This is a genomic window from Streptomyces sp. CB01635, from assembly GCF_002803065.1.
GTDB lineage: Bacteria > Actinomycetota > Actinomycetes > Streptomycetales > Streptomycetaceae > Streptomyces.
The window spans coordinates 115,343-172,396 of sequence record NZ_NNBL01000007.1; the positions used below are offsets into that span (position 1 = coordinate 115,343).

The following is a 57,054-nucleotide window of genomic DNA, read 5'->3' on the forward strand; positions in this document are numbered from 1 at the left end:
ATCTTCCGGAGACCGCCGAAGCGGTCTGAACCCTTGTCCCCGGCCGCGGCCGGCCCTCCCGGACTGCCCGACTCGGCTCCCCCATTGCCAGGTCAACCGGATGGCCGCCGCGGCCGGTCTTTGTTGGTTGCGTCACGATAACGATCGCCTCACCCCGTATCAGGCAGTTCATTGACGCGTAACACGCACGACCTCTTCGTCACTGCGGCGAAACATCGAGGGGCGTCCACGGAAACGGCGCTGCACCATTCTCTTGGCGCATAACCGGCCCGCCCCTCTTGACCGCACAGGCTTCGCCCGCACGGGGCCGTACCAACGACGAGGAGACGCCGATGCCCCCAGGCATCACGCTTGCCGCAGACACGCCCACGCTGTCTGCCGCCAATACAGGGTTCATGCTGATCTGTTCCGCCCTGGTGATGATCATGACGCCGGGACTCGCCTTTTTCTACGGAGGCATGGTCCGCGTCAAGTCCACCCTGAACATGCTGATGATGAGCTTCATCAGCCTCGGGATCGTCACGATCCTGTGGGTCCTCTACGGCTTCTCCGCCGCCTTCGGCACCGACCACGGCAGCCTGATCGGCTGGTCCTCGGACTACGTCGGGCTCAGCGGCATCGGCCTGACGCAGCTGTGGGACGGCTACACCATCCCGGTCTACGTCTTCGCCGTGTTCCAGCTGATGTTCGCGATCATCACGCCCGCCCTGATAAGTGGCGCGCTCGCCGACCGCGTGAAGTTCAGCGCCTGGGCGCTGTTCATCACCCTGTGGGCGACGCTCGTGTACTTCCCCGTCGCGCACTGGGTCTGGGGCACCGGTGGCTGGGCGTTCGACCTCGGGGTCATCGACTTCGCCGGCGGCACCGCGGTCCACATCAACGCGGGTGCGGCCGCTCTCGGCGTGATCCTCGTGATCGGCAAGCGCGTCGGCTTCAAGAAGGACCCGATGCGGCCCCACTCGCTGCCGCTGGTGATGCTCGGCGCCGGTCTGCTGTGGTTCGGCTGGTTCGGGTTCAACGCGGGCTCGTGGCTCGGCAACGACGACGGTGTCGGCGCGCTGATGTTCGTCAACACGCAGGTCGCCACGGCCGCCGCCATGCTCGCCTGGCTGATCTACGAGAAGATCCGGCACGGCGCGTGCACCACCCTCGGCGCCGCCTCCGGCGCCGTCGCGGGCCTCGTCGCGATCACCCCGTCCGGCGGCTCCTGCTCGCCGCTCGGTGCGATCGCCATCGGCGTCATCGCGGGTGTCCTGTGCGCCATGGCCGTCGGCCTCAAGTACAGGTTCGGCTACGACGACTCGCTCGACGTCGTCGGCGTCCACCTCGTCGGCGGAGTCATCGGTTCGCTCCTCATCGGCTTCTTCGCCACCGGCGGCGGCCAGTCCGACGCGCAGGGCCTCTTCTACGGCGGCGGCCTGACCCAGCTGTGGAAGCAGCTCGCGGGTGTCGGCGCGGTCCTCGCGTACTCGCTCGTCGTCTCCGCGATCCTCGCCTTCCTGATCGACAAGGCGATCGGCATGCGGGTCAGCGAGGACGACGAGGTCTCCGGCATCGACCAGGTCGAGCACGCCGAGACCGCGTACGACTTCAGCGGCGCGGGCGGCGGCACGGTCCTCCGCTCGGCCGCGCCGGGCCCGGGCCCCGGCCCCGTCGACGAGTCGGCAGCGCAGACCAAGAAGGTGGACGCATGAAGCTCATCACGGCGGTCGTCAAGCCGCACCGGCTCGACGAGATCAAGGAAGCCCTCCAGGCCTTCGGCATCCAGGGCCTGACCGTCACCGAGGCCAGCGGATACGGCCGTCAGCGCGGCCACACCGAGGTCTACCGCGGCGCCGAGTACACCGTCGACCTCGTGCCGAAGATCCGCATAGAGGTCCTCGTGGAGGACGACGACGCCGAACAGCTCATCGATGTCGTGGTCAAGGCCGCCAGGACCGGCAAGATCGGGGACGGCAAGGTCTGGGCCGTTCCGGTGGAGACCGCCGTCAGGGTCCGCACCGGTGAGCGCGGGCCGGACGCGCTGTAAACGCAACAGAGGAGTCGCTGGGTGACGAGTGTGGATGCGCAGACCGGAAAAGCGGACGACAACGATTCAGCACCCAGCGGCTATGCGGCGGCCCGGCTGCGCCTCCTCCAGGACGAGGCGCAGTCCGGGCCGCCGCGCCGTTCGGCCCTCGCCGGGCTGACCGACGACTGGCTCGCCGAACTGTTCACCGCCGGGGCGCGCGAGCTGACAGGGGTGTCACTCGTCGCCGTCGGCGGCTACGGGCGCGGGGAGCTCTCCCCGCGCAGCGACCTCGATCTGCTGCTCCTGCACGACGGCAGCGCCGGCCCCGGCGCCATCGCCTCCCTCGCGGACCGCGTCTGGTACCCCGTATGGGACCTGGGGCTCGCCCTCGACCACTCCGTCCGTACCCCGGCGGAGGCGCGTAAGACGGCGGGCGAGGACCTCAAGGTGCAGCTCGGCCTCCTCGACGCCCGGCACATCGCCGGCGACCTCGGCCTGACGGCGGGCATGCGCACCGCCGTCCTCGCCGACTGGCGCAACCAGGCGCCCAAACGCCTGCCCGAACTGCGCGACCTGTGCGACGAACGGGCCGAACGCCAGGGTGAGTTGCAGTACCTGCTCGAACCCGACCTCAAGGAGGCCAGGGGCGGCCTCAGGGACGCCACCGCGCTGCGCGCCGTCGCCGCGTCATGGCTCGCCGACGCCCCCAGGGAGGGCCTCGCCGACGCGCGGCGCAGACTCCTCGACGTACGGGACGCCCTGCACCTGGCCACCGGCCGCGCCACCGACCGCCTCGCCCTCCAGGAACAGGACCAGGTCGCCGCCGGACTCGGCCTCCTCGACGCCGACACCCTGCTCCGCCAGGTCTACGAGGCCGCGCGCACCGTGTCGTACGCCAGTGACGTCACCTGGCGCGAGGTGGGGCGCGTGCTCAGGTCGCGGGCCGTGCGGCCGCGGCTGCGCGCCATGCTGGGCGGCGGGAGCAAGCCCGCCACCGAGCGGTCGCCGCTCGCCGAGGGCGTCGTCGAGCAGGAGGGCGAGGCGGTCCTCGCCCGCGCGGCCAGGCCCGAGCGGGACCCCGTGCTGCCGCTGCGCGCCGCCGCGGCCGCCGCCCAGGCCGGCCTGCCGCTGTCCCTGCACGCCGTCCGCAGGATGGCCGCCGCCGCACGCCCGCTGCCCACGCCGTGGCCCGCCGAGGCCCGCGAGCAGCTCGTGACGCTGCTCGGCGCGGGCCGGCCGACCGTCGAGGTCTGGGAGGCGCTGGAGGCCGAGGGCCTGATCACGCGGCTGCTGCCCGACTGGGAGCGGGTGCGGTGCAGGCCCCAGCGCAACGCCGTGCACACCTGGACGGTCGACCGGCACCTCGTCGAGACCGCCGTGCGCGCCGCCGAACTCACGCGCCGCGTCGGCCGCCCCGACCTGCTGCTCGTCGCCGCGCTCCTGCACGACATCGGCAAGGGCTGGCCCGGCGACCACTCCGTGGCCGGCGAGATCATCGCGAAGGACGTGGCCGCGCGCATCGGCTTCGACCGCGCGGACGTCGCCGTCGTCGCCACCCTCGTACGCCACCATCTGCTGCTCATCGAGTCGGCGACGCGGCGCGATCTGGACGACCCGGCGACGGTGCGGGCCGTCGCGGACGCGGTCGGGTCCGTGGGGACGCTCGAACTGCTGCATGCGCTGACGGAGGCGGACGCGCTCGCCACCGGGCCCGCGGCCTGGTCCGCGTGGCGCGGGTCGCTCGTCACCGACCTGGTCAAGCGGGTCGCCGCCGTCCTCGCGGGGGAGGACCCCGGCGACGGCGACGGCCCCGCCGCGGCCGAGCCGACCGCCGAACAGGAGCGGCTGGCCGTCGAGGCCTTCCGCACGGGCGGCCCGGTGCTGTCCCTGCGCGCGCAGACCGAGGCCCCCGCCGACCGGGACGCGGAGGGCACCGAGGCCGCGCCCGCCGATCCGGAGCCCCTCGGCGTCGAACTGCTGATCGCCGTCCCCGACCAGCCCGGCGTGCTGCCCGCCGTCGCCGGGGTGCTCGCCATGCACCGGCTCGCGGTCCGCACGGCGGAGCTGCGCGCCCTCGACCTGCCCGCCCAGATGCCGGGCTCGGTCCTGCTCCTCGACTGGCGGGTCGCCGCCGAGTACGGGTCCCTGCCCCAGGCCGCACGGCTGCGCGCGGATCTCGTACGGGCCCTCGACGGCTCCCTGGACATCGCCGCCCGGCTCGCCGAGCGGGACGCCGCCTATCCGCGACGGCGCGGCACCGTCGCGCCGCCGCCCCGGGTGACGGTCGCCCCCGCCGCCTCGCGGCACGCGACGGTGATCGAGGTGCGGGCACAGGACGCACCGGGCCTGCTGCACCGCATCGGCCGGGCGCTCGAGACGGCGGACGTACGGGTGCGGTCCGCGCATGTGTCGACCCTCGGGGCGAACGCGGTCGACGCGTTCTATGTCACGGGCGCCGAGGGAACGCCGCTCCCCGCGGCGGACGCGGCCGCTGTGGCGGGCGCGCTGGAAGGGGCTCTGCGGGGGTAGCGGGGCCTGCGGGGAGACCGGCCTTTTGTGGCGCCGGTCTCTCCGGGGCGCTTCGTACGGCCTCGGGAGCGCTTCGTACGAATGGGGTGGAGACCCCACTGGACACCTCCGGATACCCTGGAGGACGACCTGTCCGCCCGCCCTTCAACCCGAGGATTCGCGACCGCCGTGTTCGACACTCTTTCCGACCGCCTCGCAGCGACATTCAAGAACCTCCGCGGCAAGGGGCGCCTCAGCGAGGCGGACATCGACGCCACGGCGCGCGAGATCCGTATCGCCCTGCTCGAAGCGGACGTGGCCCTGCCCGTCGTCCGCGCCTTCATCAAGCAGGTCAAGGAGCGTGCGGCCGGCGCGGAGGTCTCCCAGGCGCTGAACCCCGCCCAGCAGGTCATCAAGATCGTCAACGAGGAGCTCATCGGCATCCTCGGCGGCGAGACCCGGCGCCTGCGGTTCGCCAAGAACCCGCCCACCGTGATCATGCTCGCCGGTCTCCAGGGTGCCGGTAAGACGACCCTCGCCGGAAAGCTCGGCCACTGGCTGAAGGGGCAGGGCCACGCGCCGCTGCTCGTCGCCTGTGACCTCCAGCGCCCCAACGCCGTGAACCAGCTGTCCGTCGTCGCCGAGCGCGCCGGCGTGGGCATCTACGCCCCCGAGCCGGGCAACGGCGTGGGCGACCCGGTTCAGGTCGCCAAGGACTCCGTCGAGTTCGCCCGGCAGAAGCAGTACGACGTCGTCATCGTCGACACCGCCGGCCGCCTGGGTATCGACCAGGAGCTGATGCAGCAGGCCGCGGACATCCGCGACGCCGTCTCGCCCGACGAGGTCCTCTTCGTCGTCGACGCCATGATCGGTCAGGACGCGGTCAACACCGCCGAGGCCTTCCGTGACGGCGTCGGCTTCGACGGCGTGGTGCTCTCCAAGCTCGACGGTGACGCCCGTGGTGGTGCTGCCCTGTCGATCGCGCACGTCACCGGCCGCCAGGTCATGTTCGCCTCGAACGGCGAGAAGCTGGACGACTTCGACGCGTTCCACCCGGACCGCATGGCGTCCCGCATCCTCGGCATGGGCGACATGCTCACGCTGATCGAGAAGGCCGAGCAGACCTTCTCGCAGCAGGAGGCCGAGAAGATGGCCTCCAAGCTGGCCTCCAAGAAGGGCCAGGACTTCACGCTCGACGACTTCCTGGCCCAGATGGAGCAGGTCAGGAAGATGGGCTCCATCTCCAAGCTGCTCGGGATGCTGCCCGGCATGGCGCAGATGAAGGACCAGATCAACAACCTCGACGAGCGCGACGTCGACCGCACGGCCGCCATCATCAAGTCGATGACCCCGGCCGAGCGCGCGGACGCCACGATCATCAACGGCTCGCGCCGTGCCCGTATCGCCCGTGGTTCGGGCGTCGAGGTCAGCGCGGTGAAGAACCTCGTCGAGCGGTTCTTCGAGGCCCGCAAGATGATGTCCCGCATGGCCCAGGGCGGCGGCATGCCGGGGATGCCCGGGATGCCGGGCATGGGCGGCGGCCCCGGCCGGCAGAAGAAGAAGCAGAAGCAGGCCAAGGGCAAGCAGCGCTCCGGCAACCCGATGAAGCGCAAGCAGCAGGAAGAGGAAGAGGCCGCGCGCCGCGAGGCCGCCGGCCAGAGCGGGAACGCGTTCGGCCTGCCCGCCGGGGAGCAGGACAAGAACTTCGAACTGCCCGACGAGTTCAAGAAGTTCATGGGCTGACCAGCCACTTCGTAGACATGTGTAAGGGGCGCCCGCCATTGCGGGCGCCCCTTACACATGGGCGGGTCAGGCCGCCCGCGCCGCCGCCCGACTGACCTCCGTGCCGTTCGCGAGCCCCGCCGGATCGAGGCCGAGCGCCGCCGCGGCCGTCGCGCCCACGTCCGCCAGGCTGCCCGCGTCCGGCAGTAGCTCGACACCTGCCGTACCCGGGCGGTGGACGAGCACCGGCACGAACTCCCGGGTGTGGAAGGCGTGGCCGATCGTCGGGTCGTTCCCGTGGTCGCCGGTCACGATCAGCCGGTCGCCGTCCGCGTCGAGCAGGGAGACGAGCGCCGCGAGCCCCGCGTCGACCTGCTCCAGGACGTGCCCGTAGCGCTCCACGTCCTGCTGGTGCCCGGCCAGATCGCTCTCCTGCACATTGGCCACGACCAGTGCGTCGCCCTCCGCGCGGACGGCTTCCAGCGTGTGCGCGAGCACGTCCGCGGTCGGTACCGCCGGGCGCCGCACCGCGTCGTCGCAGGCCAGGATGTCCGCGGCCTTCCCGACGAGCGTGACGGGGATCCCGGCCCGCGCCGCCAGGTCCGGGAGTTGCCGCGTGTGGTCGAGGCCCGCGCCGAGATGCCGCACCTCAAGGCCACCGTTGCGGTAGAAGCCGCTCGCCGGGGTGTCCAGGCCGACCGTTCCGCCGTCCCCTTCGCGTACGAAATCGGGGAGCGGTCCGCTCGCGTGGCCGCCCACCGCGATCACCCGCGCGACGGGCGCCACCGCGCGCACCGTACGCGCGACGGAGAGGATCCCGTCGAAGCCCAGATCGTCGAGGCGGCCCGAGGCGTTCCAGTTGATACCCGGGTCGGCCTCCAGGTTGTCGTGCACGAGAACAACCCCGTCGACCACCAACAGGGGCATGTCGCCGAGGAGTTCGACCCGGTGGCCCGCGGCCTCCAGGGCCGCCGTCACCTCGTCGAGGTGGTCGCCGAGCCGCGCCACCGTGACCCGGCTGAAGTCGGCGCCCATCATCGTCTGGTGACCCGCGTACGTGTCCGCGCCGGGGTAGCCGAGCCCGGCCCGGCCCGCCGCGACCGGCAGATGGGCGCGCCGCGCGAGGTCCGGGTGCGGATGGACCAGGCCGAGCCCGAGCGCACCGAGCGCGGGCAGCCGCAGCGGACGCCCGAACGCCTCGCGGCACCGGTCGAGCACATGCCCGCAGGTGTCCGCCGCCAGGTCGCCGGGGCGCAGGGCCCCCGCGTCCGGCATGGCGCCGACACCGAATCCGTCGACGACGACGATGACGGTCTTGCTCATCACAGGGCCTTTCCTTGCGCGTCGTACAGGCCGGTCAGGCGCGGCGAACCGGACGACAGGCCCGCCACCACCGCGACCGTCGACCGGGTCACGAAGATCTGCGTACGGAACGCGAGCAGCGCCGTGTCGCCCGCCGCGGGCGCGCGGCCGGGGTCGGGCGCGTCGAGCAGCCGGTAGTAGTCGATGTTCTCCGCGGGCGCGTCCTGCACCGCAAGGCGTCGGCCCGTGCGGGGCAGCAGCGCGGACCCGATGTGCGCGCGGGGGTAGAAGCCGCCGCCGAACACGGCGGGCCGGCCGTCGGCGAGGGTGTGGGCGACCTCGGTGACGTAGACGTACGCGGGCCGCTCGGGCTGGCCGGCGTCGCGGGCATGCAGGGGCGTGGTGCCGGTGAGCGAGTGGCCCGGCTCGCCGTGGGTCGCGCCGTGCTCGGCGAGGAGCGGGAGGGTGGCCATGGAGGTGGCGCTCGGGGCGCTCAGCTTCAGGCCTTCGTGCCCGCGTGAGGTGAGCAACTCCCTTGCCTTGACAGCCAGTTCGAAGTTGTCGGTGAGGCGTGGCGTGCCCGTCGCCGGGTCGCACAGCACGCACGGGAACGCGGTGACGCCCGCGATCCGCACCCCGGGCAACTCCTCGGCGGCCGCCGCGAAGTCGTCGAGCGCGCCGAGCGGAACGCCGCCCTCCTGCCCGGGATAGACCGCACCCTCCGCCCCTTCGAGGCGTACGAGGACGTCCTGGACGAAGCCCTGCGCGCGCGCCGCGTCCGAGACCGCGCGGGCGTTGTCGACGTCGAGGACGGTCACGGTCTCCGGGCGCCAGGCCAGCATCTCGGGGAGCGAGCGGCGCGGGATCTGCACGAGGTGGCCGAGGTTTCCGGCCTGCGCGCCCGCCGCGTGCAGGGTGCGGGCCTCCTGCGCGTCGATGGCCGCGTACTTCGGGATGTGCCGGGCGATCGCCCGGATCAGCTCGGGGTTGCGGCCGAGCTGCTTCACGACGAACCAGAGGGTGAGCCCGAGCCGGTCCGCCTCGGCGGCGAGCAGCGCGGCGTTCGACTCGATCGCGTCGAGATCCATGACGTACGTGTCGGGCGGGATCGCGCCCCGCCGGTGGAGGTCGGCCGCGGCGTCGACGAGCTCGGGGTTGCGGGTGAGCAGGCTGTCGAGGAACACGGTCAGTCGTCCTTTGCGTGGTTCTGCACTGCGTTGTGGTTCTGTACTGCGTCGAGTCCGTGGCTCTGTGCCGCGTCGAGTCCGTGGTTGTGCACCGCGTCCAGGGAGCGGCGCAGGATGTCGATCACGAGGTCGGCGCCCGCCCGCATCGGATTGATCCGCACCGTCCAGTCCGCGAGTCCGGGGGAGTCGTCGAGGGACGAGCTGGACATGCGGTAGAAGAGCGGCGCGATCTCATAACGGGAGTTGGAGCCGACGGGATAGGGCGCGGCGCCGAACCGGGCGGCGACAGTGGGGAGTTGGCGCGCCACGGGCCGGTCCAGGCGTACCAGCAGGCAGCGGTCCTGCGCGTTCGCGAGCCGCACCTCGGCGACCCCGGGCACCTCACCGGCGGCGAGCCGCTCCGCGACCTGGGCGCCCACCCGCGACTGCACCGCCCACATCACCGGCACGTGCGTCAGGGCGCGCAGCACGTCCAGCGCCTGATGACCCTGGACCTGGCCGCCGCCCGAGTAGTTGTCCGCGCGGACCCGCTCGACAAGGTCACGCGCCCCGACGACGATGCCCACGCCCTCGGGCCCGTGCAGCTTGAACAGCGAGAAACAGGAGGCGTCCGCACCGAGTTCGACGCCCGACGCGGGCACACGCAGCACGGCGTAGTTGTCGTCGACGATGGTGCGCACTCCGGCCGCCCGACAGGCGGCGAGCACCCCGCCCGGGTCGTACGAGTCGCCGAGCCGCTGCCGGGTGTGCTGGACGTACGCCCACCGGAAGCGCCCCGACGCGAGGGCCTCGCGCAGCGCGCCCAGGTCGTTGAAGTCGACCTCTTCGGTGCGTACGCCGATGCCGCGCAGCGTGACCTCGGTGGTCCGGTACACCGGCGCCCGGTGGATCAGCAGCGGGTCACCCGCGCTCACCGCGGCGTTCAGCGCGGCACGGATCGCTCCGGTGCCCGCGCCCTGGACGAACGCGGCGTCCTCGGCCCCGAAGAAGTCGGCGAGCACCGCCTCCGCCTTGGCGGTCGTGCGGGGCCGGCCGAGCCCCGGCACGACGCCCGCGTCGGCGCTGAACAGCTCCTCGCCGGCGAAGTGCGCGGCGGTGCACTCGATCAGCCGGAACTGCCGGGCCATCGCCTCGTCGACCGGGATCGTGGCGAGCGGAAAGGTCTCGGGGAGCGCGGGTGCGGCCGAGTGGGTGGGCGTCATCGTCAGATCTCCTCCACGCTCGCGCCGGTCAGGAAGCGCAGCGGATTGCGGCGCGTCATCAGGTCCATCAGGCCGTCGTCCACGCCCGCGGCACGGGCCCGGGGCAGGAACGACCGGAACAGATGCCCGTAACCCTGACCGCCCTCGCGCTCCAGATAGGCGTGGCGCGAGATGTCGCAGCTGAGCAGGACACGGTCGGCGTAGCCGGCCTCCAGGAGGGCGAGCAGCAGCCGCAGCCGGATGTCGTCGCTCTGATAGCTCTCCTTGCCGACCGTGTCGAACGCGACGTACGCGCCGCTCGCGGCCAGCTCCTTGTGCACGGCCGGATCGTCGAGGAGGTCCTGGTGGCCGACCGAGATCCGGTGCGGGGCGAGGCCTTCGCCGGTGAGCAGCTCCAGCTGGGCGAGCCCGCCGCGGCCGAGCTGCGCGTGCGTGGCGACCGACAGGCCGGTGGCGACGGCGGCCCGCGCCGCCGCCCGCAGCGCACGCGACTCCGGCTCGCTGGGCACGTCACCGTGGCTGCCGACCTCGCCGAGCACGCCCGGCCGGATGCCGCTTGCGCCGAGACCGCCGTCGATCTCGCGGACCAGCGTGTCGGCCAGCTGCCCGACCTCCGCGCCGGCCAGCTCGGGCGTGTGGAACGGCTCGTAGTACCAGCCGGTGGCCGCGACGACGGCGACCTGAGCGTCCCGGGAGATCCGGGCCAGGGCGCGTGGGTCGCGCCCCATGCCGCGGCAGGTCAGCTCGATCACCAGGGAGAGGCCGAACTCCTCGCGCAGGGCGGCCAGTTCGGCCGTGACGGCCGGTCCGTGCGCCTCGGCGTCGAGGACCGCTCCGCCGTTGCCGTGCCGGTCGAGGTCGAGCACCAGATGCTCGTGGGCCAGGGCCGGGCCACGTACGGCGGTCGCGGGGAGCGGGCCGGTGACGGTGTGGATGAGGGGCGGGGTGTGCATGGTGTGGGGGGTTTCCTTCCTGGCGTACGTACCCGGCCTCAGCTCTTGATCGGGGTGAACAGGTCGAGCCAGTACAGGAGGTTGAGCAGGATGCCGCCGACGATCACCGCGGCGGGAGCGGCCGCCATCCGTACGACCGGCCGGCCCATCGCCTCGTTCAGCAGGTAGAGCCCGCCGACGACGAGGATGCCGAGACCGGCGCCCATGGCGTTGGCGGCCATCAGGGAGCCGAAGAGGATCGCCAGCTGGAGCGTGTCGGTGATGGCGCTGCGCAGATGCTCCGACGAGTCGCGCACGCTCGGCAGCCTGCCGAGGAACTTGCCGATGTAGGACAGGGCGAGCACCTCGACGGCGAAGACGGCCGCGCCGACGATGGCCGCGAGGAACGGGTTCGGCAGCAGATAGCCGATGGGGTAGACGAGCGTGAAGCCCGCGATGCCGTACGCCCCCGAGGCGAGCGCGGTCGTCGCGATCAGCGGGATGAAGCCGAACACCCGGTAGAAGTCCACCTGGGCGGCCTCGCTGTAGTGCCCCTTCGCGATCAGGAAGCTGGTGGCCTCACCACCGCCGAATATGTGCATCTGCGCGAGCACGCAGACACCCGCGCCGAGCACCATGAACAGCGGCAGGAACTTGCGCAGTCTCGCCGCGCTGGAGCTGAACAGCGACGCCATCGGGTCGTCCGCGAGGACCACTTCCTCGACGCCGCCGCCCTCGGCCCGCTCGGCCTTGCGCGCCCGGACGTCCTTGGCGATGGCGAGGCCGATGAGCATGAGGACACCGACCGCCATGGCGAGCGCGCCCGCGAACATGTGCGGCCAGATCTTCATGGTCATCACGACCAGGGCCAGTTCGAGGACGCCCGCGACGCCGCCCCACTTGCGCCCGAACTGCTTGGTGATCGCCAGCACCGGGAACAGCGTGAACAGGAACAGGATCGGCGTCGACATCTGCTGCATCGCCGTCAGGAAGTCGACCGGCAGGTCGTGGGCCACGTTGTTCGCGCCGTTCAGACCGAACACGACGACGGCGCCCCAGGCGCCGCCCAGGATCGGCGCGATCCACTTCTTCGGGGCGAGCAGCCCGAGGATGTCCGTGGGCAGGAACAGCAGCCACGGGTTGAGCACCCCGGTGGACAGGGCCATCGGCGCGCCGAGCCCGAAGATGAACCCGGCGGAGAGCCCGAAGGAGACCGCGGTGGTGGCGCTGCGGGTCGACCGGCCCTGGATGAAGTCCAGCATGAACGGGCGTACACCGTCGTTGAAGACGGCCAGTGCCATGTGCGAGATGAACGCGGTCAGCGCGCAGAGCGCGATCACGGTCAACTGCTGCGCCAGAGTGAAGTCGAGGTTCGCGCCGGCGGCGAGTGTGGTGTTCACGGGGCTCACGGGATCTCCTTCGTGCCCGGGGTGGAGGTGCCTGGTGGGGTCAGGCGCGCGCGGCGATGGCGCGGGCGATCAGCGGAGCGATGACGTCGATCTGGTCCATGGAGAAGCCGAAGACCTTCTTGCCCTGGTCGAGCAGGGAGTTGACCTCGTCCTCGGTCGGTACGGAACGCCCGAAGGTGTGGCAGGCGGGCTGTCCCATGAGCCCGACGAGGACGCCGAGCGAGGCACCGGCGCCGGTGTGACAGGTGCCGAGGTAGAAGTCGGCCTGGCCCACGCGGAGCTTCATCGCGGCGTCCATGTCGCTGGAGACGACGATGTCGACGCCGTCGAGGGCGAGCGCCTTGACGGTCCCGGCGACCTCGACCTTGCCTACGCCGCCGGTGAGGATCTTTGTCATGGAGTGGTCCTTGGGGGTCGGGAGTCGGGTGACGGATGTCCCGCCAGCACCGCAAGATGCATGGCCAGGAAGTTGACTTCGGAGTCGGGCAGGGTGGCGCCGAGCTGTTCGCGGGCGCGGGCTGCGACCTCGCGGGCGCCGGCCACGGCCCGGGGGTGGCCGGCCAGTTCCGCGGCCACCTGTTCGTCGGTGAGGAACTGCTCGATCGGCTCCCCGTCGACGAGCCGGGTCAGCGCCATCATCAGGTGGCTGGTGAGCATGCCGGCGGTCTGCTCGGTGACCTCGTTCCCGTGTTCCGCGAGGGCGATGAGCTCGGCGGTCACGAAGTCGGCGACCTCGGGCCTGACCTGGCCGCCTTCGCGGAACAGCCGGATACGGAGGGCGAGTTGGTCGTCCATGGGGTCTCCTTCCTGGCTCCATTGGCAATTCGACAATAATCAGGATTCTGGATATTCAGGTCGAGAGGGGGCCGAATCCTTCATGCGCCACCCCCGCCGGTTCAGTACGACGGCACGCGCTCGCCCCGCAACACCTCGGCCTGCAGTGACGTCACGGTCGACAGGTCGACAGCGTTCCGTACGGCGGAGAGTGCCTTCGCGCCCTCGGTCCTGCCGATGATCGCCGCGCTGGAGTTGCGCAGGGACAGATCGCGGGTGACCTCGTCGCCCAGCGGCAGCACCTCCCCGCCCATCCCTATCCGGCCCTGCACCTCGTCGAGATTCCAGACGGTCGCGTCGGCCAGGTTCTGCGCGAAGAGATCCCGCAGCTGCATGTACGAGGACTCGACCCACTCGATATCGGTGCGCCTGGCGAACGCGCGCTCGGCGAGCATCCGCTGGTCCTCGGAGGTGTGGTCCACGGCGACCCGCAGGCCGGGCGCGTCGAGCGAGGCGCCCTCGCGCAGCAGCAGCCCGTGCGCTCCGACGTACGTGGCCGGGCCCAGGTCGGCGACCAGCTCCACCGGATACTCCTCGATCAGCCGGTCGGCGGCGAACCGCGAGAGAATCACGAGGTCGACCTTGCCTTCGAGCAGGGCGGTGGTCCGGGCGCCCGCGCCACGCATGAACGTGATCGCGAAGGGGGTGCCCGCCTCCTCGAAGGCCGCACGCAGGCCGGTGGCCAGGCCCTCGTAGCGGCGCGAGTAGGGGAGGGGCATCGCGGCGAGCAGGGTGCCGAGGCCGGAGAGGCGCCACAGTATGGAGCGCTCGGAGCGGACCAGGAAGGTGCCGAGGTGGCCGCGCGCGGCGGTCTCGATGGCGCCGGACTCCTCCAGGAGCCGCAGGGCGGCCTGAACCGTACCGTTTCCGCATCCCAGTTCCTCGGCGAAGTCGCGGATCCGGGGCAGCCGTGTGTCGGGCTCGTGGTTGAGCAGCAGGACCGCGAGCTGGCGGGCCGCGAGGCCGTTGCGCGTAAGGAAGCGCTCGTCGAAACCGTTCACGGATCGGACAGTAACCAGGATTCTGGATACTGGCAAGGGTCCCGGATGTGTGCGGTCATGGGCGGGAGGCGTGACGGCAGGAGGAGAGCAGGCGTGGCCAACCCCGTACCCCCGCGCGACCGCACCGACCAGCCGTGGCGCTCCGAGGGGGCCCCGCCTCCACAGCCCGCGAAGCCGCCCAGGAAGAAGATGCCGGGCGGCTGGGGCGGCCTCATTCTCACTGCCCTCATCGTCTACGTCATCGCCAACCTCGTGCTGTCGTTCTTCAACAAGGGCGACGAGCCGACGATCTCGTACACCGAGTTCAGCAAGCAGGTCGCCGACAACAACGTCACCAAGATCTACTCCAAGGGCGACGCGATCCAGGGCCAGCTCAAGAAGGAGCAGCCCACGCCCGGCGGCAGTGACAGCTCGAGCAAGAACTACACCAAGTTCAAGACTCAGCGGCCGTCCTTCGCGGACGACGACCTCTGGGCGAATCTGGAGAAGCACAACGTCACCGTGACGGCCTCACCGGTCGTCCAGGAGCGCAGCTTCCTCGCCAACCTCCTCATCTCGCTCGCCCCGATGTTCCTGCTCGTCGCGCTGTGGATCTTCATCTCGCGGCGGATGCGGCAGGGCATGGGCGGCGGCATGGCAGGAGGCATGCTCGGGCGCAAGCAGCCGCCCAAGCCGGTCGAGCTCGAGCCCGGCACGGAGCGCACCACGTTCGCGGACGTCGCCGGCATCGACGAGGTCCAGGGGGAACTCAGTGACGTCGTCGACTTCCTCAAGAACCCTGACGCCTACCGCGAGATGGGCGCGAAGATGCCCCGCGGCGTCCTCCTGTCGGGGCCGCCGGGAACCGGCAAGACGCTCCTGGCCCGGGCCGTCGCGGGCGAGGCCGGTGTCCCGTTCTTCTCCGCGTCCGCCTCCGAGTTCATCGAGATGATCGTCGGAGTCGGTGCCTCGCGCGTACGCGAACTCTTCGCGGAGGCCCGCAAGGTGGCGCCCTCGATCATCTTCATCGACGAGATCGACACCATCGGCCGGGCCCGCGGCGGCGGCTCCGCCATGGGTGGCCACGACGAACGCGAGCAGACCCTCAACCAGATCCTCACCGAGATGGACGGCTTCTCGGGGTCCGAGGGCGTCATCGTCATCGCGGCCACCAACCGCGCGGACGTCCTCGACCCGGCCCTCACCCGCCCCGGCCGCTTCGACCGCGTCGTGACGGTCAGCCCGCCCGACCGCGGCGGCCGCGAGGCGATCCTCAAGATCCACACCCGGCAGATCCCGCTCGCCCCGGACGTGGACCTGCTGCAGGTCGCCCGCACGACCCCGGGCATGACCGGCGCCGACCTCGCCAACCTCACCAACGAGGCCGCCCTCCTCGCCGTCAAACGCCAGCAGAGAGCCGTCACGCAGACCGACCTCTCCCAGGCGCTGGAAAAGGTCCAGCTCGGCGCCGAACGGCCCCTCGTCATGCCGGCCGAGGAGCGCCGCCGCACCGCCTACCACGAGAGCGGCCACGCCCTGCTCGGCATGCTCCAGCCCGGCGCCGACCCCGTCCGCAAGATCACCATCGTGCCGCGCGGCCGCGCGCTCGGCGTCACCCTCTCCACGCCCGACGCCGACAGATACGCCTACACGGAGGAGTACCTGCGGGGCCGCATCATCGGCGCGCTCGGCGGCATGGCGGCCGAACACGTCGTATACGGGGTCGTCACCACCGGCGCCGAGAACGACCTCGAACAGGTCACGAACATCGCGCGCGGCATGGTCGCCCGCTGGGGCATGAGCGACCGTATCGGCCGCCTCTCCGCCCTGCCGAGCGACGCCCAGCAGGCGTACGGGCTCTCCGCCGCGCCGCACACCCTCGACACCATCGACCACGAGATGCGCCGCATCGTCGACGAGTGCTACGAGGAGGCCTGCACCAAACTCCGCGACCACCGCGGCCAGTTGGACGCCCTGGCCGCGGCGCTCCTCGCGAACGAGACCCTCGACGAGGCGGAGGCCTACCGCGTCGCCGGCGTCATCCGCCTCACCAAGGACGAGGAGGCGCAGGGGACTCAGGGGATTCAGGGGACTCAGGACACGGACGGCCAGGAGACGGCGACGGACCAGTAATGCCCGTCACGGGGTGCGCGCGATCACGTAGCGGAACACGTTCGGCATCCACACCGTTCCGTCCCGCCGCTGATGCGGATGCAGCGCCTCCGTCATCTCCTTCTCGACCTGGGACCGGTCCGTCGCGCCGATCGCCGCGTCGAACAGCCCCGTCGACAGCAACCCGCGCACGGCGCTGTCCACGTCCGCGTAGCCGAACGGACAGGCGACCCGGCCGGAGCCGTCCGGCCTGAGCCCCGCCCGGTGTGTGACCTCCTCCAGGTCGTCGCGGAGCGCGGGCCGCCAACTGCCCGTACTGCGCAGCGGATCGGCGAGCTTCGTCGCGACCCGCAGGACCGACGACGTCGCGCACCGCTCCGGCGGACCCCAGCCGGCCAGCACCACGGGAGTACCCCGCTCGGCGAACGGCGACGCCGACTCCAGGAGCGCGCCGAGCCCCTCGGAGTCACCTGCCGTGCAGCCGATCGGCTGGAACGCGGTGATCAGGTTGTACGGCGGATCGTCCGGCTGTGCCGCGTCCTCAGGGCCCCCTTCGGTCAGTCGCGTGTCGCCACGCGCGCGCGTGCCCCGCGTCTCGCCCTGGAGACGCTCTCTGGCCAGTGCGAGACGCTCCGGCGCGGCCGCCTCGACGCCCGTGACCGCCGCGCCCCGCGACGCCGCCATCAAAAGGGCGAGCCCCGAGCCGCAGCCGAGGCCGAGAAGCCGGGTGCCGGCCCCATCGCCGACCTCCAGTCGTTCGTAGACCGCTTCGTAGAGCGGGACCAGCATCCGTTCCTGTATCTCCGCCCAGTCACGCGCGCGTGCGCACAGGTCCACGCGGGGCACGCGCCCCGCGTGGGGGAGGTGCCGCTGCACGAGCGTAGGTGTCATCGAAAGCGCCCCAATCCGCCGAGAGTTACTGCTGTGGCGTGTTCCTGCGGTTCGTCCCGCCCCGTACATGTGCGCTCGCAGTTCCCCCGTATGCCAGAGAACTCCGCATCCGTCGTCACGTCTAGGGGGTGTTCCCAAGGGCCTTCGGTCGCCGCGCGCGTCCCCGCGGTGCGCGGCCGTACGGGGGAAATTGCATTGCCATGCGGGCGTCATCGCGCCGTAGCATGCGCGCCATGGCCAAGACACCCGTTCTCACGCCTCAGGCCGAGGACTTCCCGCGCTGGTACCAGGACATCGTCAACAAGGCCGAACTGGCCGACAACGGTCCAGTGCGCGGCACGATGGTCATCCGACCGTACGGCTACGGCCTGTGGGAGCGGATGCAGCAGGACATGGACGCCCGCATCAAGGAGACGGGCACCCAGAACGCGTACTTCCCGCTCCTGATCCCGCAGTCGTACCTCCACAAGGAGGCCGAGCACGTCGAGGGGTTCGCGCCCGAACTCGCCGTGGTCACGCACGGCGGCGGCAAGGAGCTGGAAGAGCCCGCCGTCGTCCGCCCCACCTCCGAGATGATCATCAACGAGTACTTCGCGAAGTGGGTGCAGAGCTACCGCGACCTGCCCCTCCTCATCAACCAGTGGGCGAACGTCGTCCGCTGGGAACTGCGGCCCCGCCTCTTCCTGCGGACCACGGAGTTCCTCTGGCAGGAGGGCCACACCGCGCACGCCACGTACGAGGAGGCCCGCGACTTCGCGGCCCGCATCCACCGGCACGTGTACGCGGACTTCATGCAGGACGTCCTCGCGATGGACGTCGTCCTCGGCCGCAAGACCGCCGAGGAGCGCTTCGCCGGCGCCATCAACACCCTCACGCTCGAAGGCATGATGGGCGACGGCAAGGCCCTCCAGCTGGGCACCAGCCACGAACTCGGCCAGAACTTCGCCAGGGCCTTCCACACCCAGTACCTGTCCAAGGAGGGCAAGCAGGAGCTGGTCTGGCAGACCTCCTGGGGCTCGACCACCCGCATGATCGGTGCCCTCGTGATGATGCACGGCGACGACAACGGTCTGCGGATCCCGCCCCGGCTCGCCCCCACCCAGGTCGTGGTGCTCGCCATCAAGGGGGACGACGCCGTTCTGGCCAAGGTCCACGAGATCGGTGACGCCCTCAAGGCGGCGGGCATCCGCGTCCATGTCGACGACCGCACGGACACCCCGTTCGGCCGCCGAGCCGTCGACTGGGAACTCAAGGGAGTGCCCGTGCGCGTCGAGATCGGCCCGCGCGACCTCGAGAACGGCACGGCGGTGCTGGCCAGGCGCATCCCCGGCGGCAAGGAGCCGGTCGCCGTCGAGGCGCTCGCCGCACTGCTGCCCACCGTCCTCGAGGAGGACCAGGCGCTGCTCCTCAAGCAGGCCCGCGAGCGCCGTGAGTCCCGTACGACCGATGTGACGACGGTCGACGAGGCCGTCGAGGCCGCCACATCGGGCGGCTGGGCCCGCATCCCGTGGGCCACCCTCGGCGAGGCGGGCGAGGCCGAACTCGCCGAGCACTCCGTCTCCGTCCGGTGTCTGGTCACCGAGGACGGGGCGGTGCCGGACGCGGACGACGCGGCGGGTAACGTCGCCGTCGTGGCGCGCGCGTACTGAGCCACCGCACCTGCGAAGCGAGCGGCGCGAGAAGGCCGAAAGGCCCCTTGCGCATCAGAGGGACACAGTCGCCCCGGCGTGCGGACATCGTCTACGCGCCGGGGCGTACGTACGCCTACGCACCACCTTGGTGTGAGCTGTGAGGCTTCTCCGCAGATCAGCGCACCCGCCCTCGTCCGGACGCATGAGCGGCAACTGACTGGTACGTGCAAATTATTTGGGATGCCCCGGAATAGGAACACAGAGGCATCCCGGCTCGTTGTCACGACGTGAGCACGACACCACCTGTTCTCGCCGCAGAGCTGGCACAGGCGTGGGCCGACATTCAGCGGCACCACCCCGAGCTGCCAGATCTAGCCGCGCCCGAATCCCTGATCGGGGAGTCGTCGTCCGCCTGCGGACACGAGCTCTCCTTCGAGCGACTCCTCCATGAGGCAGTCCATGGCATCGCCGCCGCCCGAGGAGTACGCGACACCTCCCGCGCCGGCCGGTACCACAACCGCAGATTCCTCGCCATCGCCGAAGAGCTTGGCCTCGACCACCCCGAGGAGCCGCACCCCAGCAGCGGCTTCTCGCTGGTGACGCTCAACCCCGAGGCGAAGCAGCGTTACCGGCCGACGATCGAGCGGCTCAAGAACGCCCTCAAGGCGCACACTGTGGCCACGGCCGCGGACACCAAGCGCAGCTTCCGCGGCCCGGCCGCGCGGCACGGCTCCTCCGGGGGCGGCGTCCGCGTCAAGGCGGTCTGCGACTGCGGGCGCAATGTGCGCGTGGTGCCCTCGGTCCTCGCCCAGGCTCCGATCGTCTGCGGCGGCTGCGGCAAGCCGTTCCGCATCCCGGAGGCTGTCGGCGCGGGCGTCGGGTGATCTCCAGCTGATCTTCGGTGAGGGTGCGCGACCTGCTGCGGGGCGCCCAGACCGGATTCGGCCGCCCCGCCGGCGTATGGCACAATGGCTAGCTGTACTCGACAGCCGCACAGGAACCCTCTCGCCTCCGGCTGACGCGTCCATCGGGCACTCCGAGTACCGCAACCCCACGTGGCATCCCGTTGTGCCCAACCACGTCAAGACCAGGAGACACCACTCCAGTGGCAGTCAAGATCAAGCTGAAGCGTCTGGGCAAGATCCGTTCGCCTCACTACCGCATCGTCGTCGCCGACTCCCGTACCCGCCGTGACGGCCGGGCCATCGAGGAGATCGGCCTGTACCACCCGGTACAGAACCCCTCGCGCATCGAGGTCAACTCGGAGCGTGCCCAGTACTGGCTGTCCGTCGGCGCCCAGCCGACCGAGCCGGTCATGGCCATCCTGAAGCTCACCGGTGACTGGCAGAAGCACAAGGGCCTCCCGGCCCCCGCGCCGCTGCTCGTCGCGGAGCCCAAGGACAAGCGCGCCGCGTTCGAGGCCTTCTCCAAGGGTCTCGAGGGCGACGACGCCAAGGGTGAGGCCATCACCCCGAAGGCCAAGAAGGCTGACAAGAAGGCGGACGAGGCCCCGGCCGAGTCCACCGAGTCCACCGAGGCCTGAGCATGCTCGAGGAGGCTCTTGAGCACCTCGTGAAGGGCATCGTCGACAACCCCGACGATGTGCAGGTCGCCTCGCGCAACCTGCGCCGTGGGCGCGTACTCGAGGTCCGGGTGCACCCCGATGACCTCGGCAAGGTGATCGGCCGTAACGGCCGCACCGCGCGTGCCCTGCGTACCGTCGTGGGCGCCATCGGCGGCCGCGGTGTCCGCGTCGACCTCGTCGACGTGGACCAGGTTCGCTGAGCCGGACCAACGGTTCGGCGACAAATGAAGCACCGGCTCGGGCCGGGGAGGGCCTCAGGGCCGTCCCCGGCCCGTGGCCGTATGACAGGAGAGTTGTTCACGTGCAGCTGGTAGTCGCGCGCATCGGCCGCGCCCACGGCATCAAGGGCGAGGTCACCGTCGAGGTACGCACCGACGAGCCCGAGCTGCGGCTCGGCCCCGGTGCCGTGCTCGCCACCGACCCCGCCTCCGCGGGGCCGCTGACGATCGAGACCGGCCGCGTGCACAGCGGCCGCCTCCTGCTGCGCTTCGAGGGCGTACGCGGCCGTACGGCCGCAGAGGCCCTGCGCAACACGCTCCTGATCGCCGAGGTCGACCCGGAGGAGCTGCCGGAGGACGAGGACGAGTTCTACGACCACCAGCTGATGGACCTGGACGTGGTCACCACGGACGGTGTCGAGGTCGGCCGGATCACCGAGATCTCGCACCTGCCCTCGCAGGACCTGTTCATCGTGGAGCGCCCCGACGGCAGCGAGGTGATGATCCCCTTCGTCGAGGAGATCGTCACCGAGATCGACCTCGAGGAGCAGCGGGCGATCATCGACCCGCCGCCCGGTCTCATCGACGACCGTGCCGAGATCGCCTCCAGCCGCGACGCCGACGAGGGCTCTGACGAGGACTCAGGCAAGGGCTCCGAGGCGGGCGGCGCCTGATGCGGCTCGACGTCGTCACGATCTTCCCCGAGTACCTCGACCCGCTGAACGTCTCCCTCGTCGGCAAGGCCCGCGCGCGCGGGCAGCTCGACGTACGGGTGCACGACCTCAGGGAGTGGACGTACGACCGGCACAACACGGTCGACGACACCCCCTACGGCGGCGGCCCCGGCATGGTCATGAAGACCGGCCCCTGGGGCGACGCCCTCGACGACGTGCTCGCCGAAGGCTACGAGACCGGGTCCCACGGCCCCGCCCTCGTCGTCCCCACGCCCAGCGGACGCCCCTTCACCCAGGAGCTCGCCGTCGAGCTCTCCGAGCGCCCGTGGCTGGTCTTCACGCCCGCGCGCTACGAGGGCATCGACCGCCGCGTCATCGACGAGTACGCGACCCGGATGCCGGTCTACGAGGTCTCCATCGGCGACTACGTGCTCGCCGGCGGAGAGGCCGCCGTGCTCGTCGTCACGGAGGCCGTCGCGCGGCTGCTGCCCGGAGTCCTCGGCAACGCCGAGTCCCACCGGGACGACTCCTTCGCGCCCGGCGCCATGGCCAACCTCCTCGAAGGGCCCGTCTACACCAAGCCCCCCGAGTGGCGCGGACAGGGCATCCCTGACGTGCTGCTCAGCGGCCACCACGGCAAGATCGCGCGCTGGCGCAGGGACGAGGCGCTGCGGCGCACCACCCGCAACAGGCCCGATCTCGTGGAGCGTTGCGACCCCTCGGTCTTCGACAAGAAGGACCGCGAGATGCTCTCCATCCTGGGGTGGCGGCCGGGCCCGGACGGCCGATTTGGGCGAGACCCCGAAGCCGTGGAAGAATAGGCCGCTGCTGTACGTCCAGCGTGCGCCCCTGCCACAGGGGGAACGACGCCCGCCCGACGCGATCAGCTACCGAATCCTCATTTCGAAGACTCCCGCCGATGACCTGTGGCATCGGTGAAGAAAGCAGACGATCATGTCTCACCTGCTCGACTCCGTCGACAGCGCGTCGCTGCGCAGCGACATCCCGGCCTTCCGCCCGGGTGACACCGTCAACGTCCACGTCCGCGTCATCGAGGGCAACCGCTCCCGTGTGCAGCAGTTCAAGGGCGTAGTCATCCGCCGCCAGGGCGCCGGTGTCCGCGAGACCTTCACGGTCCGCAAGGTCTCCTTCTCCGTCGGCGTCGAGCGCACGTTCCCGGTGCACACCCCGATCGTCGAGAAGATCGAGCTCGTCACCCGCGGTGACGTGCGTCGCGCGAAGCTCTACTACCTGCGCGACCTGCGCGGCAAGGCCGCGAAGATCAAGGAGAAGCGCGACAACTGAGCTCGCGCACGGGGTCACAGCCGGGCCGGATAGCATCTGGCCTCGATGGACACCGAAGCACAGACAACGGAACGCGATCGCGCCTCCCAACCCTCCGTACACGAGGGCGAGGAGGAGCGGTCGCGTTTCGCGTTTGTGCCGTGGGCCGCGTCCTGGCTCCCCGGCGGCCGCCTGACCCTGTCGGCGCTGCTCTGCCTTGTTCTGCTGCTCCTGCTGAGCATCTTCGTGATGCAGCCCTTCCAGATCCCCAGCGGTTCCATGGAGCCCGCATTGAGGGTCGGGGACCGCGTTCTCGTAAACAAGTTGGCGTACCGTTTCGGTGCTGAGCCGCAGCGGGGCGACGTCGTGGTCTTCGACGGGACCGGGTACTTCGGTGACGCCGACTACATCAAGCGGGTCGTGGGCGTGGGGGGAGACCATGTGGTCTGCTGCGACAGCAAGGGGAGGATCGGGGTGAACGGCGAACCGGTGGACGAGAGTTCGTTCCTGTACCCCGGGAACACCCCCTCGAAGGTCCCCTTCGACCTCGTCGTGCCCGACGGCACCCTCTTCCTGCTCGGTGATCACCGGGGCGACTCCCGGGACTCACGCGACTACCTGGGCGCGCCCGGCGGCGGCATGGTCCCCGTGGGCGAAGTGATCGGCAGGGCCCAGTGGATCGCCTGGCCGACGGGCCACTGGGGCTCCCTGTCCCGTAACGACGTCTACGCGCGCGTGCCCGGACCCGGCGGTGCCCATGGGTAACCGCGGACGCTCCCACTCGCGCAGGGGCGGCGGCGACACCCGCCTGCCCACCGGGACGCGCCGCGCCGGTACCCCGCCACTGCCGGGCCGTGCCGAGCGGCGCAGGCTGGCGCGCAAGGTCAAGCGACGCCGGCAGCGCTCCGCGCTCAAGGAGATCCCGCTCCTCATAGGCGTGGCGCTGCTGATAGCGCTCGTCCTGAAGACGTTCCTCGTCCAGGCCTTCGTGATTCCGTCCGGCTCCATGGAGCAGACGATCAGGATCGGCGACCGGGTCCTGGTCGACAAGCTCACCCCGTGGTTCGGCGCGAAGCCGCACCGCGGCGACGTCGTCGTCTTCAAGGACCCCGGCAAGTGGCTGGAACAGGAACAGGGCGCGAAGAAGGACGCCCCCGTCGGCGTCAAACAGGTGAAAGAAGGCCTCACCTGGATCGGCCTTCTGCCCTCCGACGACGAGCGCGACCTCATCAAGAGGGTCATCGCGGTCGGCGGTGACACCGTCAAGTGCTGCGACAAGCAGGGCCGCGTGACGGTCAACGGGACGCCCCTGAACGAGCCGTACATCCACCCCGGAGACGTGCCGTCGAAGTTCGAGTTCGAGGTCAAGGTGCCCAAGGGGCGCCTGTTCGTGATGGGCGACCACCGCTCCAACTCGGCCGACTCGCGCTTCCACCGCACCGAGCCGTTCAGCGGCACCGTCTCGGAGAAGTCGGTCGTCGGCCGCGCCCGCGTCATCGCCTGGCCGGTCGGTCACTGGACCACGCTCCCGGAGCCGGACACCTACGCGACGGTGGCCGCCGCGCAGAACAGATCGGCCGCGGCCCGGCAACCGTCGCATAGGGTGGCCTCCGAGGATCTGAACGGATTGATCCCTCTCCCGAGCCCTGCGGAACTCCCGCTCGTTATGGGAGTGGTGGGCCTGCATCGCGTATGGGACGACAGGCAGCGGCACGGAGTGAGGAGTGGATGTGGGGGACTTGGCGGTCGGCGCACGGTCAGGGCAAGGGCCCGACGAGCAGCCCGGGCGATCCGACGACGGAGCGGCATCGGCCGCGACGGGCGCCGTGAACCTCGACAATGGCGCCGCGAACGGCGACGGGCACGGTGGTGGACGGGGCGACGGCCCTGGTGACGGCCACGGTGACGGCGGCAGGGCGGGAGGCCGGGCGAAGAAGCCCCGCTCCTTCTGGAAGGAGCTTCCGCTCCTGATCGTCATCGCGCTGGTCCTGGCGCTGGTGATCAAGACGTTCCTGGTGCAGGCGTTCTCGATTCCGTCGGCGTCGATGGAGAACACCCTGCAGATCGGCGACCGCGTGCTCGTCGACAAGCTGACGCCGTGGTTCGGCTCCGAGCCCGGGCGCGGCGAGGTCATCGTCTTCCACGACCCGGACGGCTGGCTCAGGGACGAGCCGACGGCCGAGCCGAATCCGGTGCAGCGCCTCCTCGGCTGGATCGGCCTGATGCCGTCCACCAACGAGAAGGACCTCATCAAGCGCGTCATCGGCGTCGGCGGCGACACGATCGAGTGCAACGGGACGGGCCCGCTCGAGGTCAACGGCAAGGCGCTGAACGAGCCGTACGTCTACCCGGGGAACACCCCGTGCAGCGACGACAATGTGGGCGGCAAGTTCAAGGTCACCGTACCCATTGGCAAAGTTTGGGTCATGGGTGACCACCGCCAGGACTCCATGGACTCCCGGTACCACCAGCAGGACAGCAACCAGGGCTTCGTGCCCGTGGACAACGTCGTGGGCCGCGCGATCGTGGTCGCCTGGCCGCCCACCCGCTGGACGACCCTGCCGGTGCCGGACACGTTCGACCAGCCGGGCCTCAGCGCGGCGATGGGAGCGGCTCCGGGCGCGCTCGGGCTCGCGGGCGCCGCACCACTCGTGCTGTGGCGCAGGCGTCGGCTTACCCAGGGGAACACCAGGGTTTCTGAGGCGAAGACCGCCGGGTAGGGTGCCGTCCCAGATCGCCGATCTTCCACGGCGAGTCTCCGAGGCGGGGAGCAACTGGGATGAGCAGGACACGTCGTACGGACGAGGGCCATGGCCGGCTCGGCAGCACGCTGTCGGGGTTGGCCGTGGCCCTCGGCTGTGTGCTGTTCCTGGGCGGGTTCGTGTGGGGCGCCATCGTGTACCAGCCGTACACCGTGCCCACCGAGTCGATGACGCCGACGATCGGCGCGGGCGACCGGGTCCTCGCGCAGCGGATCGACGGCAGTGAGGTCAAGCGCGGCGACGTCGTCGTCTTCACGGAGTCGGCGTGGGGCGACATGCCCATGGTCAAGCGCGTCGTCGGCATCGGCGGCGACAAGATCGCCTGCTGCGAGGCCGGCAAGCTGACCGTCAACGGCAAGGAGATTGCTGAACCGTATCTCCCCAAGGGGCAGGGCCCCTCGGCCACGGGCATCCCCACCACCACGGTCCCTGAGGGCCGCCTCTTCCTGCTCGGCGACGAGCGCAGCGGCTCTCTCGACTCCAGCGTCCACATCGGCGACTCCAGCCACGGAACGGTGCCGCGCACCGCCGTCGCCGCCCGGGTCGACGCCGTGGCCTGGCCGATGGACGGCATGCTCGCGCGACCCACCGGCTTCGAGACGCTGCCGGGCGGGCTCTCCCAGCCGGGTCCCCTGAAGCTGGTCCTGGCCGCCGTGGTCGCGGGCGCCGTGCTGGTGCTCGGCGGTGCCGCGTACGGGCCGATCGCCAAGCGCGCGAGCAAGGGCCGCGGCCGGTCGCGCGCGTCGGCGGGGGAGCGGGCCCTTGCGGGCTGAGCCTCCCGGGGCCGGCCGGGAGCTGCGGAAGGTCGCACGGGTCGTACTGCTCGATCCCGACGACCGCATTCTGCTGCTGCACGGGCACGAGCCGGGGGACACCGCCGACGACTGGTGGTTCACCCCGGGCGGCGGCCTGGAGGGCGACGAGACCCGTGAGCAGGCCGCGCTGCGCGAGCTCGCGGAGGAGACCGGCATCACGGACGTCGAGCTCGGCCCGGTCCTGTGGCGCCGCACCTGCTCCTTCCCGTTCGACGGGCGGCGCTGGGACCAGGACGAGTGGTACTTCCTGGCCCGTACGACGGCCGCGGTGGCCGGAGCGGAGATCGCCGGGGCGGGCCTGACCGAGCTGGAACGGCGCAGCGTCGCCGGAGCACGTTGGTGGACGTGCCGGGAACTGACCGAGGCACATGAGACGGTGTATCCGACCAGGCTCGCCGGGCTGCTGGAACGGCTGCTCGACGAGGGTCCCCCGAGTCGTCCCGAAGTCCTCGACACGGAAATCGTCTAGAGGCGTACGGGGCTGACGCACAATAGGGGGACGCACGGCTGAAGGGGAACATGCCATGAGCGCCGAGGACCTCGAGAAGTACGAGACCGAGATGGAGCTGAAGCTCTACCGGGAGTACCGCGACGTCGTCGGTCTGTTCAAATACGTGATCGAGACCGAACGGCGCTTCTATCTCACCAACGACTACGAGATGCAGGTGCACTCGGTCCAGGGTGAGGTTTTCTTCGAGGTATCCATGGCGGATGCCTGGGTGTGGGACATGTACAGGCCCGCACGGTTCGTGAAGCAGGTCCGTGTGCTCACGTTCAAGGACGTGAATATCGAGGAGCTGAACAAGAGCGATCTGGAGCTGCCGGGTGGGTGAGCCGGGGCTTCTGAGCGGGTGAGCCGGGGCTCTCGGGCGGGTGAGTTCGCTGGATTGGGTGGCCGGGTTATCCACAACGCGTGAGTAGTTCACCAAGATCCACTTCTTCGGCGTCCATGCCTCAGCGTGGGCGTCGGAGGTGGTGCCGACATGAACGCGTCCAAGGCACGCAGCGCACTCGGAAAGTACGGCGAGGAGCTGGCCGCACGGCGGCTGGCCGAGTCCGGAATGACGGTCATCGAGCGCAACTGGCGCGCGGGGCGGACGGGTGAGATCGACATCGTCGCCCGGGAGGGCGACGCGCTCGTCGTCTGCGAGGTGAAGACCCGCAGGGCGGGCGGCCCCGCCGGGTCCTTCGAGCATCCGATGGCCGGGGTCACCCCCGTCAAGGCCCAGCGGCTGCGCGACCTGGCGGAGCGCTGGGTTCAGGAACACGGGGGAGCGCCACCCGGCGGCGTACGCATCGATCTGGTCGGGGTCCTTCTGCCGGAGCGCGGCGCCCCAGTCGTCGAGCACGCGCGGGGTGTGGCCTGATGGGATTCGCGCGCACATGCTCCGTGGCTCTCGTCGGGGTCGAGGGGGTGGTCGTCGAGGTCCAGGCCGACCTGGAGCCCGGGGTCGCCGCGTTCACGCTGGTCGGACTGCCCGACAAGAGCCTGTCGGAGAGCCGCGACCGAGTCAGGGCGGCGGTCGTCAACTCCGGCGGGGAGTGGCCGCAGAAGAAGCTCACGGTGGGGCTCAGCCCGGCGTCCGTGCCGAAGAGCGGCAGCGGATTTGACCTGGCCATCGCCAGCGCCGTGCTGGGAGCGGCCGAGCGGATCGATCCGAGGGTCCTCTCCGACGTCGTGATGATCGGCGAGCTTGGACTCGACGGCCGCGTACGGCCCGTTCGCGGGGTGCTCCCGGCCGTCCTCGCGGCGGCCGACGCGGGCTACGAACAGGTCGTGGTCCCGGAGTGCTCGGCCGGCGAGGCCGCGCTCGTCCCGGGCGTCTCCGTCCTCGGCGTACGGAGCCTGCGGCAGCTCATCGCGGTCCTGACGGACGAGCCGGTCCCGGACGAGCCGCCTGACGAGACCGGACGCCCCGACCCGATGCTCGCGGGCCTGAGCATCCCGGGCCAGGGCCTCGGCGTGGGTCTCGCCGGGATGCCGCACGACGCCCACATCCTCGATCTGGCCGATGTCGTCGGCCAGCGCGCCGCACGCACGGCGATCGAGGTCGCCGCCGCCGGGGCCCACCACGTCCTCCTCCAGGGACCGCCAGGTGCCGGAAAGACCATGCTCGCCGAGCGGCTGCCGCTGGTCATGCCGCCGCTCACCCGCGAGGAAGCCCTCGAAGTGACGGCCATCCACTCGGTGGCGGGCATGCTGCCGCCGGGCAAACCGATGGTCGACTCCGCCCCTTACTGCGCGCCGCACCACTCGGCGACGATGCAGTCTCTCGTCGGCGGCGGTCAGGGGATGCCGCGGCCGGGCGCCGTGTCGTTGTCCCACAGAGGGGTGCTCTTTCTTGACGAGGCGCCGGAATTCAGCGGCCAGGCACTCGACGCGCTGCGCCAGCCGCTGGAGTCGGGCCACGTGGTCATCGCCCGCAGTGCCGGAGTGGTGCGCCTGCCCGCCCGCTTCCTGATGGCCCTGGCCGCCAATCCGTGCCCGTGTGGCAACCACTCGCTCGTGGGTGGCGGCTGCGAGTGCCCGCCGGCTGCGGTCCGCCGCTATCAGGCGCGCCTTTCCGGGCCGCTGCTCGACCGGGTCGACCTCAGGGTGGACGTGGAGCCCGTCACGCGTGCGGAGCTGACCGGGAGCGGCGCACAGGGCGAGACCACCGCCGTCGTCCGCGAGCGGGTGCGGGCAGCCCGCGAGAGGGGCGCGGCACGGCTCGCGGACACGCCCTGGCGGACGAACAGCGAGGTGCCCGGGCACGCGCTGCGCACTCGGTGGCCCGCCGCGCCGGGGGCCATGGACGATGTCGAGACCGATCTGGAGCGCGGCTTCCTGACCGCCCGGGGCGTCGATCGTGTGCTGCGGGTGGCGTGGACTGTCGCGGACCTCTGCGGCCGGGACCGGCCACGCGCACAGGACGTGGCGCTCGCCCTTCAGCTGCGCACCGGGATCTCGCACGGTGTGGCCATGGCCCTCGGGGGGTCGTCATGAGCGGAGCGGAGGTCTCCGACGGGATCCGGCTCGCGAGGGCCGCCCTCACCAGGATCGTCGAGCCCGGCGACGAGACGGCGGGGCGGTGGCTGAGGGAGTTCGGGGCGGTGGAGGTCGCGCGGCGCATCGTCGAGGACGGGGAGCCGCTGCCCGGGGTGAGCGAGGGCCGCTGGGCGGGGCTGCGGGCCAGAGCGGCCGATGTGCTGCCCGAGCGTGACCTGGAACTGGCGGCGGGCGCGGGCGCGCGGATCGTGTGTCCCGGGGACGCGGAGTGGCCGGCCCAGCTGGACGATCTCGGCGACGCGCGGCCCGTCGCCCTATGGGTGCGGGGGCGGCCGTCCCTGCGGATATGGGCGCTGCGGTCCGTCGGCGTCGTGGGGGCGCGGGCCTGCACGGACTACGGGGCACGGGTGGCGGCGAGCCTCGGTGCAGGGCTCGCGGAGCGCGGCAGCGTCGTCGTGTCGGGCGGGGCGTACGGGGTGGACGCGGCCGCCCATCGCGGGACCCTCGGTGCGAGCGGTGCCACCGTGGCGGTCCTGGCCTGCGGGGTCGACCGGCCCTATCCGCGCGGCCACGTCCAGTTGATCGAGCGGATCGCGGAACAGGGGCTCGTCATCGCGGAGTTGCCGCCCGGTGATCATCCGACGCGGAGCAGATTCATCCTCCGTAACCGCGTGATCGCCGCGCTCACCCGGGGGACCGTCGTCGTGGAGGCCGCCTACCGCAGCGGTGCTCTCGGTACGGCGCGGTGGGCGCAGCGCCTCGGCCGTCACACGATGGGGGTTCCTGGGCCGGTCACGAGTACGCGCTCCGAAGGGGTGCACGAACTGCTGCGCGGGGAAGCGGTTCTCGTCACTGACGCGGCGGAAGTCATGGAGCTGGTCGGGGACATGGGGGACCTCGCCCCGGCGCGCCGCGGACCCGTACTGCCGCACGACCTGCTCGCGCCGGGTGCCGCGGCGGTCCTGGCGGCGCTGCCCGCCGGCGGAACCGTCGGGGTGGGGGACATCGCCCGGGCCGCGGGCACCGGAGTCGACGACGCGATCGGGAGGTTGTACGAACTGCGCTCACTGGGGTTCGTCGAACGACACAGCGATGGCTGGCAGTTGACACGCCAGGCGATCCAGCCTGTCTTGCCGGAAGGAGATGATCGGTGACGGAGGGTGTTGCGCCGTCCGGATGACGGCCGAACCCCTTGGCGTTACGGGGCGTTGGCGTTTCGGCCCGGTCACGTACAGCGACGGATGTGACCCCGCAAGTCGCCCAACGGAACGTATCTGCGCACGTGCGATCCAATAGCCTTCGCACACTGCGACGCTCCAGTCACGCTACGCTCACCAGGATTCCGGCTCGTTCGGTTCAATCCCGAATCAGTCCGGCAACGAAGAGCAACCACGATCAGATGGGCAACCGAGTATCAGACAGGCAACTTCGGATCTTTACCATCAGTCCGGCGCCAGGCGCACAAATCCCCAGTTCACGGCAGAACGGCACAAGGCGACGAATGCCCCAGCACACCTCCGGGTCTGACCGGGCTGCGGTTCCCCCCGCTGCCCGTGGCAGCGTGCGGCCTCCTGCTCCCTCGTCGCTCGAGGAGCTGTGGAGGTCGTACAAGACGACGGGCGACGGGCGATTGCGCGAGCAGCTCATCCTGCACTACTCGCCGCTGGTCAAGTACGTCGCGGGCCGCGTCAGCGTCGGGCTGCCGCCCAATGTCGAACAGGCCGACTTCGTGTCCTCAGGGGTCTTCGGACTGATCGACGCGATCGAGAAATTCGACATCGAGCGCGAGATCAAGTTCGAGACGTACGCGATCACCCGGATCCGCGGCGCCATGATTGACGAACTCCGGGCGCTCGACTGGATTCCGCGCTCCGTGCGGCAGAAGGCGCGCAACGTCGAGCGGGCCTACGCCACGCTCGAGGCGCAGCTGCGGCGGACTCCGTCGGAGAGCGAGGTGGCCGCAGAGCTCGGCATCAGGGTCGAGGAACTGCACGCGGTCTTCAGCCAGTTGTCCCTCGCGAACGTGGTGGCTCTGGAAGAGCTGCTGCACGCCGGTGGCGAGAGCGGCGACCGGCTCAGCCTCATGGACACGCTCGAGGACCACGCCGCCGACAACCCGGTCGAAGTCGCCGAGGACCGGGAGCTTCGGCGGTATCTGGCGCGAGCGATCAACACGCTGCCGGAGCGCGAGAAGACCGTCGTGACGCTGTACTACTACGAAGGCCTCACCCTCGCGGAGATCGGCAATGTGCTCGGCGTGACCGAGAGTCGCGTCAGTCAGATCCACACCAAGTCCGTCCTCCAGCTTCGCGCGAAGCTGGCCGGCTTCCGGCGCTGACAATGCGGAATCGTCCCTGCCGGGCCGTGCGTGGGGCAGGACGACTCCCGCTGCGCGCCTCCCGTCCGTAAAGTGGTGACGTGCCAAGGATTCGAGCGGCCTCAGTGGCCGAGCACCGGTCGATGCAGCGCGGCGCCCTTCTGGACGCGGCGCGCTCCCTGTTGTCCGAGGGCGGGACGGAGGCGCTGACCTTCCCCGCGCTCGCCGAGCGCACCGGGCTCGCCCGGTCCTCCGTGTACGAGTACTTCCGGTCGCGGGCCGCGGTCGTCGAAGAGCTCTGCGAGGTCGACTTCCCCGTCTGGGCGGCGGAGGTCTCCACGGCGATGGAGCGCGCCGGGACCCCCGAGGGCAAGGTCGAGGCCTATGTGCGGGAACAGCTCTCGCTGGTGGGCGACCGCCGGCACCGCGCCGTCGTGGCCATCTCGGCGAGCGAACTCGACTCAGGGGCGCGCGAGAAGATCCGCGCCGCCCACGGCGGGCTGGTCGCGATGATCGTCGAGGCGCTCGCCGACATGGGCCACGCGGAACCGCGCCTCGCGGCGATGCTCCTTCAGGGGGTGGTGGACGCGGCGGTCCGACGCATCGAACTGGGCGCGGCGGAAGACCCCTCGGCCATCACCGAAGCGGCCGTGAGCATGGCCCTCCGGGGCGTCAGCGGCTGATCCAGGGCGCGAGCCCTAGGGGCTCTCGTTTGGATCAGGCCGGGCTCGCGGGGGTCTGGTGCCGCACCTCGCGGCGTTGTCGTCAGTTGCCGACTCCCTCCTCCGCCTTGCGATGCACGCTCCCCCTGCTCTCGGCTTCGCTCGAGCAGAGGGACACCCATGACCCCGCTCCCTGATCCGGCCTGATCCAAACGAAAGGCCCTAGGGCTCGGCGGGACCAAGCGCAAGCGGGACCGGCCCCGGCGCGGCACCCATCGCCGTACCGGCGTCGGCCATCGCCCCGTCCGGCAGCAGCGGCGAGAAGGTCCTCGGCGCGCCGGCCATCACGCCATCTGCACGAACGGCCGACCGGACCGGGGGCAGCGGGACCGGCAACGGCGGGTCGGCCCAGGGCGTGCCACCCGTCCCCGCCCCCGAGCCACCCGCCCCCAGCACCGGCAGCAGTCGCGACGGACCCTGGCGCAACAGCCGGGGTGGCAGCAGGGACAGTGGGTCGAGGTAGGTGTCACCCCGTAGCAAGCCCCAGTGCAGACAGGACGTCGGGCCGCAATGGTTGGTCGCGGGTTCCAGCACGCCCAGTACCTCGCCCGGTGCTACCCGGGCGCCCTTCTTCACCGATGGCGTCACCGGTTCATACGTAGTCCGTAGGGGTGGATCGCCCGTTTCTGACAGTTCCACCGCCACCACCCCTCTGCCCGCCACGCGGCCCGCGAACGACACTCGGCCCCGCGCCACCGCTCTGACCGAGGTGCCGACCGGCGCGGCCAGGTCCACGCCGCGGTGGCCCGCCCCGTAGTCCGTCGCCGGCGGGGCCCAGCCCCGTAGGATCGGGGGCCGCGTACCCACCGGCCAGGCGGCGCCCACGGCCGGTACCGGCGGGGGCGGCGCGAGGCCCGCCAGCGCCGCGGTCATCGTCAGCATCAGCATCAGTCGCATGCACTGAACGGTCCCGTCCCGACACGATCCGCGGGGATCATGGACCGGAACTGTGGACTACCGACCGGTTGTGGACAGCGGCGTCACCCGGCACCTCGCGGGTCCCGTACACTTCTGATGGCGATCGGGGTCACCCGATCGACTTCGCACGCCCCAACACCAGGTCATTCGTGACGGTGTCCGCGCCCCTCGGTCCCTCGTGGCACAGCGCGCGGGGCGTCAGGCGCGACAGCAATCCTGCGGTCGCGGCAACCGAGAACCCAAGGAGTACGGCCATGGCCGTCGTCACGATGCGGGAGCTGCTGGAAAGCGGCGTCCACTTCGGTCACCAGACCCGTCGCTGGAACCCGAAGATGAAGCGCTTCATCTTCACCGAGCGCAACGGCATCTACATCATCGACCTGCTCCAGTCGCTGTCGTACATCGACCGCGCCTACGAGTTCGTCAAGGAGACCGTCGCCCACGGCGGCACGGTCATGTTCGTCGGTACGAAGAAGCAGGCGCAGGAGGCGATCGCCGAGCAGGCGACCCGCGTCGGCATGCCCTACGTCAACCAGCGCTGGCTGGGCGGCATGCTCACCAACTTCTCGACCGTCTACAAGCGTCTGCAGCGCCTCAAGGAGCTCGAGCAGATCGACTTCGAGGATGTGGCCGCGTCCGGCCTCACCAAGAAGGAGCTGCTCGTCCTCTCCCGCGAGAAGGCCAAGCTGGAGAAGACCCTCGGCGGTATCCGCGAGATGTCCAAGGTGCCCAGCGCCGTCTGGATCGTGGACACCAAGAAGGAGCACATCGCGGTCGGTGAGGCCCGGAAGCTCAACATCCCGGTCGTCGCCATCCTCGACACCAACTGCGACCCCGACGAGGTCGACTACAAGATCCCGGGCAACGACGACGCGATCCGCTCCGTCACCCTGCTCACCCGCGTGATCGCCGACGCCGTCGCCGAGGGCCTCATCGCCCGCTCCGGTGCCGCCACTGGCGACCAGAAGCCGGGCGAGAAGGCCGCGGGCGAGCCGCTCGCCGAGTGGGAGCGCGACCTGCTCGAGGGCGAGAAGAAGGCCGACGAGAAGCCGGCCGCCGAGGCTGAGGTCCAGACCTCCGCCGAGACGGAGAAGGTCGCCGACGCCGAGGCCGAGGTCGTCACCGAGGTCGTCACCGAGGCTCCGGCCGCGGACGCCGAGCAGGCCTGAACCTCACCGGTTCGGTAGTTGACGGCGGGGGCCGAGTCGGCCCCCGCCGTTCACCCGTAGATCTTTCAGACTTCGAGAGAGAATTTCAGATCATGGCGAACTACACCGCCGCTGACGTCAAGAAGCTCCGTGAGCTCACGGGCGCCGGCATGATGGACTGCAAGAAGGCGCTCGACGAGGCCGACGGCAGCGTCGACAAGGCCGTCGAGGCCCTGCGCATCAAGGGCCAGAAGGGCGTCGCCAAGCGCGAGGGCCGCTCCGCCGAGAACGGCGCTGTCGTCTCCCTCATCGCCGACGACAACACCTCCGGTGTCATCCTCGAGCTGAAGTGCGAGACGGACTTCGTCGCCAAGGGTGAGAAGTTCCAGGCCGTCGCGAACTCCCTCGCCGCCCACGCCGCCAAGACGAACCCGGCCGACATCGCGGCGCTCCTCGCGTCCGAGATCGAGCCCGGCAAGACCGTCCAGGCGTACGTGGACGAGGCCAACGCCAACCTCGGCGAGAAGATCGTCCTCGACCGCTTCGCGCAGTTCTCCGGCGCCTACGTCACCGCGTACATGCACCGCACCATGCCCGACCTGCCCCCGCAGATCGGTGTTCTGGTCGAGCTGGACAAGGCCGACGCCGACCTCGCCAAGGGCATCGCGCAGCACATCGCCGCCTTCGCGCCGAAGTACCTCTCCCGTGAGGACGTCCCGGCCGAGGTCGTCGAGTCCGAGCGTCGCGTCGCCGAGGAGACCACGCGCGCCGAGGGCAAGCCCGAGGCCGCTCTCCCGAAGATCGTCGAGGGTCGCGTCAACGGCTTCTTCAAGGAGGCCACCCTCCTCGGCCAGCCGTACGCGCTGGACAACAAGAAGTCCGTGCAGAAGGTCCTGGACGAGGCCGGTGTCACCCTGAAGCGCTTCTCGCGCATCAAGGTCGGCATCTGAGTCCGTACCGCGACAGCCGGAAGACACCGCTAGGGTCGACGAGATCCCAGTAGGGTCGACAGCAGTCTCCCGCGTACGCCGCCACGCGCGCGTCCGCGCCGGGCGACCGCAGATGTGACGAGGAGGCCATTGCCGAGCATGGGATGCGAACAACACCCCACCGGCAGTGGCCTTCTTTGTATGTGTGCCAAGTAAAGAGGCGAGATCACCATGACCACCACCAAGGCCGACAAGGGCGACAAGAGCGACGACGGCAAAGGCGCGGGGCGCTTTTTGCTGAAGCTGTCCGGCGAGGCGTTCGCCGGTGGCGGGGGTCTGGGCGTCGACCCCGACGTGGTGCACAAGATCGCCCGTGAGATCGCGGCCGTCGTGCGCGACGGCGCGCAGATCGCCGTCGTCATCGGTGGCGGCAACTTCTTCCGCGGCGCCGAGCTCCAGCAGCGCGGCATGGACCGGGCCCGTTCCGACTACATGGGCATGCTCGGCACCGTCATGAACTGCCTCGCGCTCCAGGACTTCCTGGAGAAGGAGGGCATCGACAGCCGCGTGCAGACCGCCATCACCATGGGGCAGGTCGCCGAGCCGTACATCCCGCTGCGCGCCGTGCGCCACCTGGAGAAGGGCCGCGTCGTCATCTTCGGCGCCGGTATGGGCATGCCGTACTTCTCCACCGACACGACCGCCGCACAGCGCGCTCTGGAGATCGACGCCGAGGCGCTGCTCATGGGCAAGAACGGGGTGGACGGGGTCTACGACTCCGACCCGAAGACCAACCCCGAGGCCGTGAAGTTCGACGCGCTCAGCTACGGCGAGGTCATCACCCGCGATCTCAAGGTCGCCGACATGACCGCGATCACCCTGTGCCGCGACAACAAGCTGCCCATCCTCGTCTTCGAACTGCTCGCCGAGGGCAATATCGCGCGAGCGGTCAAGGGTGAGAAGATCGGCACGCTCGTGGGCGACCACGGAACGCGGGCCTGACACGACCCCCCGCCAGGGGATGGACAATGTCCTGCCGGTCGGACACCGTGCAGGAAAGACACACGACGCAGCCGGCCGCCCTGGGCGCATGCCGGGCCTCACTCAAGACACGCAGGAGCAAGTGGTGATCGAAGAGACCCTCCTCGAGGCCGAGGAGAAGATGGAGAAGGCCGTCGTGGTCGCCAAGGAGGACTTCGCCGCGATCCGCACCGGCCGTGCGCACCCGGCGATGTTCAACAAGATCGTGGCGGACTACTACGGCGCGCTGACCCCGATCAACCAGCTGGCCTCGTTCTCCGTGCCCGAGCCGCGGATGGCCGTGGTGACCCCGTTCGACAAGAGCGCGCTGCGCAACATCGAGCAGGCGATCCGCGACTCGGACCTCGGCGTCAACCCGAGCAACGACGGCAACATCATTCGTGTGACGTTCCCGGAGCTGACCCAGGACCGCCGCAAGGAGTACATCAAGGTCGCCAAGACCAAGGCCGAGGACTCCAAGATCTCGATCCGCTCCATCCGCCGCAAGGCCAAGGAGACGATCGACAAGCTCGTCAAGGACGGCGAGGTCGGCGAGGACGAGGGCCGCCGCGCCGAGAAGGAGCTCGACGACACCACCGCGAAGTACGTCGCCCAGGTGGACGAGCTGCTCAAGCACAAGGAAGCCGAGCTGCTCGAGGTCTGAGGAATTCCGTGAACGACTCTTCCTGGGGAGCGCCGACCGGAGCCGGGTACTGGGGGCCGCCCGACCAGGGGCCCTCCCAGGGGGCTTCCCCGGCGGGTCCCGCGTACGAACAGCATGCGGTTGAGGAGACTCGGCCCATGCCCATCGTGCCCGAAATGCCCGAGGTACCCGCCGGTGGTCGTGACCAGGACGACGATCGGGGGGCTGCTCGGCCGAGCGGTCCCCTGTTCCGCGACGAGTCGCAGGGCGGGAGCCGGCACGAGGACCCTCGCGGTGGGCAGCACGAACCGCAGCATCAGACACAGCACGAACCGCAGCAGCAGACACAGAATCAGACGCACCGCCCGACGCAGCACCAGACGCCGTATGTGACGCCGCACGAGGCGCAGCACGAGAGCCTGCAGGAGCCCATGCCAAGCGCCGCACAGCCCGCCCCCGCACCGCCGAAGAAGAGCGCGGGCCGTGACCTCGGGGCCGCCATAGGAGTCGGGGTGGGGCTCGGCGCGGTGATCGTCGCGTCGCTCTTCATCGTCAAGGCCGTGTTCGTCGGCGTGGTGGCGGTGGCCGTCGTCGTCGGCCTCTGGGAGCTCACCTCGCGGCTCGAGGAGCGCAAGGGCATCAAGGCGCCGCTCGTGCCGCTCGCGATCGGCGGCGCGGCGATGGTCGTCGCCGGATACGTCCGTGGCACCGAGGGCGCCTGGGTGGCGATGGCGCTCACCGCGCTCGCGGTCCTGGTCTGGCGCATGACGGAGCCTCCCGAGGGCTACCTCAGGGACGTCACGGCCGGTGTCTTCGCAGCGTTCTACGTGCCGTTCCTCGCGACCTTCGTGGCGCTCATGCTCACCGCGGACGACGGGCCGCAGCGCGTCCTGACGTTCCTGCTGCTGACGGTCGTCAGCGACACCGGCGCGTACGCGATCGGCTGGCGCTTCGGCAAGCACAAGCTCGCCCCGCGCATCAGCCCCGGCAAGACCCGCGAGGGGCTGGTCGGCGCGGTGACGTTCGCGATGGCCGCCGGCGCGCTGTGCATGCAGTTCCTGATCGACGGCGGTGCCTGGTGGCAGGGTCTGCTGCTCGGGCTCGCGGTCGCGGCCAGCGCCACGCTCGGCGACCTCGGCGAGTCGATGATCAAGCGCGACCTGGGGATCAAGGACATGGGCACGCTCCTCCCCGGGCACGGCGGGATCATGGACCGCCTCGACTCCCTGCTCCCGACGGCGCCGGTGGTCTGGCTGCTCCTGGTGATCTTCGTCGGAGCCGGCTGACCGGCTCGATCGTCCCGCCTGACCTGCGCGGATTCAGGTGACGGGCTCGCTGTCCACAGGGCGGCGGGCCCGTTGTCGTATGCCTGCGACGCTGGAAGGGTCATGCCTAAGACGGTGTCTCACGTGGCGCTTTGGTGTTGCGGCACGATGCCGCCCGAACGTGATCACTGGTCAGGCTCGGCTGATGATCCGGAACAGGCTCCCGACGATCACTCGGATCGCCCCGGGCTGCCGGCGGGCTCAACCGTCGCCCACGACGGACGGGCGACCCGTGACATCAGTTGCCGATCAGCCTGCCAACCTGCATGGATCCTTCCGCAGGAGGGGGCGGGCCGGGCCGTCTGCGGGCCGTCGGAGGAGGGCCCACGACGGCCCATGACGGTCAGTGACGACTACCGCTCATCTCTGTGGGCCCAGGTCACACAAATGGATCTGCGACACTGGAAGAGTTATGCCTAAGCCCGGAGAACTCACTTTCGTCGCCCCGCGCGCAGCCAAGAAGCCGCCGCGGCACCTCGCCGACCTCTCGCCCGCCGAGCGGAAGGAGGCCGTTGCCGCGATCGGTGAGAAGCCGTTCCGCGCCAAGCAGCTGTCGCAGCACTACTTCTCGCGGTTCGCGCACGACCCCGCGGAGTGGACCGACATCCCCGCCGGTTCGCGCGGCAAGCTGCAGGAGGCGCTGCTTCCGGAGCTGATGACGGTCGTCCGGCATCTGTCGACGGACCAGGACACCACCCGCAAGACCCTGTGGCGGCTCTTCGACGGCACGCTCGTCGAGTCCGTCCTGATGCGCTACCCGGACCGGGTCACCATGTGCATCAGCTCGCAGGCGGGCTGCGGAATGAACTGCCCGTTCTGCGCCACGGGACAGGCCGGCCTCGACCGGAACCTGTCGACGGGCGAGATCGTGCACCAGATCGTCGACGGCATGCGCGCGCTGCGCGACGGCGAGATCCCGGGCGGCCCCGCCCGCCTGAGCAACATCGTCTTCATGGGCATGGGCGAGCCCCTGGCCAACTACAAGCGGGTCGTCGGCGCCATCCGCGCGCTCACCGACCCCGAGCCCGACGGCGTCGGCCTCTCGCAACGCGGGATCACCGTCTCGACCGTCGGTCTGGTCCCCGCCATGCACCGGCTCGCCGACGAGGGCCTCAAGTGCCGTCTCGCCGTCTCGCTGCACGCCCCCGACGACGAACTGCGCGACACCCTCGTCCCGGTCAACACGCGCTGGAAGGTCCGCGAGGTCCTCGACGCGGCGTGGGAGTACTCCGAGAAGTCGGGCCGCCGCATCTCCATCGAGTACGCGCTCATCCGCGACATCAACGACCAGGCCTGGCGTGGTGACCGGCTCGGCCGCCTGCTCAAGGGCAAGCGGGTCCACGTCAACCTGATCCCGCTGAACCCGACGCCGGGCTCGAAGTGGACGGCCTCGCGCCCCGAGGACGAGAAGGCCTTCGTCGAGGCCATCGCGGCCCACGGCGTGCCGGTCACCGTCCGCGACACCCGTGGCCAGGAGATCGACGGGGCGTGCGGCCAGCTCGCCGCCACCGAGCGGTAACCTGACTGGCGTACGTACATCTTCATATTCCGACAGGGGAGCGCCACAGCGCTGAGAGTGCGGCATCGGCCGCAGACCCTCTGAACCTTGCCCAGGTCATTCTGGGTAGGAAGTTCGGTCGCCACTCAAGCTGTTGCGCCCTGCCCGGGAATCGTCCGCGATCCCGGGCGGGGCCGCGTCTCTTCCTGGTCACCCAGGAGGGAACTTAAGTGAGCACCACCATCAAGGCCACGGCCGTCGCCATGGCGGCCGGTCTCGGACTCGTCGCGCTCTCCGCGTGCGGGGGATCCGGGTCCGGCAAGGACTCTGCGGAGTCCAAGACCGTCACCCTCGTCAGCCATGACTCGTGGGCCGTCTCCAAGAGCGTGCTCAAGGACTTCGAGAAGCGCTCCGGCTACAAGGTCACGGTCCTGAAGGACGGTGACGCGGGTGAGGCCGTCAACAAGGCCATCCTGTCCAAGGACAACCCGCAGGGCGACGTCCTCTTCGGCGTCGACAACACGCTCCTGTCGCGAGCCCTCGACAACGGTCTCTTCCAGCCGTACGAGGCCAAGGGCCTGGACCAGGTCCGCGCCGAGTACCAGCTCGACGGGGACAAGCACCGCGTCACCCCGATCGACACCGGCGACATCTGCGTCAACTACGACAAGAAGTACTTCGCCGATCACAAGCTGACGCCGCCCGCTTCGTTCGACGACCTCGCCAAGCCCGCGTACAAGAACCTGCTGGTCACGGAGAACGTGTCGACGTCGTCGCCCGGTCTCGGCTTCCTGCTCGGCAGCGCCGCGCAGTACGGCGACGAGGGCTGGCAGGGCTACTGGAAGAAGCTCAAGGCCAACGGCGTGAAGGTCGTCGACGGCTGGGAGCAGGCGTACAACGAGGAGTTCTCGGGCTCCGCCGGTGGCAGGAAGGCGGGCGGCGACCGGCCGCTCGTCGTGTCGTACGCGTCGTCGCCGCCGGCCGAGGCGATCTACTCGGACCCGCAGCCGAAGACCGCCCCGACCGGGGTCGCGACCGGTACCTGCTTCCGCCAGACCGAGTTCGCGGGCCTGCTGAGCAACGCGAAGAACGAGAAGGGCGGCAAGGCGCTCCTCGACTTCCTGATCGCGAAGGAGTTCCAGCAGGACATGCCGCTGAACATGTTCGTGGACCCGGTGACGAAGGACGCGGCCCTGCCCGCCGACTACGCGAAGTACGACATCAAGGTCGACGCACCGAAGACGATGGCTCCGAAGAAGATCGCCGACAACCGTGACGCCTGGGTCAAGTCGTGGACCTCACTCGTACTGAAGTGACGCCGCCCGCAGGGCCCCCGGTGAACCAACCGGTAAAGCCCCCGGTGATGCCCTCGGCGAAGTCCCTCAAGGGGCGCGGGAGCGCGGCGCGGCTCGGCCTGATGGCCGTGCCCGTCGCGTTCTTCGCGCTGTTCTTCGCCTATCCGGTCGCGGCGATCGTCTCCCGCGGCCTGAAGGCGGGCGGCCACTGGCAGTTGGGGCGGATCGCCGATGTGCTGGGGCAGCCCGACATCCGGCATGTCCTGTGGTTCACGACCTGGCAGGCGCTCGCGTCGACGGCGCTCACGCTGCTGATCGCGCTCCCCGGCGCGTACGTCTTCGCGCGCTTCGAGTTCAGGGGCAAGCAGGTTCTGAAGGCCGCCGTCACCGTGCCGTTCGTGCTGCCGACCGTCGTCGTCGGCACGGCGTTCCTGGCGCTGGTCGGCCGCGGCGGGCTGCTCGACAGCCTGTGGGGCGTACGCCTCGACACCACCGTGTGGGCGATCCTGCTCGCCCATGTCTTCTTCAACTACGCCGTGGTCGTCCGCACCGTCGGCGGACTGTGGTCGCAGCTCGACCCGCGGCAGGAGGAGGCCGCCCGGATGCTGGGCGCCTCCCGCTGGACGGCCTGGCGGACGGTGACGCTGCCCGCGCTCGGACCGGCCGTCGCGGCCGCCGCACTGATGGTCTTCCTCTTCACGTTCACGTCGTTCGGCGTGGTCCAGATCCTCGGCGGGCCGACCTTCTCCACCCTCGAAGTGGAGATCTACCGGCAGACCGCGCAGATCTTCGACCTCTCCACGGCGGCCGTCCTCACGATCGTGCAGTTCGCCGCCGTCGGGATCATCCTCGCCGTGCACGCCTGGAGCGTGCGCCGCCGGGAGAGCGCGCTGCGCCTCGTCGACGCGGCGCACACCGCCCGGCGCCCGCGCGGCGCGGGTCAGTGGGCGCTGCTCGCCGGGGTGTTCGCCACGGTTGCGGTGCTGATCCTGCTGCCGCTCGGCGTGCTCATCCAGCGCTCGTTCGACGGTCCCGACGGCTTCGGGTTCGCCTACTACAAGGCACTGACCTCGTCCGACAGCGGCGTGTTCCTGGTGCCTCCGATCGAGGCCATCGGTAACTCCCTCACGTACGCGCTCGCCGCGACCGCCATCGCCGTCGTGATCGGCGGACTCGCCGCCGCGGCCCTGGCCCTCCCCCACTCTCGGCTCCGCTCGAGCGGGGGGACCCCCATGGCCGGCCGTCTCGTACGGGGCTTCGACGCGCTCCTCATGCTGCCGCTCGGCGTCTCCGCCGTCACCGTCGGCTTCGGATTCCTGATCACCCTGGACAAGCCGCCCCTCGACCTGCGCGGCGCGTGGATCCTGGTGCCGCTGGCCCAGGCCCTCGTCGGGGTGCCCTTCGTCGTGCGCACGATGCTGCCGGTCCTGCGCGCGGTCGACGGGCGGCTCCGCGAGGCCGCCGCCGTCCTCGGCGCCTCGCCGCTGCGGGCCTGGCGCGAGGTCGATCTGCCGATGGTGCGCAGGGCGCTGCTGATCGCGGCCGGGTTCGCGTTCGCCGTGTCGCTCGGCGAGTTCGGGGCGACCGTGTTCATCGCCCGTCCGGACAACCCCACTCTGCCGGTGGCAGTGGCGCGGCTCCTCGGGCGCGCCGGTGACCTCAACTACGGCCAGGCGATGGCCCTTTCGACGATTCTCATGGTGGTGTGCGCGGTGTCGCTGCTGCTGCTCGAACGCATCCGCACGGACCGTACGACGGGGGAGTTCTGATGGCCCTGCTGACTCTGGACGACGCGACCGTGCGGTTCGGTGGCCCGTCCAAAACGGCGCATGCGGCGCTCGACCAGGTCGGTCTGGAGGTCGCCGAGCACGAGATCGTGTGCGTGCTCGGCCCCAGCGGCAGCGGAAAGTCGACGCTGCTGCGGGTCGTGGCCGGGCTCCAGGGGCTCGACGGGGGCCGTGTGTTCCTCGACGGCCGCGACCAGGCGGGGGTGCCCGCGCACCGGCGGGGCGTCGGCCTCATGTTCCAGGACCACCAGCTGTTCCCGCAGCGCGACGTGGGCGGCAACGTCGCCTTCGGGCTGCGGATGCACGGCGCCTCCCGCTCCGAACAGCAGGACCGTGTACGGGAGTTGCTGGAGCTTGTCGGGCTGCCCGGAGCCCGGCGGCGCGCCGTCGCCTCGCTGTCCGGCGGCGAGCAGCAGCGCGTCGCTCTCGCCCGAGCGCTCGCTCCCCGCCCTCGTCTGCTCATGCTCGACGAGCCGCTCGGTCAGCTCGACCGCTCGCTGCGGGAGCGCCTGGTCGTCGAACTCAGGGAACTATTCGGCGAGTTGGGCACGACCGTGCTCGCCGTGACGCATGACCAGGGCGAGGCCTTCGCGCTCGCCGACCGCGTCGTGGTGATGCGCGACGGACGGATCGCCCAGTCCGGTACGCCACTTGAGGTGTGGCAGCGCCCTGCCGACGAGTTCGTGGCGCGCTTCCTCGGCTTCGACAACGTGGTCGAGGCCATGGTCGCCGGCGAGGCCGCGGACACGCCGTGGGGCAAGGTCCCCGTCCCCGCGGGCTCCCGGCAGGGCCCGGGCCGGATTCTGGTCCGGCCCGCGGGTGTACGCCTTGTGCCCGCCGCCGAGGCCCAGTTGACGTGCACGGTCACCGCGCGCACCTTTCGCGGCACGCATGTCGCCGTACACCTCCAGGCCAGGGAAGCGCCCCGCCTCGAAGCGGCCTGCGCGCTGCGGGACGCGCCGGAGCCGGGGGGCGAGGTCGGGGTGGCGTTCGACGCGGGCGAAATCGTGGTGCTGGACGGCGCGTCCGCCGCATAGGGTCCGCCGTATGACGGAGACCGCGGCACCCGGACAGCTCGCCCATGACCGCTACTGCGACGAAGTCGTGGAGCAGACCGCTCTGTTGGCGGGGCATCTCGCCGGTGCCGACCTCACGGCCACCGTGCCGACCTGCCCCGACTGGACCCTGCGCGACCTCGTCGTGCACCTCGGCGGCGCGCACCGCTGGGTCGGGACGATCGTGCGGACCGGGGCCACCGAGGAGGTCCCCGACGAGAAGGTGCCGGGCTTCGACGGGCCCGGGAGCGACGACCCGGCCGCGCTCGCGGCCTGGCTCATGGAAGGCGCTGAGCTGACCGCGCGGGCGCTGCGCGCCGCGGGCCCCGACACGCGCCTGTGGACCTGGTCCTGGGATCGCACCACCGCTTTCTGGGCCCGCCGCATGACGCACGAGACGGTGATCCACCGGGCGGACGCGGCGCTCACGGCGCAGGCCGCGTACGAGGTGGCGCCCGAGCTCGCCGCCGACGCGATCGACGAGTGGCTGCAGATCGTCGCCTACGCCCAGCAGTCCGACCTGTCCGACAGCGCGGCGCAGCTGCGCGGCGGCGGGCGCAGCCTGCACCTCCACGCCACCGGCACACCGCCGGAGCTGAACGCCGAATGGCTGGTCGAGCTGGGCGAGGACGGCTTCACGTGGCGCCGCGGCCACGAGAAGGCGACCGTCGCTCTGCGGGGGCCGCTCACCGACGTACTGCTCGCGTTCTACCGGCGTGCGCCCCTCGACGGCGGACGCGTGGAGGTGCTCGGGGAGCGGGAGCTGCTGGATTTCTGGCTGGAGTGGGCGACGTTCGGGTAGCCGAGGCCGGCTCCGGCAAGCTCACCAAAGAGTTCAGCTCAGCAAAACCCGCGCTCAGCCCAGCTTCGCGAGCGCGTCCGCCGCTTCCTCCACCGTGTCCACCAGCGCGATCCGCGCGTCCATCGACCGTTCCCGGGCCAGGGCCGTGAGCAGCGGCCAGGCCGGCAGGCGCTCCGTCCAGTGGGCGCGGCCGACGAGGACCATGGGGGTGGGCTCGCCCCGGGACTCGTAGTAGTTCGGCGTCGCGTTGTCGAATATCTCCTGGACGGTGCCGGCCGCGCCCGGCAGGAAGACCACGCCCGCGTTCGAGCGGGCCAGGAGGCCGTCCTCGCGGGTGGCGTTCGCGAAGTACTTCGCGATGTGCCCGGCGAAGGCGTTCGGCGGCTCGTGGCCGTAGAACCAGGTCGGGATGCCGACCGAGTCGCCGCCGTCGGGCCAGCGCGAGCGCACCGCGAAGGCAGCCGACGCCCATGCCGTGACCGACGGGGTGAACGAGGGGGCGGCGGCCAGGAGTTGGAGCGCCTGGGTCAGCATTGCGTCGTCGAACCGTGCCGCGTACGCGCCCAGGTTCGCCGCCTCCATCGCGCCCGGACCGCCGCCCGTGGCGACGGTGACCCCGGACCTGGCGAGCGTCCTGCCGAGCCGCGCCGCGCCCGCGTACCCGTCCGTGCCGCGCGCCATCGCGTGACCGCCCATGACCCCCACCACCCTTGCGCCGGCGAGGAGTTCGTCGAGGGCGTCGGAGACGGAGTCGTCGTGCACGGCCCGCAGCATCGACGCGAAGATGTCGTGGTCGGCCTTGGTCTGCTGGAACCAGTCGTACGCGCGGGCGTCCGGCGTCGACTCGTAGCCGCCCTCCGCGAGACCCGCGAACAGCTCGGCGGGGGAGTACAGATGGCCCCGGTACGGGTCGAAGGGGAGGCCGGGGACCGGCGGGAAGACCAGGGCGCCGGTGGCGCGGATCCGGGCCGCGGCGTCGGGGCCCATCGGACAGCCGAGGAAGACGGCGCCCTCGGCGTCCAGAGCGAGCAGCTCGTCCGTACGCTCCGTCAGGTCGACGGCCTGCACGCGGCGTCCGGCGAGCGAGCCGTGCGCGGCCACGACCTCGTCGAACTCGTCGAGCGTCTCGATCTCACGGCCGGCGTCCGTGTGGGGGATCGCGGGCCTGCGCGGGGCGGGTTCAGGGGTCTGCACCCGCCCATGCTAGGCCGCGGTACCTCCGACCATCAGCCCTGGACGGCCGCCGGGTCCATCCACATGATCTCCCAGGTGTGGCCGTCCGGGTCGTCGAAGGCGCGGCCGTACATGAAGCCGTGGTCCTGCTTCTCACCGGTCTCGGTGCCGCCCGCGGCGATCGCCTTGTCGACGAGCTCGTCGACCTTCTCGCGGCTCTCGGCGCTCAGACACAGCAGCACCTCGGTGCTCTTGGTCGAGTCGACGATCGTCTTCTTCGTGAAGCCGGCGTACTTCTCCTTGGTGAGCAGCATGACCACGATGTGCTCGCTGACCACCACGGAGGCGCAGGTCTCGTCGGAGAACTGCGGGTTGATCGAGTACCCGAGCTCGGTGAAGAACTTCTTCGACGCGTCGAGGTCGTTCACGGCGAGGTTCGGGAAGATCATCTGCTGGTACATGGCGGGTCCGTCTCATTCGTTCGCTGGTGTCGGTGCGGCGTCGCTGTGCCGTACGCAGGGTTAGACGGGTAGCCCGCCCGTAACTCATCGCCCGCCGCGCACTTTCCTTCGATTTCTTTCGTGGGCCCGCCAGAGGTGGTGCGGGCCCCGCTCAGCCGGCGAGCGGGAGCGCCGCCAGTTCCGCGACCACCCATGTCAGCGACCCGAACACGGCGAGCAGTGCCGCTGCGCGCAGCCCGGCCGCACTCCGCAGGAGACTCGCGGGGGCGCCGAGCCGGAGCAGGGCGGCCGTGGTGTCGGAGCGGGCGTGCTTGGCCTCGATCGCGGCCGTGAGGAGCGTGGCGACCGTACAGCCCATGACGAGGACGGCGCCGAGCGTGGACAGCGGACCGAAGTCGGGCTGACGTCCCGACCAGAGGGTGAGCCCCGCGTAGGCGCCGGAGGCCACGGCGCAGACCACGCCCAGGGGGCGGCCGATACGGCGGGCCTCCTCCTGGAGCACCCGGCCCGCCAGGAGCCGCGCCGCTCCGGGCCGCACCGCCTGGAGAGCCCGGCCGCACTGGTACGTGAGCCCGGGACCCGCGAGCGCGAGGCCGAGGGCCGTCAGCGTCCAGCCGGCCAGCACCCCCGCCGGGCTGCCGCCCAGACCGCCCGGCATGGGGAAACCCGCGGTGCCCTGCGCGCGGGAGGCATACGTCTCCACGGCGAGGCCCGCGGCCAGCAGGGCCACGCCCCAGGGCAGACCGGTCGGCGCGGGCACCGGGGCGGCGGGATCGCGCGGATCCGGCTGGGGCTCGCCGGCCTTGACGGCGCGCGGCCGCAGCACGACGGCGGAGGCGGCGGACGAGGCGAGCGGGACCAGGGCGAGCAGGGTCAGGGTGGCGGCCAGGGGCAGGGGCCGGTCGGCGGCGAGGAGGCCGCGGGCGGCGCCGTCGAAGGGCAGCCCGGAGAGGTCGCCGCGCAGGTGCAGGAAGAACAGCAGCGCCAGCATCGAGCCGAGCGTGCAGGCGACCGCGGTGGAGATCGCCGAGATGAGGGTGAGGCGCGCAGGCCCCAGGCCGACCGCGGACAGGCCGGGACGCGGCCGGGTGCCCGGGTCGGTGCGGGCGACGGCGACGGCGAGGTGGACGGTCGCGGCGATCGGCACCAGGCACCAGGCGAGGCGCAGTACGGATCCGGTGGAGGCGTCGGGGTGGCCCATCGCGTAGCCGAGCGTGCACAGCAGGAGGAAACCGGTGCCGGCGGAGGCGGCCGCCACCAGGAGCCTGCGGAGCTGGACGACGGGCTGGCCCCCGCGGGCTAGACGGAGAGCGAGCACGCGGCCCGGCCCTCCGCGTCGGTGCCGCCGGGTACCCCGGGCAGATGGACCGTGTTCACGCGGCGCCCGTCGAGGAGCGACATCGAACGGTCGGCCAGGGCGGCCACCTCGGTGTCGTGCGTGGCGAGGACGACGGTGATGCCGTGCGAGCGGGACGCGGCCATCAGGGTGCGCAGGACGTGGGCGCGGTCGGCGCGGTGCAGCGGCGCCGTGGGCTCGTCGGCGAAGAGCACGGAGGGCGCGGTGACCAGGGCGCGGGCGATGGCTACGCGCTGGCGCTCCGACTGGAGCAGGGCGTGCGGGCGCTTGCGGGCGCACATGCCGATGTCGAGTCGCTCCAGCCACTCCAGGGCGGAGGCCTTGGCGGCGCGGCGGCTGCCGCCGCGCATCATCAGGGCGAGCGCCGTGTTCTCCCAGGCGTTCAGCTCGGGCACGAGGTGCGGCTCGGGGTCGATCCAGGCGAAGCGGTCGCGGCGCAGCCGTTCCCTGACGAGCGGGCCCATGGTGTGCACGGGGGTGCTGTTGAACCAGACCTCGCCCTGCTGGGGCAGGAGCTGGCCGGAGAGGCACTGCAGGAGCGTCGTCTTGCCGCTGCCGCGCGGTCCTGTGACGGCGAGGATCTCGCTCTCGCGGACACCGAGCGAAACGCCGGTGAGCGCGGGCGAGCCGTTGTGGGAGAAGTGCAGGGCGCGTGCCCAGAGCACGTCGTTGTCCGGCGGGGCCACCATGGCGAACACCTCGTTCAGAGACTGCAGATCAGAAATGCCGTAAGACGAGCCGTCCCCCTTACGGGGGAACGAAGGCAGGGCCGATCGGTCACTGGGCACGCTAGGTATTCGCCGGCGCGGGTCGGGAAATGACGCGGCCCGGCCGCCCCCATCTCACTCGGATGGGCGCAGCCGGGCCGGGAGCCGTCAGGCTCAGATCTTGCTCCAGGCCTCCGTGAGGACCTGGCGGATGATGCCCTCGATCTCGTCGAACGTGGACTGGTCCGAGATCAGCGGCGGCGACAGCTGGATGACCGGGTCACCACGGTCGTCGGCGCGGCAGTACAGGCCGTACTCGTAGAGCTTCTTGGACACGAAGCCGTAGAGCACGCGCTCCGACTCCTCGTCCGTGAAGGACTCCTTGGTGTCCTTGTCCTTGACGAGCTCGATGCCGTAGAAGAAGCCGTTGCCGCGGACGTCGCCGACGATCGGCAGGTCGTGCAGCTTCTGCAGCGTCTTGAGGAAGTTGGCCTCGTTGTCGAGCACGTGCTGGTTGAGACCCTCGCGCTCGAACAGGTCGAGGTTGGCGATTGCCACGGCCGAGGAGACCGGGTGGCCACCGAAGGTGTAGCCGTGCAGGAAGGTGTTGTCACCCTTGTAGAACGGCGCCGCGATCCGGTCGGAGACGATGGTCGCACCGATCGGGGAGTAGCCCGAGGTCATGCCCTTGGCGCAGGTGATGATGTCCGGGATGTAGCCGAACTTGTCACAGGCGAACATCGTGCCGAGACGGCCGAAGGCGCAGATGACCTCGTCCGACACGAGCAGCACGTCGTACTGGTCGCAGATCTCGCGCACGCGCTGGAAGTAGCCGGGCGGCGGCGGGAAGCAGCCACCGGCGTTCTGCACGGGCTCGAGGAAGACCGCGGCGACGGTCTCGGGGCCCTCGAAGAGGATCTCCTGCTCGATCTGGTCGGCGGCCCAGCGGCCGAAGGCCTCGGGGTCGTCGCCGTGGATCGGGGCGCGGTAGATGTTGGTGTTCGGCACCTTGTGCGCGCCGGGGACCAGCGGCTCGAAGGGGGCCTTCAGGGCCGGCAGGCCGGTGATCGACAGGGCGCCCTGCGGGGTGCCGTGGTAGGCGACCGCGCGGGAGATGACCTTGTACTTGGTGTGGTTGCCGTTGAGCTTGTGGTACTGCTTCGCAAGCTTCCAGGCGGTCTCGACGGCCTCGCCACCACCGGTGGAGAAGAAGACCTTGTTGAGGTCACCCGGGGCGTAGTGGGCGAGGCGCTCGGCCAGCTCCACAGCCTTCGGGTGGGCGTACGACCACACGGGGAAGAAGGCCAGCTCGGTCGCCTGCTTGGCGGCGACCTCGGCGAGCTCCCTGCGTCCGTGGCCGGCCTGCACCACGAACAGGCCGGAGAGCCCGTCGAGGTACTTCTTGCCCTGGTCGTCGTAGATGTAGGTGCCCTCGCCACGCACGATGGTGGGAACGGGCGCGTTCTCGTACGACGACATGCGGGTGAAGTGCATCCACAGGTGGTCGTACGCGGTTCGGCTGAGGTCCTTGCTCACGGCTATCGGGTTCCCCACATATAGGTCTGCTTCTTGAGCTTGAGGTAGACGAAGCTCTCGGTGGAGCGCACGCCGGGAAGGGTCCGGATGCGTTTGTTGATGACGTCCAGGAGCTGGTCGTCGTCCTCACACACGACCTCCGCGAGGAGGTCGAACGAGCCCGCGGTCATGACCACGTACTCGACTTCCGGCATGGCCGTCAGCGCTTCGGCGACGGGATCGAGGTCACCCTCCGCGTTGATGCCGACCATCGCCTGGCGTCGGAAGCCCACGGTGAGTGGGTCCGTGACGGCGACGATCTGCATCACGCCCTGGTCGAGCAGCTTCTGGACGCGCTGTCGCACGGCTGCTTCGGAGAGGCCGACGGCCTTGCCGATAGCTGCGTACGGCCTACGGCCGTCTTCCTGGAGCTGTTCGATGATGGCGAGGGAAACGGCGTCGAGCGGCGGGGTGCCGGTGCCGTTCCTCGATCCTTTTGGGTCTGCGCTGCGACTGGCCACGTGCCCCACCATGCACGAGGAGTCGACAGTTCCGCAAGCCCGGATCGATGAAATTCGTTGTTTGAGGGCTCGAAGTTCACGGATTTCGCAGATCTGGCGCCCAGGGGGGTGTTGAAAGCGTCGGACTACGGATTAGGGTGGTATCTCATCCAATGGACATCCGACCAGGAGGGCCGCCTCAGTGACCAGCGAGCTGCGTCGTCTGCGCAATTACATCGACGGTGAGTTCCGGGACGCCGCCGACGGACGGACCACCGAGGTGGTCAACCCGGCCAACGGTGAGGCGTACGCGACCGCCCCGCTGTCCGGCGACGCCGATGTGGACGCCGCCATGGCCGCCGCCGCGGCCGCGTTCCCGGCCTGGCGCGACCTCACGCCCAGCGAGCGCCAGAAGGCCCTCCTCAAGATCGCGGACGCGTTCGAGGAGCGGGCCGAGGAGCTCATCGCCGCCGAGGTCGAGAACACCGGCAAGCCGACCGGCCTGACCCGGTCCGAGGAAATCCCGCCCATGGTCGACCAGATCCGCTTCTTCGCGGGTGCGGCGCGCATGCTCGAGGGCCGCTCGGCCGGCGAGTACATGGAGGGCCTGACCTCGATCATCCGCCGCGAGCCCATCGGCGTCTGCGCCCAGGTCGCGCCGTGGAACTACCCGATGATGATGGCCGTCTGGAAGTTCGCCCCGGCGCTCGCCGCGGGCAACACGGTCGTCCTGAAGCCGTCGGACACCACCCCGGCGTCCACGGTCCTGATCGCCGAGATCATCGGCTCCATCGTCCCCAAGGGCGTCTTCAACGTCATCTGCGGTGACCGCGAGACCGGCCGCGCGATGGTCGAGCACAAGACCCCGGCGATGGCCTCCATCACCGGCTCCGTGCGCGCCGGCATCTCGGTCGCCGAGTCCGCCGCCAAGGACGTCAAGCGCGTCCACCTGGAGCTCGGCGGCAAGGCGCCGGTCGTCGTCTTCGAGGACACCGACATCGCCAAGGCCGTCGAGGACATCTCGGTGGCGGGCTTCTTCAACGCGGGCCAGGACTGCACCGCAGCCACCCGCGTCCTCGTCCACGAGTCCATCCACGACGAGTTCGTCCAGGCCCTCGCCAAGGCGGCGGCCGACACGAAGACCGGCCAGCCGGACGACGAGGACGTGCTCTACGGGCCCCTCAACAACCCGAACCAGCTCGCCCAGGTCACCGGCTTCATCGAGCGCCTCCCGGCGCACGCCAAGGTCGAGGCCGGCGGCCACCGCGTCGGCGACAAGGGCTACTTCTACGCCCCGACCGTCGTCTCGGGCGTCAAGCAGGACGACGAGATCATCCAGAACGAGGTCTTCGGACCGGTCATCACCGTCCAGTCCTTCGCGGACGAGGCGCAGGCCGTCGAGTGGGCGAACGGCGTGGAGTACGCGCTGGCCTCCTCGGTCTGGACGAAGGACCACGCGCGCGCGATGCGTATGTCCAAGATCCTCGACTTCGGCTGTGTGTGGATCAACACCCACATCCCGCTGGTCGCCGAGATGCCCCACGGCGGCTTCAAGAAGTCCGGCTACGGCAAGGACCTGTCGGCGTACGGCTTCGACGACTACACGCGCATCAAGCACGTCATGACGTCGATCGAGGGCTGATCAGCGGCATCGATCCGCTCCGTCCGCCCCCGCGTGGCTCCGGCCGCGCGGGGGCGGTGGCATGTCCGGGGAGCGCTGCTGCACGGCGGGCGCCGGTGATCGACAGTGTGTCGGCTCTCACCCCGTCGGCTTGACGCAGCGTCCATTGTCCGGGCCCGCTGGGCGCGGGCATCCTGCACAGGTGCGAGCGACCCCGAGGAACCCCAAGCCGTCCCTGTCCCGCCGTTCCCTGATGCGCGCCCTGGGCGGTGGCGCCGCGGCCGCCGCGGTCGGCGCGCTCGCCTCGGGGTGCGGTGTGCCCGCCGCCTACGTCGCGCCGGGGGACCGCGCCGCGACCGACCGGTCCGGCAGCGACAAGCGGCTCGTCTTCGCCAACTGGCCGCTCTACATCGACGTGGACGACGACGATCCGTCGAAGCGGCCCACGCTCGACGCCTTCCAGAAGCAGACCGGGATCGACGTCAAGTACACCGAAGAGATCAACGACAACGACGAGTTCTTCGGCAAGATCAGCCCGTCCCTGATGAACCACCAGAAGACCGGCCGGGACCTCATCGTCATCAGCGACTGGATGTGCGCCAAGTTCGTGACGCTCGGCTGGGTCCAGGAGATGGACCGCGCCCGTCAGCCGCACGTCACCAAGTACCTCGACCCGCTGCTGCGTTCACCGCACTTCGACCCCGGCCGCAAGTACACCGTGCCGTGGCAGTCCGGCATCACCGGCATCGCGTACAACAAGCGCAGGGTCGGGCGCGAGATCAAGCACGTGTCCGATCTGTGGGCGGCCGACCTCAAGGGCAAGGTCACGCTGTTGTCCGGGCTCGACGAGTCGTTCGCGCTGCTCATGCAGGGCAACGGTGTCGACATCACCCGGTGGACCCCGGACGACTTCCACCGCGTGTGCGACCAGGTCGAGAAGCTCGTCAAGAGCCACCACATCCGCCGCTTCACCGGCAACGACTACATCAAGGACCTCTCCAGCGGCGACGTCCTCGCCTGCCAGGCCTACAGCGGTGATGTCATCCAGCTCCAGGCCGACGATCCGGACATCGAGTTCGTCGTGCCGGAGGAGGGGGGCGAGCTGTGGGCCGAGTCGCTGATGATCCCCAACCTCGCCGACCACAAGCGCAACGCCGAGCGCCTCATCGACTTCTACTACCGGCCGGAGGTCGCCGCCGAGCTGGCCACCTGGGTCAACTACGTGAGCCCCGTGCCGGCCGCCCGCGAGATCCTCGCCGACTCCAAGGACAAGGACACCGCGGCCCTCGCCGAGGACCCGCTGATCTTCCCCGATGACACGATGCGCGCGCGGCTCGCCATCGCGCGCGACATCACGTCGAAGGAACGCCCGGAATTCGCCAAGCGGTGGAACGCGATCGCGGGGCTGTGAGGGGGCCGGCCGGTTGCGGCGCGGTCAGTTCCACAGCGGCGTGGTCACGACCCGGTGGAACGCGTCCGGGTGGCCCTGCGGATAGGTGAGCGTGATGCGCGAGTAGTGCCGGCGGTCCTGGTGCTTGGTCCAGGACTGCGGCCGGTCGAGGCGGACCGTGACGCGGTACGAGCGGAACTTGCCCGCCGCGCAGTACGGCTTGCAGTCGTTGACCAGGCTCGTGCCCGTGGCCACCGCCGTGGACGGGCCCCAATGCGACCACTTGAGCGAGGTGAGGAGGCTGTTGCCGTCCCCGCACGCGAGCATGAAGTCGGTGGGCCGCACCTGTGGCTTCCAGGTGCAGTCGACGAGCACGGTGTCAGCGTGCTTCTGCTGCGGCTTCGGCGCCGCGGTGGAGGCGGAGGCCGGAACCATGGCTGCTGCGAGGGACGCGGCTGCACAGAGTGTGAGCGTCGTCTTCAGTGTTTTGCTCCGCAAAGTACCCTCCCGGCCGATCGGGGGGCCCTGGGCCCCGTGGTGCTCGTTCCGACGCTAAAGGGGTCCCGTGAGATGCGCCACTCGAACGGGCTAGCACCGCACGGACGGAGTACGGGCGGGCCGGTCAGCCCTTGACCGCCGCCATGATGATGCGCTCGGCGACGGGATTCATCGCGTCACCCTTGGCGTCCGTCGCGCCGACGGAGTAGACCACGGTCCGTGACAGGTCGCGGGTCGCGGCGACCCCCGTCACGTACCCGTAGCGGGATCCGGACTTGCCCCAGTACACCGAGCCGCCGGCCTCGAGGCGCTGGAGGCCCGCGCTCATGGTCGCCCCCGGCACGTCCGACGGCACCGTGAACATCTCCTTGAGCTGGGGCCCGGGCACGAGGCGGCCGCCGAAGAGCGCCCGCAGCAGCCGCTCCAGGTCCGCCGTCGTGGAGATCATGTCGCCGGCCGCCCACCGGTCGGACTGGTTCCACTCGGTCACGTCGACGAACCCGCCGCCGTCCAGCTGGTAGCCGCGGTTGTGCGGGCCGTGGATCACGGGGTCGGCGCCGGGGAACGACGTGGCGCGCATTCCGGCGGGACGCAGGACGCGCCGGGTGGCCTCGTCCGCGTACGTGTGGCCCGTGACCTTCTCGATCAGCATGCCGAGAACCGTGTAGTTGATGTTGAGGTACTCCTGTTGCCCGCCCGGGTCGAACGACGGTCCCTTCGCGAGCGCCGACGCCACGACGGCCTGCGGGGTGAGGGTGTCGAAGCGGTGCGCGTACGCGTCCTCGAAGTCGTCGCCGAAGCCGTCACCGGCCTGGATGCCGCTGGTGTGGTTCAGCAGCTGGCGTACGGATATGGGCCGGAAGCCCTTCCCCTTGAAGAGGTCCGGCAGATAGTGCTGCACCGGCGCGTCCAGATTCACGCGGCGCTCGGCGGCGAGCTGGAGCACGACCGCCGCCGTGACGACCTTCGTCGTCGAGCCCGCGCGGAACCGGCCGCCGTCGAGCGCGGCACGGCCCGAGGCCAGGTCACGCACGCCGGAGCTGCCGCGCCACGTGCCGTCCGTGCCGCCGACGCGCACGAGCGCGGCAGTCGCGTCCGCGTCCGGCAGCCCGGAGATCGCCTCGCGCAGTGCGGCTCCGTCCGGGCGGTCCGCCGTGGCCGACGCCCGGGCGGGTGCGTCCGCCAGGGCCGGTACGGCGAGCGGGCCCGCGGCGAGGCCGAGGACGAGGGCGGAGGCAAGGACGGTACGGCGGGTGCGTGCGGGCATGCGGCGCTCCGGGTGAGGTGAGGCGGTCCTGCGGACACGACCATCCTGCGGGAGCCCGGAGAGCCCCGGATCGTCGGTGAGGAGGGCGCCTTCCCTGGAGCCGGCCAGGGTCAACTGGCCCCGGAGTGGAGGAAGTTGTCGGGGTTCACCCCTAAGGGGCGCCGGATCGGGCGGTCAGTTGCCGCGCAGCCCGCACAGCACGTCGATGCGGTTCGTCGTGATCGAGTCGATGCCGAGGCCGAGGAGGCGGCGCATCGCCGACTTCGTGTCCGGGGTCCACGCGGAGACCAGCAGGCCCTGGCGGTGCACATGGGCCGCCAGCTCCCGACTGACCAGCGGGAAACGGTAGTTGAGCCAGGCCGGCCTGACCGCTTCGAGCACCCCGGGCCGTGGCGGGGCCAGCGTCGTCCACGTCAGCGCGATCTCGGCGGCCGGGTCCGCGCGCCGCACCGCCAGCATCGTCTCCGCGCCCGCGCAGTAGTAGGCACGCTCGTCGGCGCCGCAGTCCCGGATGACCCCGACGACCGTACGGACCACGCGCGCGTCCGCGCCCGGCAGGTCCACCATCACCCGCCGCTCGGCCAGTACCTCCATGGCCTGTTCGAGGGTGGGCACGCCGCCCGCGGTGAGGCCGCGCACCTCGTCGTACGAGAGCGCGGAGAGCGGGCGGTCGTGGTCCCACAGCCGCTTGAGAGTGGAGTCGTGCAGCAGCACGGGCACGCCGTCGCGGGTCAGACGGACGTCGATCTCGACCGCGTCCGCTCCCTGCTCCAGCGCGGAGCGCAGGGAGGCGAGGGTGTTCTCACGGACGCGGTAGGGGTCGCCCCGGTGGGCCACGGCAGTCACGGTACGCATGGCCCCATTGTGGTCAGCCGGTCAGGCCCCGGCGAGCCACGTGTCCGTGTACGTGTCGATCTCCGCGGCGATACGGGCCTTGCCCGGCTCGTCGAGGAACGACGCGTCCACCGCGTTCCTGGCGAGCGCTGCCACGCCCCGCTCGTCGAGGTCGAGGAGGCGGGCGGCGACGGCGTACTCGTTGTTGAGGTCCGTGCCGAACATCGGCGGGTCGTCGGAGTTGACGGTGACGACGACCCCGGCGTCGACGAACTGCTTGATGGGGTGCTCCTCGAGGGTCTTCACGGCGCGCGTCGCGATGTTCGACGTCGGGCAGACCTCGAGCGGGATGCGGTGCTCGGCGAGGTGGGCGAGGAGCTTCGGGTCTTGGACGGACGTCGTGCCGTGCCCGATGCGTTCGGCGCCGAGGTGGACCAGCGCGTCCCAGACCGTGCCGGGGCCCGTCGTCTCGCCGGCGTGCGGCACGGAGTGCAGGCCCGCGGCGATCGCCCGGTCGAAGTACGGCTTGAACTGGGGCCGCGGCACGCCGATTTCGGGCCCGCCGAGCCCGAAGGAGACGAGGCCCTCCGGACGGAGCGTGTCGGTGGTCGCGAGCCGCACGGTCTCCTCGGCGGACTCGAGCCCCGCCTCGCCGGGGATGTCGAAGCACCAGCGCAGGACGGTGCCGAACTCGGCCTCGGCCGCCTTGCGGGCGTCCTCGATCGCCTCCATGAAGCCGTACTCGTCGATGCCGCGGCGGACGGAGGAGTACGGGGTGATGGTCAGCTCGGCGTAACGCACGTTCTGCCGGGCCATGTCCCGCGCGACCTCGAACGTGAGGAGTCGGACGTCCTCCGGCGTGCGCACGAGGTCGACGACCGAGAGGTATACGTCGATGAAGTGCGCGAAGTCCGTGAACGTGAAGTAGTCGGCCAGCGCCTCGGGGTCCGTCGGGACCTTGGAGTCCGCGTGGCGGGCCGCGAGCGTGGAGACGATCCGGGGGGACGCCGAGCCGACATGGTGCACATGCAGCTCTGCCTTTGGCAGTCCGGCGATAAAGGCATGCAGATCGGTCACGGATTCCTCCCCAGGAACTTGGATGATCGGCTGATCGGGTGGGTCGCAGTCATCGTAGGCGTGCCACGGCCGCGACCTGGCGGCGGCCGTAGCATGTCGGGACGTCCGGGTGGGAGAAGAAGGGGGACGAGCGAGCGATGTCCGAGG

55 protein-coding genes and 1 pseudogene (1 of these 56 running past the window's edge) are annotated in these 57,054 nt (G+C 70.6%); 36 read left to right on the forward strand and 20 right to left on the reverse strand.

Going from position 1 to position 57,054, the window contains the following annotated elements:
* The 5 genes from nsdA to ffh all read left to right on the forward strand — a co-directional run.
* A protein-coding gene (gene nsdA, locus CG723_RS21235) for a transcriptional repressor NsdA (RefSeq protein ID WP_100595055.1) crosses the window boundary here: on the forward strand, positions 1-29 show its 3' end. It extends 1,444 nt beyond the left edge of the window; the window shows 29 of its 1,473 coding nt (coding positions 1,445-1,473); its start codon lies off the left edge, out of view; its stop codon occupies positions 27-29.
* 303 nt (positions 30-332) lie between these two features.
* Entirely contained in the window at positions 333-1,694 is a 1,362-nt protein-coding gene (locus tag CG723_RS21240) for an ammonium transporter (protein WP_100595056.1), read from the forward strand.
* A complete protein-coding gene (locus tag CG723_RS21245) occupies positions 1,691-2,029 on the forward strand; it encodes a P-II family nitrogen regulator (RefSeq protein WP_100595057.1) in 339 nt (112 codons plus the stop codon). Before CG723_RS21240 ends, CG723_RS21245 begins: the two co-directional genes overlap by 4 nt.
* A 30-nt stretch (positions 2,030-2,059) precedes the next feature.
* Positions 2,060-4,540 carry a [protein-PII] uridylyltransferase gene (locus CG723_RS21250; RefSeq protein WP_442802581.1) on the forward strand — a complete coding sequence of 827 codons (2,481 nt, stop codon included), beginning with the start codon at positions 2,060-2,062 and terminating at the stop codon, positions 4,538-4,540.
* Between the two features lie 168 nt (positions 4,541-4,708).
* Positions 4,709-6,262, forward strand: a complete 1,554-nt coding sequence (ffh, locus tag CG723_RS21255; protein WP_100595059.1) for a signal recognition particle protein — start codon at positions 4,709-4,711, stop codon at positions 6,260-6,262.
* A 66-nt stretch (positions 6,263-6,328) separates the two neighbouring features.
* Here the strand turns inward: ffh and CG723_RS21260 are convergent, their stop codons facing one another.
* From CG723_RS21260 to yhfZ, 8 genes are all read right to left on the reverse strand, one after another.
* Positions 6,329-7,564 carry a phosphopentomutase gene (locus CG723_RS21260; protein WP_100595060.1) on the reverse strand — a complete coding sequence of 412 codons (1,236 nt, stop codon included), beginning with the start codon at positions 7,562-7,564 and terminating at the stop codon, positions 6,329-6,331.
* The gene (locus CG723_RS21265; RefSeq protein ID WP_100595061.1) at positions 7,564-8,727 is read right to left on the reverse strand and encodes a YhfX family PLP-dependent enzyme; all 1,164 of its coding nucleotides are present in this window, start codon (positions 8,725-8,727) and stop codon (positions 7,564-7,566) included. The genes CG723_RS21260 and CG723_RS21265 overlap by 1 nt, the downstream gene beginning before the upstream one ends.
* Before the next feature lie 2 nt (positions 8,728-8,729).
* Positions 8,730-9,932 (reverse strand): aminotransferase class V-fold PLP-dependent enzyme, encoded by a 1,203-nt coding sequence (locus tag CG723_RS21270; RefSeq protein ID WP_100595062.1) that lies wholly within the window; start codon positions 9,930-9,932, stop codon positions 8,730-8,732.
* Between the two features lie 2 nt (positions 9,933-9,934).
* Entirely contained in the window at positions 9,935-10,885 is a 951-nt protein-coding gene (locus CG723_RS21275) for a phosphotriesterase family protein (protein WP_100595063.1), read from the reverse strand.
* A gap of 38 nt (positions 10,886-10,923) precedes the next feature.
* On the reverse strand, positions 10,924-12,264 hold the full coding sequence (locus CG723_RS21280) for a YhfT family protein (RefSeq protein WP_100595179.1): 1,341 nt from the start codon (positions 12,262-12,264) through the stop codon (positions 10,924-10,926).
* 49 nt (positions 12,265-12,313) lie between these two features.
* Positions 12,314-12,670, reverse strand: coding sequence for a DUF2620 domain-containing protein (locus CG723_RS21285; protein WP_100595064.1), 357 nt, complete (start codon positions 12,668-12,670; stop codon positions 12,314-12,316).
* Positions 12,667-13,068 (reverse strand): PRD domain-containing protein, encoded by a 402-nt coding sequence (locus CG723_RS21290; protein WP_100595065.1) that lies wholly within the window; start codon positions 13,066-13,068, stop codon positions 12,667-12,669. Before CG723_RS21290 ends, CG723_RS21285 begins: the two co-directional genes overlap by 4 nt.
* A gap of 101 nt (positions 13,069-13,169) precedes the next feature.
* Positions 13,170-14,108 (reverse strand): GntR family transcriptional regulator YhfZ, encoded by a 939-nt coding sequence (gene yhfZ / locus CG723_RS21295; protein ID WP_100595066.1) that lies wholly within the window; start codon positions 14,106-14,108, stop codon positions 13,170-13,172.
* 93 nt (positions 14,109-14,201) lie between these two features.
* Here yhfZ and ftsH point away from each other — a divergent pair, with 93 nt between their 5' ends.
* Complete coding sequence (gene ftsH / locus CG723_RS21300) at positions 14,202-16,220, forward strand: ATP-dependent zinc metalloprotease FtsH (protein WP_100595067.1); 2,019 nt, start codon at positions 14,202-14,204, stop codon at positions 16,218-16,220.
* Between the two features lie 6 nt (positions 16,221-16,226).
* Here the strand turns inward: ftsH and CG723_RS21305 are convergent, their stop codons facing one another.
* Entirely contained in the window at positions 16,227-17,090 is an 864-nt protein-coding gene (locus CG723_RS21305; protein ID WP_100595068.1) for an SAM-dependent methyltransferase, read from the reverse strand.
* Between the two features lie 233 nt (positions 17,091-17,323).
* Between CG723_RS21305 and proS the strand changes: the two genes are divergently transcribed.
* The 18 genes from proS (at position 17,324) to CG723_RS21395 (ending at position 32,048) form a co-directional block, all read left to right on the forward strand.
* Positions 17,324-18,739, forward strand: a complete 1,416-nt coding sequence (gene proS, locus CG723_RS21310) for a proline--tRNA ligase (RefSeq protein ID WP_100595069.1) — start codon at positions 17,324-17,326, stop codon at positions 18,737-18,739.
* A gap of 269 nt (positions 18,740-19,008) precedes the next feature.
* The gene (locus CG723_RS21315) at positions 19,009-19,605 is read left to right on the forward strand and encodes a hypothetical protein (protein ID WP_100595070.1); all 597 of its coding nucleotides are present in this window, start codon (positions 19,009-19,011) and stop codon (positions 19,603-19,605) included.
* Positions 19,606-19,826: 221 nt separating this feature from the next.
* Entirely contained in the window at positions 19,827-20,264 is a 438-nt protein-coding gene (gene rpsP / locus CG723_RS21320; RefSeq protein ID WP_100595071.1) for a 30S ribosomal protein S16, read from the forward strand.
* A gap of 2 nt (positions 20,265-20,266) precedes the next feature.
* Positions 20,267-20,506: an RNA-binding protein gene (locus CG723_RS21325; RefSeq protein ID WP_014176063.1), complete on the forward strand. Its 240-nt coding sequence runs from the start codon at positions 20,267-20,269 to the stop codon at positions 20,504-20,506.
* Positions 20,507-20,607: 101 nt separating this feature from the next.
* On the forward strand, positions 20,608-21,198 hold the full coding sequence (rimM, locus tag CG723_RS21330; RefSeq protein ID WP_100595072.1) for a ribosome maturation factor RimM: 591 nt from the start codon (positions 20,608-20,610) through the stop codon (positions 21,196-21,198).
* A complete protein-coding gene (gene trmD / locus CG723_RS21335) occupies positions 21,198-22,019 on the forward strand; it encodes a tRNA (guanosine(37)-N1)-methyltransferase TrmD (RefSeq protein ID WP_100595073.1) in 822 nt (273 codons plus the stop codon). The genes rimM and trmD overlap by 1 nt, the downstream gene beginning before the upstream one ends.
* 133 nt (positions 22,020-22,152) lie before the next feature.
* Entirely contained in the window at positions 22,153-22,503 is a 351-nt protein-coding gene (gene rplS, locus CG723_RS21340; protein WP_054235359.1) for a 50S ribosomal protein L19, read from the forward strand.
* A gap of 45 nt (positions 22,504-22,548) precedes the next feature.
* Positions 22,549-23,247 carry a signal peptidase I gene (lepB, locus tag CG723_RS21345; protein ID WP_100595074.1) on the forward strand — a complete coding sequence of 233 codons (699 nt, stop codon included), beginning with the start codon at positions 22,549-22,551 and terminating at the stop codon, positions 23,245-23,247.
* On the forward strand, positions 23,240-24,376 hold the full coding sequence (gene lepB / locus CG723_RS21350) for a signal peptidase I (RefSeq protein WP_100595075.1): 1,137 nt from the start codon (positions 23,240-23,242) through the stop codon (positions 24,374-24,376). Before lepB (CG723_RS21345) ends, lepB (CG723_RS21350) begins: the two co-directional genes overlap by 8 nt.
* Positions 24,309-25,202, forward strand: coding sequence for a signal peptidase I (gene lepB / locus CG723_RS21355; RefSeq protein WP_100595076.1), 894 nt, complete (start codon positions 24,309-24,311; stop codon positions 25,200-25,202). Before lepB (CG723_RS21350) ends, lepB (CG723_RS21355) begins: the two co-directional genes overlap by 68 nt.
* Before the next feature lie 59 nt (positions 25,203-25,261).
* Positions 25,262-26,017, forward strand: coding sequence for a signal peptidase I (lepB, locus tag CG723_RS21360; RefSeq protein WP_100595077.1), 756 nt, complete (start codon positions 25,262-25,264; stop codon positions 26,015-26,017).
* A complete protein-coding gene (locus tag CG723_RS21365) occupies positions 26,007-26,528 on the forward strand; it encodes an NUDIX hydrolase (protein WP_100595078.1) in 522 nt (173 codons plus the stop codon). Before lepB (CG723_RS21360) ends, CG723_RS21365 begins: the two co-directional genes overlap by 11 nt.
* Positions 26,529-26,583: 55 nt before the next feature.
* Positions 26,584-26,892, forward strand: a complete 309-nt coding sequence (locus CG723_RS21370) for a DUF2469 domain-containing protein (RefSeq protein ID WP_003965949.1) — start codon at positions 26,584-26,586, stop codon at positions 26,890-26,892.
* 150 nt (positions 26,893-27,042) lie between these two features.
* A complete protein-coding gene (locus tag CG723_RS21375) occupies positions 27,043-27,426 on the forward strand; it encodes a YraN family protein (protein WP_100595079.1) in 384 nt (127 codons plus the stop codon).
* A complete protein-coding gene (locus CG723_RS21380) occupies positions 27,426-29,045 on the forward strand; it encodes a YifB family Mg chelatase-like AAA ATPase (protein ID WP_100595080.1) in 1,620 nt (539 codons plus the stop codon). Before CG723_RS21375 ends, CG723_RS21380 begins: the two co-directional genes overlap by 1 nt.
* Positions 29,042-30,202 carry a DNA-processing protein DprA gene (gene dprA, locus CG723_RS21385; protein WP_100595081.1) on the forward strand — a complete coding sequence of 387 codons (1,161 nt, stop codon included), beginning with the start codon at positions 29,042-29,044 and terminating at the stop codon, positions 30,200-30,202. The genes CG723_RS21380 and dprA overlap by 4 nt, the downstream gene beginning before the upstream one ends.
* 347 nt (positions 30,203-30,549) lie before the next feature.
* The gene (gene whiG, locus CG723_RS21390; RefSeq protein ID WP_100595082.1) at positions 30,550-31,386 is read left to right on the forward strand and encodes an RNA polymerase sigma factor WhiG; all 837 of its coding nucleotides are present in this window, start codon (positions 30,550-30,552) and stop codon (positions 31,384-31,386) included.
* Positions 31,387-31,490: 104 nt separating this feature from the next.
* Positions 31,491-32,048 carry a TetR/AcrR family transcriptional regulator gene (locus tag CG723_RS21395; RefSeq protein WP_100595083.1) on the forward strand — a complete coding sequence of 186 codons (558 nt, stop codon included), beginning with the start codon at positions 31,491-31,493 and terminating at the stop codon, positions 32,046-32,048.
* Between the two features lie 426 nt (positions 32,049-32,474).
* Here the strand turns inward: CG723_RS21395 and CG723_RS21400 are convergent.
* Positions 32,475-32,984, reverse strand: a pseudogene (locus tag CG723_RS21400) (M23 family metallopeptidase); the annotation flags it as partial.
* A gap of 275 nt (positions 32,985-33,259) precedes the next feature.
* Between CG723_RS21400 and rpsB the strand changes: the two are divergent.
* The 10 genes from rpsB to CG723_RS21450 all read left to right on the forward strand — a co-directional run bounded on the left by rpsB (position 33,260) and on the right by CG723_RS21450 (position 44,507).
* Entirely contained in the window at positions 33,260-34,174 is a 915-nt protein-coding gene (rpsB, locus tag CG723_RS21405; protein WP_100595084.1) for a 30S ribosomal protein S2, read from the forward strand.
* A 92-nt stretch (positions 34,175-34,266) separates the two neighbouring features.
* Entirely contained in the window at positions 34,267-35,103 is an 837-nt protein-coding gene (tsf, locus tag CG723_RS21410; protein ID WP_100595085.1) for a translation elongation factor Ts, read from the forward strand.
* Between the two features lie 210 nt (positions 35,104-35,313).
* Positions 35,314-36,084, forward strand: coding sequence for a UMP kinase (gene pyrH / locus CG723_RS21415; protein WP_100595086.1), 771 nt, complete (start codon positions 35,314-35,316; stop codon positions 36,082-36,084).
* A gap of 124 nt (positions 36,085-36,208) precedes the next feature.
* Positions 36,209-36,766 carry a ribosome recycling factor gene (gene frr / locus CG723_RS21420; RefSeq protein WP_093780078.1) on the forward strand — a complete coding sequence of 186 codons (558 nt, stop codon included), beginning with the start codon at positions 36,209-36,211 and terminating at the stop codon, positions 36,764-36,766.
* A gap of 8 nt (positions 36,767-36,774) precedes the next feature.
* Entirely contained in the window at positions 36,775-38,031 is a 1,257-nt protein-coding gene (locus CG723_RS21425; protein ID WP_100595087.1) for a phosphatidate cytidylyltransferase, read from the forward strand.
* Between the two features lie 451 nt (positions 38,032-38,482).
* Positions 38,483-39,589: a 23S rRNA (adenine(2503)-C(2))-methyltransferase RlmN gene (gene rlmN / locus CG723_RS21430; protein ID WP_100595088.1), complete on the forward strand. Its 1,107-nt coding sequence runs from the start codon at positions 38,483-38,485 to the stop codon at positions 39,587-39,589.
* 242 nt (positions 39,590-39,831) lie between these two features.
* On the forward strand, positions 39,832-40,884 hold the full coding sequence (locus CG723_RS21435) for a thiamine ABC transporter substrate-binding protein (RefSeq protein ID WP_100595181.1): 1,053 nt from the start codon (positions 39,832-39,834) through the stop codon (positions 40,882-40,884).
* Positions 40,885-40,985: 101 nt separating this feature from the next.
* Entirely contained in the window at positions 40,986-42,632 is a 1,647-nt protein-coding gene (locus CG723_RS21440) for an ABC transporter permease (RefSeq protein WP_100595182.1), read from the forward strand.
* Positions 42,632-43,687, forward strand: coding sequence for an ABC transporter ATP-binding protein (locus CG723_RS21445; RefSeq protein ID WP_100595089.1), 1,056 nt, complete (start codon positions 42,632-42,634; stop codon positions 43,685-43,687). The genes CG723_RS21440 and CG723_RS21445 overlap by 1 nt, the downstream gene beginning before the upstream one ends.
* Positions 43,688-43,697: 10 nt before the next feature.
* A complete protein-coding gene (locus CG723_RS21450; RefSeq protein ID WP_100595090.1) occupies positions 43,698-44,507 on the forward strand; it encodes a maleylpyruvate isomerase family mycothiol-dependent enzyme in 810 nt (269 codons plus the stop codon).
* A gap of 54 nt (positions 44,508-44,561) precedes the next feature.
* Here the strand turns inward: CG723_RS21450 and CG723_RS21455 are convergent, their stop codons facing one another.
* The 6 genes from CG723_RS21455 to CG723_RS21480 all read right to left on the reverse strand — a co-directional run bounded on the left by CG723_RS21455 (position 44,562) and on the right by CG723_RS21480 (position 50,241).
* Complete coding sequence (locus tag CG723_RS21455) at positions 44,562-45,701, reverse strand: LOG family protein (protein WP_234374433.1); 1,140 nt, start codon at positions 45,699-45,701, stop codon at positions 44,562-44,564.
* 32 nt (positions 45,702-45,733) lie between these two features.
* Positions 45,734-46,141, reverse strand: coding sequence for a VOC family protein (locus CG723_RS21460; RefSeq protein ID WP_100595091.1), 408 nt, complete (start codon positions 46,139-46,141; stop codon positions 45,734-45,736).
* Between the two features lie 151 nt (positions 46,142-46,292).
* The gene (locus tag CG723_RS21465) at positions 46,293-47,459 is read right to left on the reverse strand and encodes a hypothetical protein (RefSeq protein ID WP_100595092.1); all 1,167 of its coding nucleotides are present in this window, start codon (positions 47,457-47,459) and stop codon (positions 46,293-46,295) included.
* Positions 47,441-48,187, reverse strand: a complete 747-nt coding sequence (locus CG723_RS21470; RefSeq protein WP_100595093.1) for an ABC transporter ATP-binding protein — start codon at positions 48,185-48,187, stop codon at positions 47,441-47,443. The genes CG723_RS21465 and CG723_RS21470 overlap by 19 nt, the downstream gene beginning before the upstream one ends.
* Before the next feature lie 192 nt (positions 48,188-48,379).
* Complete coding sequence (locus CG723_RS21475) at positions 48,380-49,759, reverse strand: aspartate aminotransferase family protein (RefSeq protein WP_100595094.1); 1,380 nt, start codon at positions 49,757-49,759, stop codon at positions 48,380-48,382.
* The gene (locus CG723_RS21480; RefSeq protein WP_100595184.1) at positions 49,744-50,241 is read right to left on the reverse strand and encodes an Lrp/AsnC family transcriptional regulator; all 498 of its coding nucleotides are present in this window, start codon (positions 50,239-50,241) and stop codon (positions 49,744-49,746) included. The genes CG723_RS21475 and CG723_RS21480 overlap by 16 nt, the downstream gene beginning before the upstream one ends.
* Before the next feature lie 181 nt (positions 50,242-50,422).
* Here CG723_RS21480 and CG723_RS21485 point away from each other — a divergent pair, with 181 nt between their 5' ends.
* The gene (locus CG723_RS21485; protein WP_100595095.1) at positions 50,423-51,862 is read left to right on the forward strand and encodes a gamma-aminobutyraldehyde dehydrogenase; all 1,440 of its coding nucleotides are present in this window, start codon (positions 50,423-50,425) and stop codon (positions 51,860-51,862) included.
* A gap of 232 nt (positions 51,863-52,094) precedes the next feature.
* Positions 52,095-53,252, forward strand: coding sequence for a polyamine ABC transporter substrate-binding protein (locus tag CG723_RS21490; RefSeq protein WP_100595096.1), 1,158 nt, complete (start codon positions 52,095-52,097; stop codon positions 53,250-53,252).
* A 24-nt stretch (positions 53,253-53,276) separates the two neighbouring features.
* On the opposite strand, the gene CG723_RS21495 is transcribed toward CG723_RS21490, so the two are convergent.
* The 4 genes from CG723_RS21495 to CG723_RS21510 all read right to left on the reverse strand — a co-directional run bounded on the left by CG723_RS21495 (position 53,277) and on the right by CG723_RS21510 (position 56,907).
* The gene (locus tag CG723_RS21495) at positions 53,277-53,666 is read right to left on the reverse strand and encodes a hypothetical protein (RefSeq protein ID WP_234374434.1); all 390 of its coding nucleotides are present in this window, start codon (positions 53,664-53,666) and stop codon (positions 53,277-53,279) included.
* A 187-nt stretch (positions 53,667-53,853) separates the two neighbouring features.
* Positions 53,854-54,996: a serine hydrolase domain-containing protein gene (locus tag CG723_RS21500; protein WP_100595098.1), complete on the reverse strand. Its 1,143-nt coding sequence runs from the start codon at positions 54,994-54,996 to the stop codon at positions 53,854-53,856.
* 174 nt (positions 54,997-55,170) lie between these two features.
* Positions 55,171-55,851: a glycerophosphodiester phosphodiesterase gene (locus CG723_RS21505; protein ID WP_100595099.1), complete on the reverse strand. Its 681-nt coding sequence runs from the start codon at positions 55,849-55,851 to the stop codon at positions 55,171-55,173.
* A gap of 21 nt (positions 55,852-55,872) precedes the next feature.
* Positions 55,873-56,907, reverse strand: coding sequence for an adenosine deaminase (locus tag CG723_RS21510; protein WP_442802578.1), 1,035 nt, complete (start codon positions 56,905-56,907; stop codon positions 55,873-55,875).
* Positions 56,908-57,054 lie beyond the last annotated feature (147 nt).

Excerpts from the sequence above, each read along its gene's own strand:
- CG723_RS21240 (WP_100595056.1), top strand. The coding sequence starts at position 333 with ATGCCCCCAGGCATCACGCTTGCCGCAGACACGCCCACGCTGTCTGCC.
- CG723_RS21245 (WP_100595057.1), top strand. The coding sequence starts at position 1,691 with ATGAAGCTCATCACGGCGGTCGTCAAGCCGCACCGGCTCGACGAGATC.
- CG723_RS21260 (WP_100595060.1), bottom strand. The coding sequence starts at position 7,564 with ATGAGCAAGACCGTCATCGTCGTCGTCGACGGATTCGGTGTCGGCGCC.
- CG723_RS21270 (WP_100595062.1), bottom strand. The coding sequence starts at position 9,932 with ATGACGCCCACCCACTCGGCCGCACCCGCGCTCCCCGAGACCTTTCCG.
- CG723_RS21275 (WP_100595063.1), bottom strand. The coding sequence starts at position 10,885 with ATGCACACCCCGCCCCTCATCCACACCGTCACCGGCCCGCTCCCCGCG.
- CG723_RS21285 (WP_100595064.1), bottom strand. The coding sequence starts at position 12,670 with ATGACAAAGATCCTCACCGGCGGCGTAGGCAAGGTCGAGGTCGCCGGG.
- CG723_RS21290 (WP_100595065.1), bottom strand. The coding sequence starts at position 13,068 with ATGGACGACCAACTCGCCCTCCGTATCCGGCTGTTCCGCGAAGGCGGC.
- CG723_RS21305 (WP_100595068.1), bottom strand. The coding sequence starts at position 17,090 with ATGACACCTACGCTCGTGCAGCGGCACCTCCCCCACGCGGGGCGCGTG.
- proS (WP_100595069.1), top strand. The coding sequence starts at position 17,324 with ATGGCCAAGACACCCGTTCTCACGCCTCAGGCCGAGGACTTCCCGCGC.
- CG723_RS21325 (WP_014176063.1), top strand. The coding sequence starts at position 20,267 with ATGCTCGAGGAGGCTCTTGAGCACCTCGTGAAGGGCATCGTCGACAAC.
- trmD (WP_100595073.1), top strand. The coding sequence starts at position 21,198 with ATGCGGCTCGACGTCGTCACGATCTTCCCCGAGTACCTCGACCCGCTG.
- rplS (WP_054235359.1), top strand. The coding sequence starts at position 22,153 with ATGTCTCACCTGCTCGACTCCGTCGACAGCGCGTCGCTGCGCAGCGAC.
- lepB (WP_100595074.1), top strand. The coding sequence starts at position 22,549 with ATGGACACCGAAGCACAGACAACGGAACGCGATCGCGCCTCCCAACCC.
- lepB (WP_100595075.1), top strand. The coding sequence starts at position 23,240 with ATGGGTAACCGCGGACGCTCCCACTCGCGCAGGGGCGGCGGCGACACC.
- lepB (WP_100595077.1), top strand. The coding sequence starts at position 25,262 with ATGAGCAGGACACGTCGTACGGACGAGGGCCATGGCCGGCTCGGCAGC.
- CG723_RS21370 (WP_003965949.1), top strand. The coding sequence starts at position 26,584 with ATGAGCGCCGAGGACCTCGAGAAGTACGAGACCGAGATGGAGCTGAAG.
- CG723_RS21375 (WP_100595079.1), top strand. The coding sequence starts at position 27,043 with ATGAACGCGTCCAAGGCACGCAGCGCACTCGGAAAGTACGGCGAGGAG.
- CG723_RS21380 (WP_100595080.1), top strand. The coding sequence starts at position 27,426 with ATGGGATTCGCGCGCACATGCTCCGTGGCTCTCGTCGGGGTCGAGGGG.
- dprA (WP_100595081.1), top strand. The coding sequence starts at position 29,042 with ATGAGCGGAGCGGAGGTCTCCGACGGGATCCGGCTCGCGAGGGCCGCC.
- whiG (WP_100595082.1), top strand. The coding sequence starts at position 30,550 with ATGCCCCAGCACACCTCCGGGTCTGACCGGGCTGCGGTTCCCCCCGCT.
- rpsB (WP_100595084.1), top strand. The coding sequence starts at position 33,260 with ATGGCCGTCGTCACGATGCGGGAGCTGCTGGAAAGCGGCGTCCACTTC.
- tsf (WP_100595085.1), top strand. The coding sequence starts at position 34,267 with ATGGCGAACTACACCGCCGCTGACGTCAAGAAGCTCCGTGAGCTCACG.
- pyrH (WP_100595086.1), top strand. The coding sequence starts at position 35,314 with ATGACCACCACCAAGGCCGACAAGGGCGACAAGAGCGACGACGGCAAA.
- rlmN (WP_100595088.1), top strand. The coding sequence starts at position 38,483 with ATGCCTAAGCCCGGAGAACTCACTTTCGTCGCCCCGCGCGCAGCCAAG.
- CG723_RS21435 (WP_100595181.1), top strand. The coding sequence starts at position 39,832 with ATGGCGGCCGGTCTCGGACTCGTCGCGCTCTCCGCGTGCGGGGGATCC.
- CG723_RS21440 (WP_100595182.1), top strand. The coding sequence starts at position 40,986 with ATGGCCGTGCCCGTCGCGTTCTTCGCGCTGTTCTTCGCCTATCCGGTC.
- CG723_RS21445 (WP_100595089.1), top strand. The coding sequence starts at position 42,632 with ATGGCCCTGCTGACTCTGGACGACGCGACCGTGCGGTTCGGTGGCCCG.
- CG723_RS21450 (WP_100595090.1), top strand. The coding sequence starts at position 43,698 with ATGACGGAGACCGCGGCACCCGGACAGCTCGCCCATGACCGCTACTGC.
- CG723_RS21460 (WP_100595091.1), bottom strand. The coding sequence starts at position 46,141 with ATGTACCAGCAGATGATCTTCCCGAACCTCGCCGTGAACGACCTCGAC.
- CG723_RS21470 (WP_100595093.1), bottom strand. The coding sequence starts at position 48,187 with ATGGTGGCCCCGCCGGACAACGACGTGCTCTGGGCACGCGCCCTGCAC.
- CG723_RS21490 (WP_100595096.1), top strand. The coding sequence starts at position 52,095 with ATGCGCGCCCTGGGCGGTGGCGCCGCGGCCGCCGCGGTCGGCGCGCTC.
- CG723_RS21495 (WP_234374434.1), bottom strand. The coding sequence starts at position 53,666 with ATGGTTCCGGCCTCCGCCTCCACCGCGGCGCCGAAGCCGCAGCAGAAG.
- CG723_RS21500 (WP_100595098.1), bottom strand. The coding sequence starts at position 54,996 with ATGCCCGCACGCACCCGCCGTACCGTCCTTGCCTCCGCCCTCGTCCTC.
- CG723_RS21505 (WP_100595099.1), bottom strand. The coding sequence starts at position 55,851 with ATGCGTACCGTGACTGCCGTGGCCCACCGGGGCGACCCCTACCGCGTC.